Annotated in this window: 26 protein-coding genes and 1 pseudogene (1 of these 27 only partly in view); 4 read left to right on the forward strand and 23 right to left on the reverse strand. The window is 34.4% G+C overall.

The window, feature by feature from the left end; translation table 11 throughout:
* The 11 genes from Q1A73_RS19715 to Q1A73_RS19765 form a co-directional block, all read right to left on the reverse strand.
* Positions 1-429, reverse strand: partial view of a LegC family aminotransferase gene (locus Q1A73_RS19715; RefSeq protein ID WP_299609120.1) — the beginning only. Its footprint begins 711 nt before the window's first position; the window shows 429 of its 1,140 coding nt (coding positions 1-429); the start codon lies at positions 427-429; its stop codon lies beyond the left edge, outside the window.
* 4 nt (positions 430-433) lie between these two features.
* A complete protein-coding gene (locus tag Q1A73_RS19720) occupies positions 434-1,621 on the reverse strand; it encodes a UDP-N-acetylglucosamine 4,6-dehydratase (RefSeq protein WP_299609123.1) in 1,188 nt (395 codons plus the stop codon).
* A 295-nt stretch (positions 1,622-1,916) separates the two neighbouring features.
* Positions 1,917-2,762, reverse strand: coding sequence for a dTDP-4-dehydrorhamnose reductase (gene rfbD / locus Q1A73_RS19725; RefSeq protein WP_299609126.1), 846 nt, complete (start codon positions 2,760-2,762; stop codon positions 1,917-1,919).
* Positions 2,763-2,776: 14 nt separating this feature from the next.
* The gene (locus Q1A73_RS19730; protein WP_299609129.1) at positions 2,777-3,823 is read right to left on the reverse strand and encodes a hypothetical protein; all 1,047 of its coding nucleotides are present in this window, start codon (positions 3,821-3,823) and stop codon (positions 2,777-2,779) included.
* Positions 3,824-3,885: 62 nt separating this feature from the next.
* Positions 3,886-4,428 carry a dTDP-4-dehydrorhamnose 3,5-epimerase gene (gene rfbC, locus Q1A73_RS19735; RefSeq protein ID WP_299609131.1) on the reverse strand — a complete coding sequence of 181 codons (543 nt, stop codon included), beginning with the start codon at positions 4,426-4,428 and terminating at the stop codon, positions 3,886-3,888.
* 2 nt (positions 4,429-4,430) lie between these two features.
* Positions 4,431-5,288 (reverse strand): glucose-1-phosphate thymidylyltransferase RfbA, encoded by an 858-nt coding sequence (gene rfbA, locus Q1A73_RS19740; protein ID WP_299609133.1) that lies wholly within the window; start codon positions 5,286-5,288, stop codon positions 4,431-4,433.
* Positions 5,289-5,344: 56 nt separating this feature from the next.
* Entirely contained in the window at positions 5,345-6,358 is a 1,014-nt protein-coding gene (rfbB, locus tag Q1A73_RS19745) for a dTDP-glucose 4,6-dehydratase (protein ID WP_299609136.1), read from the reverse strand.
* A gap of 14 nt (positions 6,359-6,372) precedes the next feature.
* Positions 6,373-7,359, reverse strand: coding sequence for a hypothetical protein (locus tag Q1A73_RS19750; RefSeq protein WP_299609139.1), 987 nt, complete (start codon positions 7,357-7,359; stop codon positions 6,373-6,375).
* A complete protein-coding gene (locus Q1A73_RS19755; protein WP_299609142.1) occupies positions 7,360-9,051 on the reverse strand; it encodes a hypothetical protein in 1,692 nt (563 codons plus the stop codon).
* 26 nt (positions 9,052-9,077) lie between these two features.
* Positions 9,078-10,577: a GH3 auxin-responsive promoter family protein gene (locus Q1A73_RS19760; RefSeq protein ID WP_299609145.1), complete on the reverse strand. Its 1,500-nt coding sequence runs from the start codon at positions 10,575-10,577 to the stop codon at positions 9,078-9,080.
* Between the two features lie 9 nt (positions 10,578-10,586).
* On the reverse strand, positions 10,587-11,456 hold the full coding sequence (locus tag Q1A73_RS19765; RefSeq protein ID WP_299609148.1) for a M23 family metallopeptidase: 870 nt from the start codon (positions 11,454-11,456) through the stop codon (positions 10,587-10,589).
* A 211-nt stretch (positions 11,457-11,667) separates the two neighbouring features.
* Here Q1A73_RS19765 and Q1A73_RS19770 point away from each other — a divergent pair, with 211 nt between their 5' ends.
* Together Q1A73_RS19770 and Q1A73_RS19775 are read left to right on the forward strand one after the other, a co-directional pair.
* Positions 11,668-11,859 carry a twin-arginine translocase TatA/TatE family subunit gene (locus Q1A73_RS19770; RefSeq protein WP_299609150.1) on the forward strand — a complete coding sequence of 64 codons (192 nt, stop codon included), beginning with the start codon at positions 11,668-11,670 and terminating at the stop codon, positions 11,857-11,859.
* A gap of 497 nt (positions 11,860-12,356) precedes the next feature.
* A complete protein-coding gene (locus tag Q1A73_RS19775) occupies positions 12,357-12,698 on the forward strand; it encodes a hypothetical protein (RefSeq protein ID WP_299609153.1) in 342 nt (113 codons plus the stop codon).
* Between the two features lie 76 nt (positions 12,699-12,774).
* Here Q1A73_RS19775 and Q1A73_RS19780 read toward each other — a convergent pair whose 3' ends face one another.
* The 9 genes from Q1A73_RS19780 to Q1A73_RS19820 form a co-directional block, all read right to left on the reverse strand.
* Positions 12,775-14,901, reverse strand: coding sequence for a Tex family protein (locus Q1A73_RS19780; RefSeq protein ID WP_299609156.1), 2,127 nt, complete (start codon positions 14,899-14,901; stop codon positions 12,775-12,777).
* Positions 14,902-14,946: 45 nt separating this feature from the next.
* Positions 14,947-15,111, reverse strand: coding sequence for a DUF4837 family protein (locus Q1A73_RS19785; protein WP_366141479.1), 165 nt, complete (start codon positions 15,109-15,111; stop codon positions 14,947-14,949).
* A gap of 45 nt (positions 15,112-15,156) precedes the next feature.
* Positions 15,157-16,767, reverse strand: coding sequence for a M23 family metallopeptidase (locus Q1A73_RS19790; RefSeq protein ID WP_299609159.1), 1,611 nt, complete (start codon positions 16,765-16,767; stop codon positions 15,157-15,159).
* Between the two features lie 56 nt (positions 16,768-16,823).
* Positions 16,824-17,225, reverse strand: a complete 402-nt coding sequence (locus Q1A73_RS19795; protein WP_299609162.1) for a hypothetical protein — start codon at positions 17,223-17,225, stop codon at positions 16,824-16,826.
* Between the two features lie 65 nt (positions 17,226-17,290).
* A complete protein-coding gene (locus Q1A73_RS19800) occupies positions 17,291-18,097 on the reverse strand; it encodes a PoNe immunity protein domain-containing protein (RefSeq protein WP_299609165.1) in 807 nt (268 codons plus the stop codon).
* A 10-nt stretch (positions 18,098-18,107) separates the two neighbouring features.
* Positions 18,108-20,324, reverse strand: coding sequence for a hypothetical protein (locus tag Q1A73_RS19805; protein WP_299609168.1), 2,217 nt, complete (start codon positions 20,322-20,324; stop codon positions 18,108-18,110).
* A gap of 285 nt (positions 20,325-20,609) precedes the next feature.
* Entirely contained in the window at positions 20,610-21,593 is a 984-nt protein-coding gene (locus Q1A73_RS19810) for a DUF4837 family protein (RefSeq protein WP_299609170.1), read from the reverse strand.
* A 297-nt stretch (positions 21,594-21,890) separates the two neighbouring features.
* Positions 21,891-23,516 (reverse strand): LysM peptidoglycan-binding domain-containing protein, encoded by a 1,626-nt coding sequence (locus Q1A73_RS19815; protein WP_299609172.1) that lies wholly within the window; start codon positions 23,514-23,516, stop codon positions 21,891-21,893.
* Positions 23,517-23,735: 219 nt separating this feature from the next.
* Positions 23,736-24,923 (reverse strand): phosphoglycerate kinase, encoded by a 1,188-nt coding sequence (locus Q1A73_RS19820; RefSeq protein ID WP_299609174.1) that lies wholly within the window; start codon positions 24,921-24,923, stop codon positions 23,736-23,738.
* 339 nt (positions 24,924-25,262) lie between these two features.
* On the opposite strand from Q1A73_RS19820, the gene Q1A73_RS19825 reads away from it, so the two are divergent.
* The gene (locus Q1A73_RS19825) at positions 25,263-26,417 is read left to right on the forward strand and encodes a DNA polymerase III subunit delta' (protein ID WP_299609176.1); all 1,155 of its coding nucleotides are present in this window, start codon (positions 25,263-25,265) and stop codon (positions 26,415-26,417) included.
* A 79-nt stretch (positions 26,418-26,496) separates the two neighbouring features.
* The gene (locus Q1A73_RS19830; RefSeq protein ID WP_299609179.1) at positions 26,497-26,895 is read left to right on the forward strand and encodes a DoxX family protein; all 399 of its coding nucleotides are present in this window, start codon (positions 26,497-26,499) and stop codon (positions 26,893-26,895) included.
* 179 nt (positions 26,896-27,074) lie between these two features.
* Here Q1A73_RS19830 and Q1A73_RS19835 read toward each other — a convergent pair whose 3' ends face one another.
* The 3 genes and pseudogenes from Q1A73_RS19835 to Q1A73_RS19845 form a co-directional block, all read right to left on the reverse strand.
* Positions 27,075-28,052 (reverse strand): type IX secretion system membrane protein PorP/SprF, encoded by a 978-nt coding sequence (locus Q1A73_RS19835; protein ID WP_299609182.1) that lies wholly within the window; start codon positions 28,050-28,052, stop codon positions 27,075-27,077.
* A gap of 5 nt (positions 28,053-28,057) precedes the next feature.
* Entirely contained in the window at positions 28,058-43,027 is a 14,970-nt protein-coding gene (locus Q1A73_RS19840; protein ID WP_299609184.1) for a T9SS type B sorting domain-containing protein, read from the reverse strand.
* Between the two features lie 56 nt (positions 43,028-43,083).
* Positions 43,084-44,313 (reverse strand): annotated as a pseudogene (locus Q1A73_RS19845) (hypothetical protein); the annotation flags it as partial.

Here is a 44,313-nt window from a genome sequence, read left to right on the forward strand (position 1 = left end):
GACTCCATTCTGTAGCTCTGTATTTTGGATCAAAAAATACTCTAGTTTTTCTGCAGAAAGACTTAATGTATCTTTATCCACATCTACAAAAACGGGGTGAGCCTTAATATAGCTTATTGCATTTGCGGTAGCTATAAATGTTAAGGGCTGTGTAATAACTTCATCATTTTCGGAAACACCCGCCATTAATAATGCTATATGAAGTGCCGCTGTTCCATTCGATGTCGCAATGGCATACTTGGCTCCTGTAAATTTTGCTACTTCTTCTTCAAAACGATCGACAAATTTTCCAACACTCGAAACAAATGTAGAATCTATACATTCGTTAAGATATTTTTTTTCATTACCCATAAATACCGGGGCATGTAATGGAATAAAAGCTTCAGTATTAAAGGTGTTTCTGGTAAATGCTATAAATTCTTTATACATAAGACTACATTTTGCTATCCAAATATTTACCAGTTTCTTTGTGTCCGAAATCAGGAATCATTTTGAAGAAAAGATCTACAATATCTTCCTTTTCCCATTTTTTATTCTTCTTAAACGACTGAATCTTTTCTGTAAAATAATTCAATGCTACCTCATCAAAATTTAAGTCATTTTTTATGATACCCAAATTTTGAAACCTATTCATATCGAGCGTTTCTTTGTCGGTAAAAAATTCTTCAAAATCTTTTTCTCCTGTAGTATCACTAGATGAAAATAAGCACGGCCATTTTCCTTGCTCTGGAAGCGTATTCACTAATGCTCTGGCCTCTTCTTCATCTTTGCACAAATAGGGTTCATATCCTAATTCTTCTAAATACTTGATCGCTATATCGGCAAAGGAAATAAGATGAAGGTTTTCGCTTAATTTTGGAAAAAATATGTCTCTATTCTCACCAAAAATGCATGACATTAAACACAGTTCTCCTGATTCTTTAGGAATTACAAAATATCGTTTAATATCATTAGGAGCTACAATAGGTTGTCTTTTCTTTATTCTTTGATCAAAGCCATAAAGTAATGACCCATCTGAAAAAGCAACATTAGCAAAACGCGCAGTAGAAATTTTAATATCCTTGCTTCGTCTCATTAAATACATTTCCATAATTCGTTTGGAAGCTCCCATCATATTTACTGGATTAGCAGCTTTATCTGTTGAAACGCAAAAATATTTTTTGGTTCCTTTTTTAATAGATTGAAGTAAAGTTTTCTCTGTATTAAATACATTTACATCAACCATTCTCATTAATGTAAAAGGATCTTTTTCACTGCGTACATGTTTAAGAGCTGATAAATTCAATACATAATCATATTTTCCGTCAGCTTCAATAAATGCATCATACTCAACAGATCCTATATCTAATGCAAATGTTTTGAAATCACCATCAATATACCCAAAAGAACTTCTGATATCTCTTACTAGTTCTACCAAGTTATTTTCGCTTATGTCTACAACATGTAATTTTTGTGGGTTTCGTTTAAAAATTTCTTTGGTTACCGCCTGCCCAATAGAACCAGCTCCTCCTATCACTAAAAAAGAAGACGAAGAAACTATCTTTTTTAATTCTAACTCTTTCTGAGTAATATCTGAGGTAAATAATTCTTCCGTTCTGCCAATTAGCTTTAATATATTCATGTGTTATCAAAATTATGCTTAAGAAATATTGCTATGAAGCAATAAAATATCAAAAGTTATCTGAGAATTAATTCTTGTAACAAAAAGGTAAACCTTTTTAAAGAAAATTTTAGCTTTTTGTTATTCAACATTATTTATAATCCATATCTATTTAATTCAAATAGAAGTTTAATACATAAGTCAATATCAAACAAACTCTTATACATCATCAGTTAATCTACCCCTTTTCTAATATTACTTTCTTTCACGTTTCTTTATTAATTTTTTTAGGAAACTATAAAGAACACAACATAAACTATGTATTGATAAGCTTTTTTAGAGATTCCTTCCAGTTTAAAATATCGAAATCAAAATTTTCAATTATCTTACGTTTGCTTAAAACACTATAAACTGGACGTTTTGCAAAAGTAGGGTAATTATCCGTTTTTTTAAGCCTTATTTCTCCAAGTTTACCAGATAAAATTAAAATTTCCTTAGCAAAATCATACCATGTTGCGCTACCTAAATTACTAAAATGATAAACACCATAATTCGAACTTCTTTGCTCTATAATTTCCAGTAAAAACAATGCTAAATCATTTGCATTCGTAGGGGTTCCCTTTTCAGCTGTTGTAATTGTAAATTCATCTTGCACATTTGACTTCTCAGATATTGTTTTGAAGAAATTTTTACCGAACTGAGAGTACAACCAAGAGGTTCTAATTATAAAATGCTTATCTAATATTTCTTGAACATACATTTCGCCGAATAACTTAGATTTTCCATACTTATTAATAGGTTTCGGTTCGTCCTCCTCTGTATAATGGGTATTTTTTTTTCCATCAAACACATAGTCTGTGGAAATATGAAGTAATGTAACATCATGTTTTTTGCATATCTCAGCTATATTTTTGACGCCTTCGGCATTAACTAATAAAGCTTTTTTTGGTTCTTTTTCCGCTTCTTCCACGTTTGTATATGCCGCACAATTAATAACGTAGTCAATGTTATTTTTTAGAAAATAATATTCTATACTGTTTTTATCGGTAATATCTAACGTTAGTGAATTGGTAAAAAAAAAGTCAATATTCGATTTTTTTTTTGCTAACAAATGGATACATCTCCCCAACTGCCCATCTGAACCTGTTACTAAAATTTTCATAAATCGACCAAAATCTACGGATTATAATTTTTCAAATACCTATTCAATCCTAGTAAAATTAAAACTACAAACATTAAGCCAATGAGAATGATTGGCAATAATACTTTTTTTTGAGTCAAAAGATCATTTAATAAGGCTCCTCTTTCCGGAAAATTTGAAATAACATTAATAATTTCTTTCGTATTTGCCTTTCTTTTATTTATCTCTAAAATTTCTTTACTTAAGTTTTTTGCTTGTTTTAGTAAGGTTATCTCTGATTTATCCAGTTCCTTATTTTCCGAACTTAAATTAATGCTTGTATTGGAAGATGATGGTTCCCTTTGAATATCTAACATTTTTAATTTTTGGTAGAAAGATTTCAGAGAATCAACTTCTGCTAATTGTTTACGGATAATGGAATCATCTAATTTTAAATTTAGATCATTTGTATTCTTTTGTAATTTAAAATATTCATTATTTGATATAGACCTCACGATAGCATTTTGGGACTTTTTAGCGACTTTTGGATCAAGGGCTCTAATAGTGATTTTATGAAATTTAGCATTGATGTTATTAAAATTTCTTAAATAATCTTTATAACTCAAATTAGCTCTTGAAATACTGTCAAGCGTTGAAACAAAATCACTAAACTGTTTCAATTTTTGATTCTCATCTGTTGAAGCTTCGATAATTACTTTTTTAATGCTACTTGCTTCCTGATTTGAAATTTTTAAAGCAGCCGCCAAGTTATTAAAGTCTTTTTCTTCCGCAAGTTCATTGTAAAATTCAATATTATTGTAAAGTTGCTGAGTACTATTAAAAATTGGTTCAACTATCATTGAAGATTGATAAATTGGTTTTTCTGTAGTATCTAATATCCATCCAACAACTACCCCTATAACACCTGCAATTAAAATTTTTAAAAAGTGTTTTTGAATAAATAAAAGAGTCCTTATGGTTATGTGAAATATTTCAGTAGAAAGCCTTTTTATCAACAAAAATAATTTATTAAACACATTACCAATTAACTTAAATAATTTTCCTAAGTCTATTTCTTCTGAAGGGTTTTCTTTGGTACTCATCTAGTGTATAAAAATAAAATCCAAGCAAATGTAAGTGCTTTTATGTTATGTAAAAATTATATCTAAAAAAGATCTTTAAAAAATGGTAAAATTATATCTTTTTCCGATAAAAGAATATTTTCGGTATCTAAATTCCAATTAATATTTAAGTCTGGATCATCGTATCTAATTCCGGATTCAGAGTCCTTATTGTAGAAATTGTCGCATTTATAGTTAAAAACTGCTTCATTACTTAAAACAACAAATCCATGAGCAAATTCTCGAGGGATAAATAATTGATAATTGTTTTGATCATTCAATTCTATAGAAAAATAATTTCCAAAACTAGGAGAATCCTTTCTAAGATCCACTGCAACATCTAAAACCCTACCCTTTGTTACCCTAACTAACTTCGCTTGTGCATAATCTCCTTTTTGAAAATGCAACCCTCTTAGAACTCCTTTTGAAGAAATTGATTGATTATCCTGAACAAAATCTATCTCCAACCCAGTAACCCTTTTAAACGTTTTTAAATTAAAACTTTCGAAAAAAGAACCTCTATCATCATTAAAAACCTTTGGTTTTAAGACAAAACATCCTTCCAAAGGGGTCTTCTCAATCTCCATAACTAATCTAATTGTAATAAATGTTTTCCGTAACCACTCTTAATTAATGGCGTCGCTAACTTTTCTAACTGAGCTTTGGTTATGAATCCTTTATTGTATGCTATTTCTTCTATAGCACCTATTTTTAACCCTTGCCGCTCTTCTATTACTTGAACAAACTGAGAAGCCTGCATTAGTGAGTTAAAAGTTCCTGTGTCTAACCAAGCTGTACCTTTATCCAAAATACTTACTTTAAGCTTTCCTTTTTTCAAATAGGCATTATTGACATCCGTAATTTCCAATTCTCCTCGTTCACTTGGTTTTATCTTTTTTGCAATAGATACTACATCATTATCATAAAAATAAATCCCAGGAACGGCATAGTTAGATTTTGGAATCTCTGGTTTTTCTTCTATCGAAATTGCATTTCCTTCTTTATCAAAATCTACGACACCATATCTTTCAGGGTCTTGCACGTGATAAGCATAAATAATTCCTCCATCCGGATTATTATTACTTTCTAAAAGTTCTTCTAAACCAGATCCATAAAAAATATTATCTCCTAAAATTAAGGCTACCTTTTCATTACCGATAAACTTTTCACCTATAACGAACGCTTCTGCTAATCCGTTAGGCTTTTCCTGTACAGCGTACTCAAAAACACACCCATATTTTTTACCATCACCTAATAACTTCTTGAATAAAGGTAGATCTAACGGAGTAGAGATAATGAGGATTTCTCTTATTCCAGCAGACATCAAGGTAGCAAGCGGATAATAGATCATAGGTTTATCGTACACTGGCATTAACTGCTTGCTTATTGCTAATGTAAGAGGATGTAACCTTGTTCCAGAACCTCCTGCTAATATAATTCCTTTCATCTTTAATCTATTTGTTTTCAAAAACTTAGTAATAAAGAAGTTTTGAAGTGTTTTTTCTATTTATACTTTTCTAAATACCAATTTATAGTCTTTTCAATTCCAGATTCGAAATTTTCTTCTGCATTCCAACCTAGTTCATTTTCAATTTTTGATGCATCGATAGCATATCTAAAATCATGTCCTGGTCTATCTTTTACAAAAGCTATAAGATCCAAATATGACTTGTTGTTTTTTAGGGGTTTTATCTTATCAAGAGTTTTACATATTGTTTTTGCTATATAAATATTCTCTCGTTCATTTTTTCCTCCTATATTATAGGTTTCTCCTAACTCACCTTTTTCCAAGGCCAAATCAATTCCTTTACAATGATCTAGAACATATAACCAATCTCTAACATTCTTTCCGTCCCCATATATTGGAATATTCTCCTCGGCTAATGCTTTTCTTATAATTGTAGGTATTAGTTTTTCTTTATGTTGTCTAGGTCCGTAGTTATTGGAACAGTTTGTTGTAACAACTGGCAAACCATAGGTATGAAAATAGCTTCTTACTAACATGTCTGAAGATGCTTTTGAAGCACTATACGGACTATTAGGAGCATAAGGGGTTTTTTCGGTAAAAAAACCTGTTTCTCCTAGAGTTCCATATACTTCATCCGTAGAAACGTGTAAAAACCTACAGCTTTCTTTTCCTTTTTTAAAAACATTAGGTGCGCGCATCCAGTTCTTAAATGCTACCTGTAATAAATTGAAGGTGCCTATAATATTTGTTTGTATGAATTCATCTGGACTAGCAATCGAATTATCAACATGAGATTCTGCAGCAAAATGAACTACCTTATTAATATTATATTCTTCGAAAATTCTCTCCAACAAATTCAAATCACAAATATCACCTTTGATAAAGGTATAGTCACAATTATCATCAACATCGATATTATTCAAATCAGCTGCGTATGTTAGTTTATCTAAATTGATAACCTCAATATCATTTTCATTAGATTTATGATTTAAGTAATTGGAGCCTATAAATCCTGCTCCTCCAGTTATTAAAATGACTTCTTTTAGCAATTTTATTGAGAATTTTAGCTATTAATATATCGTATTATCCTACTAGGCATTTTTTTGATTGCGAAAAGAAAGGATACCATTAAGAATAACAATAAAGGCATTTTTATTATCATCTTTTTTGATATACCTGTTCTTAACAAAACAATCTCACCTCTATCCACCACATCGAACAACTTATTGTTTAATACTAAAATATTTTCTTGATTAGTTATAGTATTTAATAACGTTTGTTTTCTAGTCAATAAACTCGAAATTGTTGGTAGTTCAGATTCATCCCCGATCATAATAAGATCTTTATCTGTTTCTATTGGGGCTTTATTTAATTTTTCCAGATAGTCATCTAAATATTTTAATGTTTTTTTATTTTCTTTCAGGTTCTTCTCCGTCTGAGTAATATTCTGGTCAAGAATCTTCTGAAAATAACTATTAGAATCAATATGTTCTAGTATATTTTTTGAAAGTTTGAGATTATCAGTATGATTAGTCCTATAGACAAAAACCAATCTATCATATCTATAAAAATCTCTATATTTTTCCTTTTCCAATACCCTAGGATCGTAACTCTCGATAATTTCATGAAAATCCTCCTTACTGCCATATTTGCGATGCAGATTATCTAAAACATCCGTTGCTTTTATTATGGGGTTGACTTTTACATCATATAGATTTTTCACCAAATTACTGTCTAAATTTACCCTTTTCAGGAAAGAGGGTTCTTTAAGATTGTCTTTTAAAGAATTTACAAAATCATAAATATATTTTTTCGATTCGTATTTTGGTTCTATTATAATTTCTTGGGTATATTTTTTAGAAAACCCGTATTTGCTATCCAGAATATATCCACTAATAAAACCAATAATTAGTATCCCCAGAAATAATGCCCATTTCTTTTTATAAAACTGAAAAATAGAAACACAAATTCTTAGAAATGCTTTAAAGGCTTTCTCTAATTTCCTAAATATATATTTAAGATTAACTTCCTCTGTAGATTCTATATTCATTTATTGATTATTAAATATTTGCTCTAAAATTTTCTCGGTAATTAGATATGTAGGTTTTACTCCTGTTGTACCTAATCCACCAGATGCTAATGTACTTCCTGTTTCTAAAGGATTATCAGATGCATAATATGCATAATTCACTTTTACATCAGAACTGATACTTCCTCTTAATTTGGAAGCAGATTGTATGGCTTTTTGGTAATGAGCCCCTTCCATTTCTAAACCAATCACGTTCCAGGTAGATTCATGGAAGAATTTCAGAATATCTCTATTTTGCAGTGAAGTACCTAAAACGGTAATCATTGCTCCTTCGTAGATATCTATACCATGACCTTCTAAATCTTCTTTTCTTAGTCCATTGTCAAAAGGATAATTGTCTGCTGTTCCTTCAAATACATGAGCAGATGGAATCATAATATCTCCTTTACCTCCTTCTAGAATACCCGCTTTACCCATTAGGGAAACGGATTTAACATTTAAGTATTTTCTACTCTCGGATTTCTCATAAGGTTTTAAAAGCTCATCCATTGTTTCATATGCTTGTTCTCCAAATGCGTAATCCATAACAATGATAACCGGCATACTATTGATATCTTTTTCTGAAACGTTTGTTTCAAAAAGACCATTTGTATATTTCGAAGTATCGAAAATTTGCACATCGATATTGGTTCCACTTTCGTCTTCCAGAAAAGTCATTCCTTTCTGAAGCGCTAATTTCTCTACCTTAGCTCTAAGCTTATCATTCTTATCCTGGCTTAATAATTCGTAGATATCAAAAGTATCTTTGTTTTTTAATTCTGTTTTAAGTGCTAAAGGAGCGCACATAGTATTCATAACGCTATGCATATTAGCACTTATAATATGTATTGGACGATCTATCAAGTTTAATTCTTGTAATTTACTTTTTATAGTATTCGCCCATCGTTCTCCATGAATATGATGCCCTAAACGTTCTCTTAAAACAGGACTAAATGTTACCAATCTTTTGTTTTCATTTACTGATTCTTCAATAGCTAACTTCCCTAACCAGTAAATAATGTGTATAAATCTTTCTTTGTTTTCTGGACAAGAAAAGCTACCATATATCGAAGTAACTTCCTGAAAAGTTCTTCCCAATATATTGGCTGTATGGGTGAGCACTACCTCACGTTCAGATTTCGTAAGGTCTTTTTTAGAAGTAACTGCTTTTTCTAATTTATCCCAATCTCTGGTTACATTTCCTTCTTCATTAATCACTACACGATTCATGATTTTATGCGATTCTATGAATAGAAAAGTAAGATGCGTAAGAATATCATAAATTTCTGATCTTCCTCTAGTGATCTCAATATTCATTTGTTCCTCGTCAATCCTGTAGCAATTTCTTCTTCGTTTTGGTGGAACAATTGGTTTAAAATGAGAATTTTTATATCCTTCTTCACTTGTAAGGTTAATGTAGCGGCATTCTTCGATTCCTATAGGTAAGCGATCAATAACGTATAATAATCCATCTAATTCTACCTTTTCTTCGGCAACTGAACCGTAAATTTCTGGTCGAAGTGTTAGTAGTCCTTCTCTTAAAGTATCACCAGAAACTCCCATTGGTTTATAAAAACCTCTATTAAATAGATGTCGCATTGTGATATACATGCGTTCTATGGCACTTGAACTTTCTTGTGCTCTTGTTCTTCCTTTTAATTTGAGATTTGTCATAAAATTTTTCCTAACAAATATATAATTTATTTACCTATACCCGTCATCAAGGAATCCGCAATCTTTCTATCGTTAGAAAGTCTAGGTAACTTGTTCTGACCACCAAGTTTTCCAATAGATTTCATATACTCATTAAAACCACCTTTTGGTACGGATCGAACTTTTAATGTTCTCAGTACATTTCCAGTAATTAAATCATCATAATAGGTATTTTGTTTTCGTAAAGCATTGTCTATTTGGATTTCTAGCCCTGCTATGTCTTTTGGACTTTCCTGAAATTCTATAAACCATTCATGATAAGGTAATTCGGAATCCTTTGGATTAATCTGAGGCGCTACCGTAAACTCTTTAATTACAGCACCAGTAGCTTCAGTGGCTTCTTTCATCGCTTGCTCTACTTCTTTTCCGATCACGTGTTCTCCAAAAGCCGAAATAAAATGTTTAATTCTACCAGACACGATAACTCTGTACGGTGAGGTACTGGTAAACATTACTGTATCGCCGATATTATAAGCCCATAAACCTGCATTAGAAGAAATAAGCATCACATAATTTACATCTTTCTCTACATCTGCTATGGTAATTCTTTTTGGATTATCTTCAAAAAACTCATCTGCCTTTACAAACTCATAAAACATTCCTGAATCTAATTGAAGTAACATTCCCTTCTCGTCTTGAACATCCTGAAAAGCAAAAAAACCTTCTGAGGCAGGATATAACTCGATACTTGCCACTTTTCTTCCTATTAATTTTTCAAAAGTAGCTTTATAGGGCTCAAAATTAACTCCTCCATAAATAAACAATTCGAAGTTTTTAAACAGCTCTCCTATTGATTTCCCTGTTTTCTTTTGCAACTTTTCGAAATACATCTGCACCCAAGGTGGAATTCCGCTAATGATTGTCATATTCTCATTAGCTGTCTCTTCTACGATAGCATCAACTTTTGATTCCCAATCATCAATGCAATTTGTTTCCCAACTTGGAAGTCTATTTTTCTGAAGATATTTTGGCACATAATGAGCTACTATCCCTGATAGGCGTCCTAAATTAATTCCGTTTTTCTCTACCAATTCTGGACTTCCTTGAAGAAATATCATTTTTCCATCTACAAAAGAAGCTTTTCCACTTTCTGCGATATAACATAAAATGGCATTCCGTGCAGCCTTAATATGCGTTGGCATGGAATCAGAAGTCAATGGAATATATTTTACTCCACTAGTAGTACCCGAAGTTTTTGCAAAATAAATAGGTTTTCCTGGCCATAAGATATCATCTTCACCGGCTACAACTCTATCCACATACGGACGTAACTGTTCATAATCTCTGATTGGAACTTCTTTTACGAAGTCATCATGTGTATGAATTTTAGTAAAGTTATGATCTATACCAAAAGCTGTATTACTTGCTGATTTTAATAACTCTTCGAACACTCTTTTTTGAGTTTCTACTGGATTATTAGCCCATTTATCTATCTTTTTACGAATACGTTTTGCAAAAATCTTTGCCCCAAATGATTTAATAGACATTGTATGTTTTTATTCAAAATCAATAAATTTCGACGGATCTGTAGGATATCCATCTCTCCATAATTCGAAATGCAGGTGAGGACCTGTAGTAAGTTCTCCTGTTGACCCCGCTGTTGCGATTACCTCTCCAGCTTTTACTAATTCACCTTGTTGTTTCGTTAATGACGCATTATGTTTATAAACGGTAAGTAAACCATTTCCATGTTCTAAAATAATAACGTGTCCCGTTTCAGAAGTCCATTCGGCAAAAATAACAGTTCCGGCAGCAGCAGCTTTGATCGGGGTATCTTTTGGCACAGCTACATCAATTGCATAATGTCTTTCGTTTACATTATAACCAGATGTCACACTACCTTTTACTGGAGGAAATAGTGAAAAATCAGTACTAGATTTTTCACTTTCAAAAAGACTATATTTATCTTCTCTAGAAACTTCTTCTCGTAATTGCATATCCTGTTCAGAAGGATCTAAATCTACCTCATCAGGATTTAGTTTTTGTGATTGTACTGCAGAATCAATATCAAATTCAACTGTTTTTACATCTCCTGTTAGTACCTTTTTAATCGAATTATAGTATTCTTGATTTACCGCTAGTACAGTTTCTAAGGAATCTGCTGTAGATACTAATCTGGTGGCTTTTTGATTAAGAGAAGTGGAAGAATATCCTGGTATATATTCTCTTAACGGTGTAAATGCAATCAAAATAGTCGTGCATGAAATTAAAATAATCGATGTTATACTCGTCAATACAAAAACATTTAACCTGGTAAGTTTAAAAGATATTCGTTCTTCAAAAGTATCCTCATTAAGAATTACTAATCTATATTTGTTTAGTAACTTCTTAGTAATTCTCTTTTGTTCTTTTTTCTTTTTAGCCATAGATTAGTCTGCTATCTCCGCAGTTCCATTAGTTACGCAAATATACATATTCTCTTAACGGATAAAAATGCTAAAGTTTATATTAAAACGTTATCTAGAAGCGAATAGTACTGATATAAGCTGTGAATATTATCTTAAAACTATCTTTTCGTGCTTTAAAAAGGTCATTTTTAGGTAAATCTTGTTAACTTTGTAATCTAAATTAAAGAACATGGTGTCATTAAGTATATTTTTAGGAATGTTAGGTCCTTGGCAAATTGCGCTAATTGTTGCTGCAGTTTTACTTTTATTTGGAGGAAAGAAGATTCCAGAATTGATGAGAGGTCTGGGAAGCGGTATTAAAGAATTTAAAGATGCTTCTAAAGAAGATGAAGATCCTAACAAGATTGAAGAAAAGAAATAAATAGTTCTACAACTATCTATTATATAAATGCCCAGCTTTTTAGCTGGGCATTTTTTTGTAGTATATATATTGTGGGCTATTCTAATCGAGCTGCCCAAATCGGTTCTTATTCATTTATCACATCTACCATTTGATCTGAGTTTTGTAATCCTTTACCTCTTAGTTTAGGATCAATCTACAATTTAGAAATTAACGTAGCAACAAATATTTTAAGTAATCCAAAAATTACAGTTCTTAATTTTTTGTACAAAAACGGTATGTCTATGATAATCTACTTTTTAGCGAAATAAAAGTACCGATTTATTGGATAATTGTTCTTTAATAATCAGAAAATTAGGGCAAAAAGCATTTTGTTTTTACGGTAAAACCATAAAATTTGTGTATTTCATCGAGTTTAAAAACCACTTTATCTAAAAGTTTCTCATATGTTTTGTGACACTGTTTTTTCGTCTTAACTTTGAGTATATCAAACAAGTAACTTCATAAAGCCCCAAACTATGAAAACTATATTTTTTACAATCGCAATTTTATTTTCTTTCGCTACTGTTTCTGCACAAGAGACTGCTCAAATAGAAACTACTAATACTGCTTTAACAGTAAAATCTTCTAAAACAGATTTTTACAAAGCATTAATTAAAGCGAATAACTTTGACATTACTATAAAAGAAGATAAAAAAGAAGTTACTAATACTACTAAGACAGAATTTTATAACCTTTTATTAGAAAAAAACGGTTTTAATACTGATACTAAAAAGACAACAAGATTAACTAACGTAATCAACAAAGAACAAAACACAAGAAGCACTGTTACTAACGCAACTGTGGGCTTGTTACCATAATAAAGATATATAAAAAATATAGTTGATACTCCTTTTTAACGAAAGGAGTTTTTTTTTGCCTTACTTCTAGCTCCATTTAATCTACCAGTGACAATTGAATTCTCTTTCTATTTAAATCCACATCCAATACAGTGACCATTAATTGCTGATTTAACTGTACTACGGCATTTACATCACTTATATATTCATTGGCCAATTTAGAAATATGAATTAAGCCACTTTCCTTGATTCCAATATCTACAAAACATCCAAAATTAGTAATGTTATTAACTATTCCAGGTACTTTCATTCCAGTTTTGAGATCATTAATTGTTTTTACATTAGGATCAAACTCAAAAATTGTTGCCTTTTTTCGAGGATCTACTCCAGGTTTCTCTAATTCCTTAATAATATCGGTTAATGTTGGAAGACCCACATCTTCTGATGTATAATTGTTTAATTGAATTTTGGCAATTGCTGTTTTATTACCAATCAATTCTTTTAGCGGTATTCCAACATCTTTGGCCATTTTGGAAACCAACTTGTATCGCTCTGGATGCACAGCGGAATTATCTAATGGGTGACTCGGTTCTGTTATTCTTAAAAAAGCTGCCGCTTGTTCATATGCCTTTCCTCCTAGTCTAGGAACTTTTTTTAATTCTTCCCTAGATTGTAATGCTCCATTTTCTGATCGGTAGCTCACGATATTCTCAGCAAGTTTCTCTCCTATTCCAGATACGTAACTTAATAAGGGTGCGCTAGCAGTATTTACATTGATCCCGACACTGTTTACACAACTCATAACTACAGTATCCAATTCATTTTTGAGTTTTGTTTGATCTACATCGTGCTGATATTGCCCAACTCCTATCGCCTTCGGATCAATCTTTACCAATTCTGCTAGCGGATCAGCTAACCGTCTTCCAATAGATACAGCTCCTCTAACAGTAACATCGTAATTAGGAAACTCTGCTCTAGCAATTTTAGATGCTGAATATACTGAAGCTCCACTCTCATTTACCATAAATACCTGAATTTGGCTTTCGAAAGGTATTTTCTTAATAAACGCCTCTGTTTCTCTTGCTGCAGTACCATTTCCGATAGCAATTGCTTCAACCTTATAAGCGTTTACCAATGATTTTATCTTCTTTATTGCATTGGTAGTTTCTCGTTGCGGAGGATGTGGATATATGTTCTCATTGTGTAATAAATCGCCCTGCTGATCCAAGCAAACCACCTTACATCCTGATTTAAATCCAGGATCTAACGCTAATATTCTTTTCTGTCCTAATGGAGAAGCTAATAATAATTGCTTTAGGTTTTGAGCAAACACTTTAATCGCATTATCGTCTGCTTTTTCCTTAGACTGATTCAATACTTCTGTAGAAATCGCAGGAGCTAATAATCGTTTGTAAGCATCCGCAATTGCCAAAAACATTTGGTCTGTGCATGCTTCTACATTAGATTTTATCATAACATCATCGATAATATCCAAGGCATCATTCTCGGGAACAGTAATTTTAACTCTTACTATTTTTTCATTTTCGGCTCTTAATATTGCCAGTAATCTATGCGAAGGACATTTATGAAGCGGTTCTTCCCAATCAAAATACTGTTGATACTTTTGAGCTTCTTCATCTTCTTTTTTTGATTTAATTACTGTAGATGCAATAGCGGCTTTGCGTTGAAATAGTCTTCTTAATCTATTTCTTACTTTTTCATCCTCATTAACCCACTCTGCTATAATATCTCTAGCGCCTTGTAAGGCTAATTCTTCATTTACAATTCTATCATTAAGATATTGTGAAGCAACATAGAGAATTTCTTCTTCTCGTTGTTGCATGATCACTTTTGCTAAAGGTTCTAGCCCTTGTTCTTTAGCAACGGAAGCTTTTGTCTTTCTCTTTTTCTTATAAGGAAGGTATAAATCTTCTACCTCAGAAAGCGTTTGGGCAACTTCTATCCGTTTTTGTAATTCTACAGTAAGTGCATCTTGTTCTTTTATAGATGCTAAAACACTTTCTTTTCTTTTTTGAAGCGCTTCAAATGCTGTTTTATACTTAACAATTTCTCCAATCGCTACCTCATCGAGATTTCCTGTCGCCTCTTTACGATATCTGGAAATAAAAGGAATTGTAGCTCCATCATTTAATAATTCGATGGTTTTAGAAATTTGCTTTTCAGAAACAGGTATCTGCTTAGAGATATAAGAAACAATATTCATGGATTACATTTTGAACCGCTAAATATATTATAAAATTACCTATTTCTACTCAAATTTTATGCTCTTAATAATAGCTTCTAGCTCGAACATATAGTCTCTTTTTCTTACCGATGGTGCTAATACAAACCCTTCGATCACCAATTGTCTATTATTAGCGATATCATCTATTACATAATTTACAAATGGACCTGCCATATATCGATCTTTTATTTTCTAACAAAGCCATTATCTAAGGAATTTAGATTTCCAAAAAGATTAATATGAATCGCTATTTAAACTTTGAAGATAATCCCCTAATGCGCTAAAATCAAAAACTCCATTAGATCTAATTTCTGGAAGTATAATTTGAGAAATTATTCCTTTCTCATCTATAAAAATAACTACAGGTGCGGTTCGTAAGCCGAGTATATCCTCATAATAAGAATCAGAAACATTTATATTAGTAAAATCTTTTAAATATTTTTTAATAATCTTTTTGTAATTCTTTCTTTCTCCTTTATACAACGTATAAAGATCAAGCTTACCCTTATACTTTTTTCCTATTTCTACGATTTCATCTTTATAGTTCTCTAAGGTTTTATTACCCCACCATATATAAATAAGGCTTTGTTTTTTGTTCGTATTTAATGGATATTTTGATTTATGTTTTTTGGAGGTATACCTATCGAAATTAGGAAGTGTCTTATTTACATAATCAAAAATATGTTGCTTTTTAAGAGACTGTACGATTTTAATTTCTGGAACATCAAAATCCAAAATATCACTGTATTTATCATCCCAATAAATGTCTACGAAATTAATAAGAGAATCATTTTGTACTATTTTTTTATTTGTTATAAAATCGACATAATTTATAGGTTTATTTTCAGTACTATTCTTGATTTTTTGCCAATTCATTTCTTGTAGTAAACTACGAAAAGTATACGTACTGTCTTTATATACAAAATACTCTTTAAGATATTTCTTTACTTTTTCTAATTGTTTCTTTGATTTCTTTTGGTTTTGAGTTCTCCTGTATTGATCGTTTAATGTTTTTCCAAGTGATTTTTCACCTACTATATTCTGTGTTAAAAATGCCGTTTTTATGGTTTCGTCTGGTTCTCCCAATCTATTAAATGCTACTTCAAAATGTAGGTGTGGTCCTGAAGAGTATCCCGTATTACCACTATAACCAATATGCTGACCCGCTTTTACAATATCTCCCTTTTTTACAATACTCCCATCTTTTTTAATATGCAAATACTTACCAAAGGTGCCATCATTATGATAAATAAAAATATAATTATTGTATTTGACACATTCTACCATATAACAATTTTTTGAAAATCGCTCTTCTACCGCTGCCACAATACCTCCTCTTGCAGCCAATATTCCAGAATTTACTGGCATAGCAAAATCGATAGCGTTACTATTTTCATGAGTCGTTTTTCCATGATATCCCTGCGTGTATCTGACCTCACCTTTATTTTCAAAAGGAAGATGATATAAGACATTAAAGTCGTGTTGCTTCGCATAATGATTACCTAACTGATAACTGTATCTATACTTTATGGATGATTTTCTACTATTGTCAATAGTCATAAGAGTAGTTATTAAATATCTCGGACTATTTGCTGGAATCACGTATACAACATCCAAACCTCTGGTGCTTTCTACATTAATAAATTGTGTGTATTGAATCTTTACAGATACAGGAATCACCTCTTTATTGGCAGCATATAAATGGATGCCATTTGCATGATTCTCTGATGTAATAGAAAAGTTTATTTTATCAAAAGAAAATGTAACAAATGGTATTAAAAGAAATAGCGCTACATTAATAAATAGTATTTTTTTATTAATGCTAATTATGAAACTATTTTTCATGGTTTACTTTGTGAGTTAGCATTCTTATGTTTAAACACATAGAGATAAAGGAGTCATTAACTTTCTTTACTATTTTGATATCTAAAAAAAGCTTTAAAACTTTTTGCAAAACCAAAATAATAAATAGCCATTGCGTACACCAAAGCTATTATACCAAATACTATTTTATCTATTAGAGGGATTAATATCATTTGTGAACTGCTAAGAGCAACAAGTATACCTAAAATCGTTAAAGAAAATAGAATAATTGCAGTTATTTTTGCCCAATTTTTTCCTTTATAGATCATAGCTAAAAGAAAAGCAGTTGCTACAAATCGAATCAATTGTTTTATAAATCTAGTAGACTCGAAACCTAACATCCCAAACGAATAAAGGTATACCGAAATTACAGAAACAATTAGTATTAGTAATGAGATCAATATAGTTCTATTTTTACCAATGTTGATTAGTGTATTCATTGTATGTTTTTTGAACCAACCTCAATGCAGAGGTTGGTTTTATATTTATAATTTGTTTAGAGAATTTAAAAGCCTAGCTTACCTAATATACTCTTTTTCTTAGGCGGTTCTGGAGATTGATGAACTAAATCTTTGGGATAATATTGGTTATCGATAAAACTACTATCATCTAAGCCCATAATCTTTACCACTGCTGCTGCCTCAAAACTCCAATAGCCGCAATAAATATTAGCTTTACTTTTATGACTATTGTAAAGATTCATATGCTTATGATAGAAATCTTTTTCTAGAAATTGTTGCACCAGTTTTGAAGCCTCTGCTTTATCACTTTGCTCTGTAGCTTTGCGCAACTTATCATACACTTTTAAAATCACAGAATGTTCCTTATCATATTCTTCGGGTCCATTTTGCTTTCTATCAGGAAACCGAGCTTTAATGATAAACTCATACAAATTATCACTAATGTTATCTCTATCGATAATATCCACTAATATTTGAAAATCAGAATCAGACACTTCTAAAAGATATGCTAATGATAATAGATGTAAAAATCGCTCATATGGACTTACCATATATTGATCCCAAAGTTTCCCTTTATCATCATTGATTTTTGTACACATTGGTGACCATGAATTAAGGATTTGGTTAAGTGGATATTTGAAATCATTTTTTAATTCTTCTAAAGAACTATCTGAAGAATACTTAATAATTATTGATTCTACTAAAAATCCTAAGTTTCTATATTTTGTCCAATCTATCTTACTTTCATGTACCTTCCCTAATGATAAACCTTCACTATTTAGTTGAATTAACTGTTTTTTGGTAGTTAAAAGTTCTTTAAAATATTCTTTACTTTTTAACTTATCTCTCATTTTTTACATATTATGGTGTCCATACACTACCTATATTACCTGCCGAATCTACTAATTTGTAGAGTTTATTTCCATTAGGTCCGTGTGTAGCTAAAACTCTTGTATAATTTGATGATAATATTTGTTGAGCTAATACAGGATTATTACCAAGAGCTTCTGATAATCTATCCCCTCCTTGAATCCACGCATCACTCATTTGTTTTGGAAGACCTGTTGCTGGATTAGCTCCGTTCAACGACGGCGTTGTAGTAGACGAAAACTTACTTTCAATGATAAAATACTTACCGTCTTTTTCCATAACTGCATCAATACCGTTATGTCCTGCAGCATCAATATTATCGATTCTGGTATGCAAAGGAATGTATCCTTCTTCTGCCAGATCTAGATCCGTTTTCATTTCACCAAAATTACCTTTACGCTTATTGCTTTGGCTACCAATGTTGTCCTTCCATTGATTGATTACATTTTTTTGTCGATCGTTTACAGCATCCGCTACATTTCCAAGAACTCTGGCTACATTTTCCTTACCTCTGGCAATAACATTTCCCAATTTATCTTTGAGTAATGTAACACCTCTTTGGGTTACGAGATCAAATTTATCCCGTAGTTTATTAGCAATAGACGCAATATGATCAGTATTCTTAGCGATAACTCGTATGGCTTTTGCACCACCTGCTAGCACCACTACCTTACCCACAAACTTAGTTCCTGTTGCTGCCCAACCTGCAAACGGAACTGCTCCTGCAAAACTTAATGCTGCATTGATCTGATCGCCTTCGAGCAGATAGATGCCACCATTGACCAAATCAGCTACTTCGCCAACAACGGGAATTAACCCTCCAACATCTAATACCAAATGTACGGGATCACGTAATAATTGCCAAAGTGCAGTGGCATAAATTTTAGCATCTGACCATTCATCATTTCTATGTTGCCATTTGACAACAGCGATCTGAGCAGTTAATCTAGCTGCAAAAGCAGGATTATGAGTGTCTACGGCAAAATATGGATTTAGTGTATTATAATACGATTGATCATAAGGACCATCGAGTCTACCGTTTAATAGCATTTTCGTAGTGATAAGCGATGCACGAAGTGTATGCTCACTTATCTCATTGGATAAAGTGATATCAGCAATATCTAAGGCTAACTCTTTTTGAGCACTTGCAATTTGTGGATTATCAGTTCCTAGTTCAACAATCTTCTTAGATAAGGTTATGCTTTCATTAGAATTTTGATAATTGTGTAGAATATTAACAATTTTAGAAGTAACACTAAAATTATGAATATTCTGTATCCACTTACCTTCTGTAGTGTAATGCGGATATCCGAGCATATTTTGTAGTCTGTTTAAAGTTCCTTCGAAAATAAAACTCGAATAATCACCTAAGCAATCAATACAAGGTTCATCGGCATTGGTATTATCTCCAGTATTGCTTCCACCTCCTGATTGTCCATCATTACCGTTATCATTATTATTTCCATTATCATTATCAAAAGGGTTTCCACCCCAATCGTCATCATTATTACTATCATCAGAACCCCAATCATCTTCATTGTTGCTGTCATCATTGTTGCCTCCACCTGCTGTATCCTCACATTTAACATTAATTTCTACGGGCCAACCCGTTGCTTGGCTTATTATGATTTCTTTACACCAAGGACCATCTTCGTTTTTTGCTTGTAACTGATTTAATAACAGTTTGCCATCTAAAGGAATTTCTCGGACAGATAGTTTATTTTCAATACCATAAAAAACCTCTCCCACTATTACCTTTTCTAACTCTTCTTGATTAAAATCATAGCATATTAAAAAAGCTTTATAACTCCAATCGCGTTGTAAGCTAATTAACAAGTTTTCTGTTTTTGCTTCAGCATATTTTCGAAATACGGGAAAGGTATAGGAATGGTACTCTCCTCTACTCATATACGTTCCTTTGGTAAGGTCAACGCCGAAATCCTGGTCAGCATCATAATATACACCTGCATCTGTACCTGATTTTTGATTACTTTCTTGTATATCGAATAAAGTCTGTAGTTTTTTATTAGTTTTTATCCGATCAAAAGCTATCTTTTCTTTATGAAATCCATTTGCAGTATCAGGTTTTTGGATTGTACTTTGATCTTTTATGATTTCATCGATCGTTGGTTTTTCGCAGGAAGTAAAAAAGGTGGTAAGAATAAGCCCTAGCAATAAAATTGCTCGAATTCTAAAAAATTGTTTCATGTTTTCTGGTTTTAATCGTGTTTTTTAAGTTTTAATTATAAAGGAAACTTCATCGATCACTATTTCTATTGCGCAACAGTTTTTGACAATATGATCAAATAGATCTCCTTACTTGATTTGTGATTGGTGGCAAAAATAAAGTGTAGTAAAATCGTCACCTTACGGAAAAACGTAGTTTTCCCTCAATGTTTTGTTAATTTTTAAAAACAGGAAATAGGGATATAAAAAAAGCCTCCATTGATCATGAAGGCTTCATTTTATAATAAATAGTAGATTTAATAATTTCTACTCAAACTTTATGCTCTTAATAATTGCTTCTAGCTCGAACATATAGTCTCTTTTTCTTACCGATGGTGCTAACACAAATCCTTCTATTACCAACTGTCTGCTATTAGCGTTATCATCTATAACATAATTCACGAACGGACCAGCCATATATCGATCTTTTATTTCCCAAGTACCTTTGGTTTCAAATGTAAATTTATCATCTAACTTGGTTTCATATAAATACGGAGCATATGCTTTTTCTGTAATGAACTTACCTGAATTTGTGGGTATCTTTAACATACCTACAGAGTCTCTTACTTTAATAATTTTGGCAATAGTGTTAGAATCTTTTGGTATACTTCCCATTGGTAATTCATAGATCATTAAATTCATATCCCCATTGGTTACATCTTTTCGTAACCAAAAGAACTTATCCTCTTCTTTAGCAATTCTATAGGCAGAAGGCATCTTTAGAGTAATTCCCATTTTTTCTTTTAACTGAGGAATATATTCTAAGGATTTTTTAATTCGATATTGCTTCTCTTTAGTCTCTACTTCTTTATAATTAGCAATGATATCTGCTGATCGTTCCTGAATTAGTTTAACAATCTCTTCATCACTTGTTCCCGTAATCACATATCCTAATTGAGGTGTGGCATATTTGTTATTAGCACGATATACTTTAGATTCATCTCCTTGCTGAACTTTTAAGAACAATCTATATCTTCTGGATAATCCTGTAAAAGCATCCGATGGAATTTGCTTCATAGAAAATAGCGGTTCCTCTTGAGGTAGACCAGGCACTTCTGCTCCGAAATACTTGCGTATGGAATCGCCTAAGCTACCCGTCCATACATCATTGTCAACGACTACAGCTAGCTCATTAATTTTACCAATGGATTGCGCCAGTGAACCGTTAATCTCTTCTGAAGAATCCTTTTTAGTTTCTTTACAGCCAAACAGACATACAGCTGAAAATATGATAAGTGCAAGTTTTTTCATCTACTTAAAATTTTTTATTTTAAAATGAATGCAATAAAAAATTTCCGCTTAGATCAACCGCTATGCTTTTCTCGCGAGAATTTTTAATCGAACTTATTGTGCTCGTGAATCTTCGATTTCGCTAAAAAATTTAATTATTCGGTAGTAAGCAAAAAATTAATTTTGTTTATGCTCATTTCATAATACAAATATACTTGGGATAAGGTAATATTAAAAAAATACTATCTAGATAACCAAAATAGTTCTGGTTATAACATCATAAACCATTCCAATGTATTGTGAAAGGTCAAATAAAATTTAAGATTTAGAAAGCTTCAGCTTCATTCCTGGTTTTATACCAGTTCCACTGATGTTATTCCAGCTTCTGAGGTTTTCTACAGAAATTCCTTTGAATTTCTGAGAAATGCTCCATAAGGTATCTCCTGATTTTACGGTATATGTTTCTGAGCTACCAGTATTAACTGTAGCAACAGCTTTTTTAGAAGTGCTTTTTTTAGGTCTATCTATTACTGGTCTTCTTGGATAAATCGTGAGTCGTTGTCCAATTCTAAGATTGTTGCTTCTTAATCCATTCCAACGTTTGATCTGACTTACTCGTACACCGTATCTACGAGCAATTCTTCCTAGATAATCACCACTACGTACTCTGTATCGGATACGATCATTAGCCTCAAAAAATTTAGGCAGAGGCTTTTCTCTTTTATTAAATTCTTCTTGTGCTAACGCATAGATTTGGTTTTCATTAGCAACAAATTTACCCACTTGGTCCAGTGGTAACCTTAACACATAATTCTCATCTTTTATGTGTGGGATGATATCTAATTTATAAGAAGGGTTTAGAAACTGTAACTCTTCGATATTAATATCCATGACTTCAGATACCTGGTCTAAGGTAATCATTTGCTTTACCTTTATGGTATCTGTTTCAAAATATGCAAACTCTGGTCTTTTAGGTTTAAATCCATGTTCTTCGGCATATTCAAAAATGTACATAGTAGCTAAAAACGCTGGTAGATATCCTGCAGTTTCTCTTGGTAAATTATGACGAATATTCCAGTAATTGGTGTATCCTCCACTTCTTCTAATCGCTTTGGTTACGTTCCCTGGTCCTGAGTTGTAAGAAGCCAACGCAAGATCCCAATCTCCAAAGACACGATATAAACTCGCTAAATATTTACAAGCGGCTTGTGTAGCCATAATAGGATCCATACGCTCATCTACATATGAGCTTACTTCCAGTCCAAACATTTTTCCCGTTCCGAACATAAACTGCCATAATCCTGTAGCACCTACTCTAGATTTTGCTCTAGGTTTTAATGCAGACTCAACAATGGCTAAATATTTTATTTCTAAAGGAATATTCTGATTGTCTAATTCTTGTTCGAATAAAGGGAAATAAAACTCACTTAATGCCATAAGCCTTTCCAAATGCTCATGTCTATTCTTTAGATATCTTTTTATCACGCTCTCTAATGAAGGATTATATTCTACATTAAAGGGAGTTCGTGCATTTAATTCGGCTAACCTAGCTTTTAGTGTATCTGTTGGAAGATCAACATACTCCACTGGTTCATATGTTAACTCAGTTACCGATTTATAAATGCTATCAAATAAACTAGAATTGTATAATTCCTGTTTCCAAATGGAATCTAATTTGGCTAATTGAGGATGATCTTCGATTGTATATTGTACACTATCTTTTACGTTTGTTTTAGTAAAAGTGGTAGTTTTCAACTCACCAACGGAGGTGGTCGTTTGTATTGTATCGAATACCTGAACTGTGTTTTTTTTAACTGTTAGTTCTTTGTTAAGTTTTAATGTTCTGGAAGCTTTTGAATTGGAAGTTGAAGCAGGAATAGTATCCTGACCAAAAGAAACCAAACAAGAAAGAAAACTAAGGTATAACCAACAATTTTTTGTCATTTCGAATATTGTTTACGAGTACTCCAACTAACGTATATTTTGGAGCGATTTATATAATGTTTGTACAAGTTATTAACAACACTGCTGCGAAAATCGTGTTTTTTTTCTAAAATCCAAAAAATCAACAAGTTAAAAACACAAAAAAATCAGTCGAAGTGACTGATTTTTAATAAGTTTTGTATTAATTAAGATTTTTCTTACAAGGTTTTGACCCCTTTGTTAATTTCCAATGGCGGCGATACCAGGAAGTGTTTTTCCTTCTAAGCTTTCTAACATAGCTCCACCGCCCGTTGAGACATAACTAACTTTGTCTCCAAAACCAAATTGCTTAACCGCAGCTACAGAATCTCCACCTCCTACTAGAGAGAAAGCTCCATTTTGAGTTGCCTCCGCAATAGAATGCCCCAGAGCAATGGTTCCATTCGCGAAGTTTTCCATTTCAAAAACACCTAACGGACCATTCCAAAGTATCGTTTTAGAATCTAATATTACCTGATGAAAATTCTTCAATGTTTCTGGTCCTGCATCTAATCCTTGCCATCCATCTGGAATAGCATCAACGTTCATAGCTTTAGTGTTAGCACCATTATCAAATGCATCTGCACCAATAACATCTACAGGTAGGTGTATTTGAACTCCTTTTTCTTCTGCTTGCTTAAGAATATTTAAAGCCAATTCTTGTTTATCGTCTTCACAAATAGAATCTCCAATTTGTCCTCCTTGAGCTTTGATAAAGGTATAGGTCATACCACCACCAATAATTAGGTTGTCCACCTTGTCTAAGATGTTTTCTATGATCGTAATCTTTGACGAAACTTTAGATCCACCAAGAACAGCTGTTATCGGTTTTTCTCCACTTTTCAGTACTTTATCAATACTATCTATCTCTTTAGCTAATAAGTTTCCAAAACATTTATTTGCTGGGAAAAACTGAGCAACAATTGTTGTAGACGCATGTGCTCTATGAGCAGTTCCAAAAGCATCATTTACGTATATATCTCCCAATTTTGAAAGTTCTTCTGCAAAACCAGCATCACCAGTAGTTTCTTCTTTGTGGAATCGAAGATTTTCTAATAGCAAAACTTCACCTGGATTTAATTGTGCAACAGCCTCTTCTGCTTCTTGTCCAACGCAATTAGCCGCAAATTTTACTTGTACACCTATAACGTCTGCCACCTCATCCACAATATGACGTAACGAAAACTCTTCTTGTACGCCTTTTGGACGACCTAAATGAGACATTAATACAGCACTACCACCATCTTCCAAAACCTTAATAATAGTTGGTTTGGCAGCTTGTATTCTAGTATTATCAGTTACTTTATAATTTTCATCTAGGGGAACATTAAAATCTACTCGAATTAATGCTTTTTTATTTTCGAAATTGAAATCATTTATTGTTTTCACACGTTTAAATTTTAGTAATTGTTTTAATTTAATTATAAAATTGAGAACGTGTGTAACCACTTCGTTCTCTCATTAAAAAATTTAACTATTTTCTTTTAAAAATCAATTTTGAAATTTCTTAACCTTCGTTTCACCGAATTGGATTGATTTTTCGCAAACGAAAATAATTTTATTTCCTCAAAAACATTAAAAACTATGGTAAAAAATGACACTATTTTTCCTCAAACTTCCACTTTTATCGATTTTTAGCAAAAAGAAGGTTTTCAATGAAAAAATCACATTTCATTTATATCCTTCATCATCCATACAAATTGAACATTATTAATTTATATTTGCCTCATGCTTTTTTCAGAAATATTAGGGCTTACACATATCAAAAGTTATCTTACTACCAGTGTAGAAAGAGGTCGTATTCCTCATGCACAACTTTTTGTAGGATCTAGTGGAAGTGGAACTTTACCCATGGCGATTGCCTATGCCCAATATATCTTGTGTCAAAATATAGAAGGTGAAAATACTGGAGGCAATCAAGCCTGCAATGTAAAATTTAATCACTTAGCACATCCAGACTTACATTTTGCCTATCCTGTAGCTACTAATGATAAAGTTAAAAAGCATCCTACAGCAAATCATTTTGCAGAAGAGTGGAGAACCTTTGTTAAAGAAACACCCTACGGAAGTATTTTTGATTGGTACCTTTTACTTGGAATCGAAAAAAAGCAGGGTCAAATAGGTGTGGATGAAGCACTGGAAGTAGTTAAAAAACTTTCTTTAAAGAGTTATGAAGGTGGTTATAAGGTTATGCTCATATGGATGGCGGATAAAATGAATATTGCTGCTTCTAACAAACTACTGAAATTAATAGAAGAACCCCCCGAAAAAACTGTTTTTATTCTTATTACAGAAAAAGAAGAACAAATTATACAGACTATTAGATCCAGATGTCAGGTATTACATTTCCCTCCATTGGGAGAACAAGTCATACAAGATGCGCTAAAAACCTCGGAAAATATTTCCGATACTGAAGCATTAAAAATAGCGCATCAGGCAAATGGTGACTACAACAAAGCATTGCACCTTTTGCATCAAGATGGTGGTGATGAACAGTTTGAAGACTGGTTTATACAATGGGTACGAACAGCTTTTAGAGCCAAAGGAAATAAATCTGCTGTCAATGATTTAATAAGATGGAGTGAGTCTATTGCTGGTGCTGGGCGAGAAACACAAAAGAAGTTTTTAAACTACTGCCTTGATTTTTTTAGACAGGCGTTGTTACTAAATTATGGTGCTGAGGATCTTGTGTTTTTAGAACCTAAAACCAATGGTTTTAAACTTCAAAATTTTGCTCCCTTTATTCATGGTGCTAATATTATGGATATCAGTAAAGAACTTCAGAATGCTATTTATCACATAGAAAGAAATGGAAATGCTAAAATCATTTTAACAGACCTGTCCATTAAACTTACAAGGTTACTACATAAAAAGCCTGCATAAGGTTCTTACTAATATTTTTTATTGTAATCGTTTATTACGATTTTAGATTTCTTTTACTCATCAAAAACAAATTCGGCTTATGGATAATTTTATGACTCACATTGTCTCCATCACTATTTTATTATTCCTTTTAATCACCTTTTTGCAATCTGGTATTGATAAATTAGTTGACTGGAAAGGAAACCTTAGTTGGTTAAAAGAGCATTTCTCGGCTACTTTCTTAGCGAATCTTGTGCCGTTACTTTTAGGAACTGTTCTGCTTATCGAAGTGGTTACCGCTGTATTTTGTGTTTTAGGTATCTATCAATTGATTTCTAATAATCAAACAGGGTTTACTATCACTGCAATGTTTTTAGCTTGTATAACACTATTAATGCTTCTTTTTGGTCAAAGAGTGGCAAAAGATTACCAAGGTGCACTAACCATCACTTGTTATTTTATAGTAGCTGTATTTGGACTGTACGTTGTGCATTCTTAATAAAAGGACGCTTTACTTAAAACCCCTTTTATTTCTAAATAAAACCTATTCAAAATAAAACGAAAACATATAATGCAAAAAAGGTTAAGAGTAACTCTATTGAGCTGTTCTTAACCTTATAAAATTTTATGTCTAAATAATACTAGTTTACAACATAGCATTATATAACAATTCGTTCACTAGTATGTACAACCACACTTACTTTGTCTACATCCAAAATCAATACCTAAAGTTATCATATGTGATCCTGCCGCATTACTTGCGTCAAAAACTTCATTAACATTTACCTGATAACCATAAGCTACATAAAAATTAGATTTTTTGATACCAATCATTGGTGATACTGATAATGGTTTGAAATCTTGATCTACTAATGATCGTAAGCTAACTCCTGCCCAATAGTAATCACCTCTATGTAATTTTCTAACCTTTAAGTTCAAATCCGCAGTACTTCTACCGTCACCTGCAAAACTCTGATATAGTATTGTAGGTTCTACTTCAATATCACTAAATCGATCGTAAAAAGTATATCCAGAATACACATAATAATTTTGAATACTTGAGGGTTCTGTGGGGTTAAAATCATCTATTTGCTTCTGCAATAAGTTTACTGCATTTGCACTTAGAAAAAATCTACCTAATCTATACAAAACACCTATATCGAAATTAGAGTTGTTTACCGTTATATTTGGTAATACCTCACTTGGTGGCATGTTTGGGTCACCATCATTAAACTGAGATGTATCAATTCCAAATTGCGTAAACTTATAACTAATACCAAAAGATAAATACTGATTGGTATACTCGTTTAACGTTAAATGGTGTGCAAATGATAACTGAACACCCTTCTGAGAGGTAGCACCATTCTTATCATTAAATAAAATAGCACCTACCCCAGATCGATCCGATATACGTCCATCTATTGATAAAGATTGTGTTCCCGGAGCATCTGCAATATCCACCCATTGTTCAAATCCGGATGCTCTTACCTGCCAACAATCACCAATACCAGCGTAAGCACTCGATATTAAATAAGGGTTATCAGCTATATATTGATTCTGAACAGGTGCAAAAAACTCCTGACCGTAGTTCTTATTTGCAATTATAACTACCATCAGAACGATAGCTATCTTTATATGTCTTGTGTACGTTCTCATGTTTATTATCTATATAAAGTAAAGTGACCTGTAAATTCTCTGTTATCAATATCATTTAGAATAATTGTAAACCAATAATCTCCTGATGGCAATTCTTTTCCTTGATAAACTCCTTCCCATCCGTTATTTGGTCCTTGGTCTCCAATAAATTCAGCTAATAATCTACCATATCTATCAAAGACTCTAACTTCCATATCATCAAAGAAGAATGGGTCTCTAAATGGATCTTGTCTAGGATACCAAGTATCATTAGTTCCATCTCCATCTGGGGTAAAGTAATTAGGAATAACGATATTAATAAACTCTAATCTCTGAACTCCTATTGCCTCACAAGCTAGATTATCAATAACACGTATAGCATAATCTGCCGTTTCATCAATGGAGAACATATTACCATCTAATTCTCTGTAATCAGCATCCGTAAGATCGTTTACAGTAAGACCTTCTGGAATAATCGCTAAGAAGAATGTATAATCTCCACTTCCACCCGTTACAGTAATTTCATATTCGTTTGGATCCTGAGGATTATTAGTCATCTGAGCGATTGGTGTAGACAACGGAACATATTCTTCTATTGTTATTGTACCTAGATCAAATACACAGTTTGTAGGTGTATATGTCATTGTACCTTGATATTGCCCTGGCTGCACAATAAATGTTGGATCTAGGCTGTCACCTGGACTAACTCCTCCGTCTAACGATACTAGATTGTAAATAATATCCGTATTCACCGAGTTATCTCCTAAAACAACATCTATATAATATATTGGTGGTTGACTTATACTACCGTCAGTATTTATGATAGGACAGTCAATTCTTGGGCTCATTACACCATTAAGAATTGCTCCTTCCGGAATGTCTACTGGCAATGTTACAGGACAATTATTAGCGTCTCGCACATATATAGTCGTTATACCTCCTGGTAAATCCATAAACGTAAACACACCTTCTACAAAATCATTATTATTCGTAAGACTAGTAGAATAAGGAGGTGTTCCTCCTGTTACTTCAATAGTAACCGCTCCATCGTTAGCATCTGCACAGGTCTCTGGAGTAATTGCTCCAACGATATTAGCCATTAACTGTGTAGGCTCTCCAATAGTTACATCATATACTTGCGGACATCCATTAGAATCCTGAGCAAATACCTGGTACATTCCTGGAGCTAGGTCCGTAAATGTATGTTGGTTTGGTACGTTATCAGATTCATCATTAAAGAACTGACCCGGATCTGTGCTTATCGCAAATGAATATGGAGGCGTTCCACCCGCTGCGAAAACAATTATAGATCCGTTATCTTCTCCGAAACAAACAACATCCGTAATTTGCGGTGGTACATTTTCAAACTCTGCAGGGTTAATGATATCAAAATTCGCTTGAGAAACACAGTTTCTATCACTTCTTACCACATATGTATAATTACCTGGTGGTAAATCTGTGAATTCACTATCATTTTGTGGACCCCATGTTTGACCAGTTGTATTATTCGTTAATTCGAAAATATAGTCTCCTATTCCACCAGTAACCGTTGCGTCAATAACACCTGTAGCTTCATTGAAACAGTTAATGTTCGCAGCAGTCGTATCCAATGTAATAGCTATTTGATTAATTGGAATTACAGGTACTGGTGAAGATAATTGTGATCTACATCCATTTACATCTTCTACAAAGAATTGATATTCTCCTTCTACAAGACCTATAAATACTCCCGATCCACCATTAGAAACCTCATTACCATCTTGATCCACATAGTAGTACTCAGAAATTGCAACATCACTTGTTCCACTTATGGTAACATCGATAGTATTAACATCACACGTAACCTCTGTAACGCTGTCTATACTAACAGTAACTTCATTAGGCTCATTTATTATCGCAGTAGTAGAAGCAGTACAATTTAAGTTATCTGAAACTGTAACTGTATATGTTCCTGCTCCAAGATTATTAAATACATTAACAGACTGTGGTCCACTTGTAGTAACACCATCAGGGAATGTTAGCGTATATAAATATGTTCCTGGCCCTTGTCCTCCACTAGCAACAACAGTAATGCTTCCGTCTGTGTCCTCAAAACAAGTTACACTACTATCTGCTATTGGATCTACAATAATAGCATTTGGTGATTGAATTGTAAACTGTTCATCATCTGTACATCCTTGGCTATCTTCAGCTGTTACGGTGTAAAGACCTGCTGTTAAATTCTCAAACAATCCAGTCGTATTAGATATACCTCCTGGTGTCAATGTATAAGTTACCGCACCTTGCGCTCCAGTAACTGAAGCTTGGAAAGATCCATCAGCACCAGGCACACAAGATTCTACTATATTTATTGGTGATATTGCAGTAACAATTGGTGTTGCAGGACCTGTAACAGCAATAGCATTAGATCTTTCGGTACATAATGGGTCTGCTGTTTCAGTAATCTCTACAATATAAACACCTTGTGGTAATGTAACAGGCAATATGTAAGGATCTGGATCGGTAGTTGTGTCTCCAGTTCCACTAAATGCTGTCGGGTTTCCATTCTCGTCAAGAATTGTAAAGTTATATGGTCCAGAATATCCTGTAATTGAGATATTAATGGTACCGTCTGCATCTCCAAAACATGACTCTGGAGTTTCTTGCGCAGCAATTACTTCCACAAAATCAAATTCATCTAACTCATGCGTAACTGTAATCGTACACAAAGTTACTTGATCCGTAATTCTGAATGTATAAATACCTAATGTTCTTGGCAACGTAAAGTTCGCAGTAAATATTCCTGCTGGAGTATCTACAGGTGCTGGTGGATTAATTACCGCTCCTGTATTGTCAACTAACTCAAACAAGAAATCACCAGATCCTCCAACAACAGATACTGCAACCTCTTCATCAACTGCACACGTAATATCCGTAACAATTGCTACAGAAGGATTCGTCATGATTGGGAATGGATTTACTGTTTCAGTAATCGTAGCATTTGGTGCTGTGTTACAACCATTAAAGTCTGTAACTGTTATTAAATAGTCCCCTTCTTCATCCGCAGTAATCTCAAACTGTACTCCATCCGCTGGATTTGCATTAGCATCCGCCACATCAACTGCAGTTATTGTATTACCAGATGGTGTAACATAAGTTACAGAATAAGGTGGTGTTCCGTTTTCAATAGTTACTGTAATCACAGGGAATATCTCACTATTATCCGCAGCACAACCATACGCGCTTTGCGTGATCACTGCAGTCACCTGGCTTGCATTTGGAATATTCACCGTTGCTTGACCAGCACAAGATCTATCAGAAGTAACCACTGCTACATAATCTCCTACAGGCACATCAGTGAATATAGGATCGTCTATTTGATCCGTACTAATTTGTTGTGTTAAATCAGGGTTTCCTGTTCCATCATCTACAAATAATTGATATGTATAAGGAGCATCTGCTGCAATCGGGTTCGTTAACGTTATTGTAACTATACCATCCGTTGCTCCAACACAAGACACAGCCTCACCTGCAGCAGTGATAATAGGATCTACTGGCACTGGTAATTCTGGCACATCTATCGTGATAGAACATGGAACCGTTGGAGAAACTCCAGGTATATTCACATCTGTAATAGTTACAGTATATGTTCCTGCGGAAATATTTGTAAATACATTTTCAGTACCTGTAGCTCCATTTTGAGAAATGCTAACAGGGTTACCTGCGCTATCCGTTCCATTTAATACAAATGTGAAGTTACTCGGATTTGCAGTAAAGTCTGAACCTCCAGTAACAGTTACTGTTACAGTTCCATCGAAATCCCTACAAGTAGGATCAGCAGTAAAGTCCGCTGAAGCAATCAATTCTGGCAAAATAGTAATCGATTCTGTATTTGTAGGACAGTTATTTTCGTCGTAAGCAGTCACTTGATATGTTCCTGGTGTAGAAACTGTAAATAAATGAGAATTTAATCCATTGTTTGCGTCTACTATAGTACCTCCATCTAATTGGAACCTTAAAGCACCTGTTCCTGGTGGTGAAGGCACATTACTTGTTCCTGTTGCTGTGATCACATAGCTACCATCATGAGTACATACATCGTCCACCGTTAGTGGATTCAATGTTGGATCATCTGTTCTTTCTACCAACACGTCAATTGATGCAGGATTAGATGTACAACTATTATCATCAACTACAGAAATTCTATACGTTGTTCCAGTAGTTGGTAATGCAGGCAATAAGAATTCTCCTGTGCTATTTGTAGCTGTAAATGCTCCACCAAAAGGCACATCGGTTGCTGTAAACGTGTAAGGAGAAGTTCCTCCACTTGCTTCTACAACGACTCTTCCATCACTATTACAATTTGCGTTCGTGTTTGAAACTAAGTTTAATAACACTTCTGTTGGCTGGTTAATTGTAACCACATTTGAGTCATCATTACAGGTAGATGCAGGATCCACAATAGATACCTGAATATTACCTGCTTCAAGACCGCTAATGGTAATTGGGTTCTGTACAGTAGTATCCGCTCCTATCGGTCCGGTAACCGTACCTGTTGTAGTATTCGTTACTGTATAATTATAAGGCCCAGTATGTCCAGTAACCGTAAGTTCTATATTACCAGTTGCGTCCCCAAAACATAGAATATCTGGAGTAACTACTGCAATATTAGCTTCAATAGTATCATAAGGCAATATTTCATAAGGAGCTGTATCTATTGAACAACCAGTTCCTGTATCCGTTACCCTAAAGATATAATTACCAACTCCAGGAAGGAAGAATGATGCACTAGTAGTAGTCGCACCTCCTGACGCAACTCCTAATTGAGAAGGAACTGCTCCATTAATTTCAACAAAATCATATGGTCCTGTTCCTCCAGTTACTGTTACTGTAACTTCTTCAGTATTTGTAGCACAATCAATTGGTGTTACCTGATTAACTACCGCATCAGTCATTATCGGGAATGGAGGTATATTAAACGGTGCTAATACATTCGGACAATCATTAGTATCAAAGATTGTGAAGGTGTAATTACCAGCTTCATTTGCTATAATCTGAATACCTGCTATTCCTGAATCTGTATCCAATGTTGCAGGATCTACAGGACCTACCACATTTCCAGATGGATCTGTATATGAAATAGTATATGGTGAATTACCTCCACTAAAGTTATCTACTGTAATTACAGGTAAATTAATATCAGCCCCAGTACACCCATATGGCGACTCTAAAGTAACACTAGCTGTAGCAAGTGTTGGCTGATCGATTATATAATCTTCTGTATCTGTACATATAACATTTAGTGCTCCATTTGGTTTGGTAACGGTTACTTGCACTGTATATGTACCAATACCTAAACCTGAGAATACAGGACTTGTTTGTAATGGTCTTGTCACTGGCCCAGCTATAATTTCGTATTGATACGTCACTGTTGGGTCCGAATCTGTAGAAGCTCCAGTTAATGCTGCTGTAATTACACCATCAGTATCACCAATACAAGTAACAAATGTTGTTTCTGGTACTAATACTGGTGGTGTTGGTGCATCAATACTTACAGGAGCTGAGAATGAACAGAAAGGTGCCGTTCCTCTTCCATCATCTGTAGCAACAACAATATAATCTCCAGGTGCTACACCTGTATATACTCCAGAAACATCTCCGGTAGTATTTCCTGTTGGAGTTCCTGTTCCGTCTTGTAACACATAAGTTAACGTACCTTGTACAACTCCAGAAACTAACGAGGTAGTAATCTCACCCGTAGCATTCTCACAATCTGGTGCAGCAGTAAATGCTGCACTAATCACTAATTCGTCGTATACCGTAACATTTGTACTTGCAGAACATCCAGAATCATCAGTAATAGTAATTGTATATGTTCCAGGAGTAGATACTATAAACTGATGATTATTGTTATCTATACTACCTGTAACAGCGGTTCCTCCATCTATTTGATATAATAAAGTTCCCAAACCTGTTCCATCTACATCAATGATATTACTATTATCGTATGTACAATCATCAATAAAACTAGCAACTACCGTTGGTAATGGGTTTACAACCACATTAACATCCACTGGTCCAAAACTACATCCGTTAAGATCAGCTACCCAAATATCAAAATCACCGGCAACATTACCAAGATCAATCACATTGCTGTTTAAAGGATATGTTCCTGGGTCTCCTGCTCCATCTGCTACTAAAGCATAAGTATATCCATCTGCCGTTGGAGGAATACCAAAAGGAGTTCCCCCATCTGTATCCATAATTACTTGTGCGTTCGTACCACAACTATTGGCAGCAGTAAGATTGGTAGCAACCGAAGTTAATGGGTCTGGAATGTCTATTTCAAAGTCTTGTCTATTTGGACATAACGTACCGTTATCTTCTCTAATCACAAGATAATATCTTCCTGGAGGAAAGTTAGAAATTGTTACTGGAAGAGCTGCAGGACTTACAACCGCAGAAGAACCTGCAAAACCAGCTCCTAAAGAAACATTAGTAAATTGATCAAACACCTCCCAAGAGACTTGTGTAACCGTAGGGTCATATCCAGAAATTTCAAAACTTATTTCTCCGTCATCTAATGCCGGTACCTCATTACAAGTTACATCAGTAGCAACAAAATTATCAATATTAGGAGAAGAAGGCGGTGCTTCTGGTGGGACTAATTCTTGGTACAAACAATTAGTGGCATTATCTCTTACTTCTAAAATATAGGTTCTATTAAAATCTAATCCTGTATATCTATGATTTCTGATTGGCGTATTCGCATCCACTGCTGTTGGTCCAGTTACCAGATCATTTAAAGGAACAAAATCTCCTAAACCTGGTGATGGCTCTCCTACAATACGAATATCAAACCCTGGCGGTGGATTTGCTGGAGGATTTATACCAGAACCTCCTTGTACATCAATATCGAATGTTACTCCTCCTGGACACGTAGCCGATACAGTAATATTTTGCACTAAATCATTTGGTGGAGAAAAGATATCAAAAGGTCCTATTGGATCTGGATTAGACACACAACCGTTAGTATCCTCCACAAAAATAAAATATTGACCAAAATTTAATCCTTCAAAACGAACTGTCGTTGAAGCTATAGTTGTTGGATTAGGAGTCGAAGCTGCTGTAGTCGAAGGGATAAGTGGTCTAACAGATACATTGCTTGCATCCACTAAAGTATATGTATATGGTCCAGTACCTCCAGATATTTCCAGATCGATTGCTCCTAGCTCTGTAATGATTACCGATCCACCGCAGGTAACCGGTGTCTCCACTCTACTTACTTCTACTATCTCATCTGGAGCGTCAATTACTACAGTTCCTGGATATAAACATCCTCTACTACTTCTTACAGTAAAGTTATAAGTGTTCTCCGCCAAATTAGGGAAAGTTATTTGCGTACCCGTAATTGCTACAAACGTTCCTGTATTTTCAAAGTCAATTTCATAAGGGGTTTCTGTTCCTGTAACTGTTATTACAGCGGTTCCTGTATCTCCAAAACAATCTACATTTACCGTTGGTGCAGTAATTGTCGGAGCTACTGGGTCTGTTACTGTAAAAGGAGACGTTGTAAACGAACATCCTCTATCATCCGTAACTCGGAAAACGTATGTTCCAGCTCCTGATGTAGCCACATAATTAGCAAATGGTGATGTTCCATTTGTAATATGATCTGCAAATGCTCCTCCGTTGAATGATACAGCAATATCATACGGTGTATATCCTCCATTTACCACGAATGAGAAAGAAGCATCCACTGGATTACCTGACGCATCACAAGTTATATCAGCAACTTGGGTGACATCTAAGCTTACAGCTTCTTCAATACTCTCTGTAAGTGTCACAGGACATCCATTGCTATCAGTAATTGTAATGGTATATGTTCCTGATTGCGTTAATGCAGGTGTTGTAGTAAACGTAGTTAATGCTCCTACATTGGTATCAGGTATTACAATCGTTCCTCCAAGTGAAACGTTATAAATGTAATCTGGTGTTCCAGAATTTGTTCCATCTATATTTATAGTAAAACTCACCGCGCCGTCATCTAAACAGAAATCTGAACCAGTATCGATCGTGGCGGCAATTTGTGGTAATTGATTAATATCTAAATTCTGAGGTGCAGATACACAAGAATTACTATCTGTAACTATAATTTCATATCCTGTTCCATTAGGAACGTTTAAGTAAGGGTCTGTAACTGGTCTGCTTGGACCTACTGGAGTTCCTCCAGAATCATTCAATACCCAAGTATATCCAACTCCACTTCCACCCATTACATTGCTAATGGTTACTGTATTTGTGTTTGTAACACAATCCTGATCGATAGGATCAATTGTAAAGGTGATCACATCAGGTTCTCCAATGATCACCTGCGCAGTATCTGTACAGTTAGTTCTTTCATCCGTAACTAAAATGTCATAAGTTCCTGCTGCTAAAATATCACCTGTAAGGATGGTTGCAGTATTCTGACCAGTAGCTTGTGCTACGATTGTTCCTCCAAGAGAAACTTCATATTCATAAGTTTCTGTAGTTAAATCAATTCCTGAAACAGTAAAAGATAATTCTCCATTACTTTGTCCATTACACAATGGCTCATTTACAATAGTAGCATTAACCGCTATAAAGTCAACTGTAGGTACCGTAAATGTTTCCGTATATACACAACCATCAACGTCCGTTCTTGCTAAGAATGTATAGGTAGTTCCTGAAGTAAGTCCAGTAAACACATTCGAAGCTTGTGGCCCTACGGTTATAGGAGCGGTAATTTCATATTCTACAGTACTAGTTCCATTTAAAGTTGGAGTAATGGTAACATCTCCTGTAAGTGCTGGACATTGCACTTGAGTAACTGCAAAAGATAAATCAGTAACCTGTACTAATGGATCTATTGTAACTGGAGCTAACGTAACTGGACAAGATACTGTTGCAGCATCTCGAACCTGTATTGTATAAATACCATCCGTTAAACCAGTAAATACATTTGATGCCTGCCAGTTTACACCATCAATACTATATTCATAAGGTGGTGTTCCTGTTGTTGGTACTACCACAGTAATTTCTCCTAACTGAGGAGTCGTACTTGACCCTGCCACATCACAACGATACTCTTGCGTCTCACTAGCAGTAGTTGAAATTGGTGTAGGTGCTGTAATTTGAATATTTGTAAGATCTAAGGTACAAGCAGGAGTTGCTCCTGAACCATCAGTTACTACTACGGTGTGTGTACCCACTGCAACATTGTTAAACGTAACAGAAGTATCACTAGTAGGTCCAATTGTTGTAGTACCATCTAACACATAAGTAAAAGGCCCTTCACCCGCGGTTGTTGTAATTGTAATATCTCCTCCATCGGCAGGACAATCTGGATTTGTCACTGATGGTGTAGCCGCTAATGCTTCATATGCGGTAACCGTAACAGGATTAGAAAATGCTGTACATCCTAAATCATCAGTAACTTGTACCAAATAAACACCAGGTGTTCCTATCGTATGAACCGATGTAATATTAGCCTGTGATAGAACAGGTGGTGTTCCCTGAACATATAAGTCATATTGAGTATACGTTCCACTTCCGTCCGCTGCTGTAAATGATATTTCAGCATCACCATTACAGTCGATATCTTTATCTAGAACCGCTGTAATTGTAAGTTCAGGATTTATCGTGAAACTTTCTGTGTTTGTAATACATTGCGTATTTGTATTTCTTACAAACACCGTATAATTTCCAGGAGTTAATCCTGTTATTTCGAATGTATAAGGTGGCGTTGTTAATGTAATCGCTACTGGAGTTTCTGGTCCTGTACCTCTATCCAAAATATATTCAAATGGACCAAGAGGAGGATCAATTCCAGGAGTAATTGTAATTATTTGACTTGCCTGATTTGTTCCGTCATAACAAACATCTCCACCTGCAGTTAAAGCAATAGTTGGTGAAGCGAATGTTCCTATAGTTTCTGTATTGCTAATCTCACAAGCCGTAGCTGGATTACTACCATCTCTAACAAAAACAGTGTAGGTGTCAGCTGCTAAGCCAGTAAAAGTGTTGTTAGTATTAGGATAATCAACAATCACTGTTCCTCCGCTATCCACTAATCTATATTGATAATTTCCTCTACCTCCGTTAGCTGTTACGGTAATAGTACCTGTATTAGCACCACAATTTGTGTCTGTAGCAACGGTTGTGAATGTTAGTGGTGTTGCAGGTTCTGTTACATCTACAGTTGCTGTATCAGAACAATTTAATGGTGAACCTGATCCACCTGGATTGGTATCTGTAACCGTTATTGTATAATTTCCTGCTGCTAATCCTGTTACATTTACAGGACTTGTAGTAATTCCATTTCCAGAATCTACAACAGCTCCACTAGATGTTAATGTAACAACATAATCGAAAGAAGTACTATTCGTAACCGTAAAAGATAAAGCTCCATTACTATCTCCAACACAGACAACAGGTGTTGTTTCCACTGCATTAGTAATCTCTATTGGATCTATTACATCTACTCTATAATCATCACTAAATGTACATTGATCATCACTTCTTCTGGCGGTAACTGTATACGTAATTCCCTGTGTTATTGTATAGGTATTAGTTGTTAAGAAACCTGTGTTTCCGGTTGCAGCTGCTCCGGTTGCAGGATCTGGAGAAACATCATACTCATATACTACACCTGCCGAAATATCTGCTGCAGATAATGCAGGTTGCGCTTCAAAGGTAACTTCTGAACTTTGACTATTACAATCTCCATCACCTGGAGTGAATGTAATTGCAGTAATTGGAACCAATGCAGGAACATTTACTGGGAATGGAACTGCACAATCTCCTGAACCTTGATTTCTTATATACACTGTATAAGATCCATCGGTACTTACAGGAATTGTAAAAGGAGTTGTAGTGATATTGGTAAAAGTAACATTATCTAAACTCCATTCATATGTTCCAGAACCTCCCGCAATATTATCAACCAATATTAATGCATCCTCACTTCCTACAATACAACTTAGTGGTCTGTCTAAAGTAACATCAGCTGTAATTCCTACAGGAGAGCTGATAGAAAATCCGTATTCTGTTACTGGACATATGGTAGCCTCAGGTGCTGGGAATGTACAGTTCGGATTATTAATTACTGGTGTAGTATTCGCGTGAACGACTTGAACCACATATGAATTGCCATCTGGAACTCCTGTAAATGTAACTGTTTGGCTTCCCGTAGGACCGATATCATTAACTAAAGTCCATAAACTAGGGTCTTCATCATTCAACGGATCAGCAGGGTCACTAATCCCATTTCCACAATTTGGATCCGCGGCACAATCCCATAATTGATAGGTATATAATCTACCAGCGACTGTTGGAGAAACATCCACTTGAATTTGACCAGTATCTCCAGGACATGCAGGCTGGGTAACCGTAACATTATCAATAACAATAGGTTCGTACGGTGTAATATTATCAATACTTGCTGATATAATACAAGCAGCTGTTCCACCTGGAATATTTTGATCACTTACTCTAAATGTATATGTTGCTGTAGGGTCTGCAGGAGAAGGTATTTCGAAAATATTACAAGCTACAAAATTTCCATCTCCATTATCAAATAAGTAATTCCCCGAACCATTTAAAACGTTTACTTGTACCAATGCTCCACTATCACAAGTTTCTGGAGCTAATAACACCACCTCAGCATCAAAAGCTGGAGCTGGATTAATAGTAACTGTCGCATCAAAAACACACTCTGGTGTTGGTCTGTTTGAAATCACTTCAACAGTATACGTTCCAGGAGGTAAATTATTCTGTGTATAATTACCATTATTAGCGCTGCTATTAGGGACTATTATTGGATCAGCAGCTCCTAATGCAGGACTAGAAATAGTATACTGATATTCAGGTATACCACCAGTTACGCTAATATTAATTCTGCCGACACCTGTACCATTATCGTTATTTACACAACTTGGATCAACTCCAGTTACACTAAAAGTTGGATCTATAGAAGGTACATTTATGGTTTCTGAGTACTCACATCCAGGAAATGTAGTATCAATTGCATATACGGTTACATCACCAGCTGTAGATATTGGAAAAACCCCTGTCGTATTTGTGTATGGACCTCCAGAAGTTAAACTAAACGCAAAGTTAGTAGGTACATTAACCACACTAACACTACCATCACTACCACACTCTATCGGATTCATGGTTAAATCTGGCTGGTAATCATTTTTAAATACACTAAAATAGAAAGGAATAATACATCCTCCATCAAACTCTGCTAAGATTCTATAATCTCCTGCTTCGGAAACGGTATAGTTAGGTGTATCACCTCCTGTTACTTCTACCCAATTTGCATCTGTACAGTTACCATCTAACAAGGAACATGGGTCATTTGGATCTAGTACACAAGATCCTGATGGAGTTAGTCTCTGCCATGAAATGTCGTCTAACGTAGATGGATCAAAATTTGTTTCTAATAGTTGTGTTTGATCACCACATAATAGAATTTGTGGAATCGGTATACCACTACAATCTTCTGTTACTATAGTAGTTCCATTTACATAATCTAAGACTGGGTTAGTAATATCCCTAAAAGCAGTTACTGTAAATTCTTCCGTAAGAGCCATACAACTTGGTTCCACACCATCTGTATCTTCTTTAAGCACTGTATATACTCCTGTTTGTGGATTAGGAACCTGGTAAAAATTAACATTTGTTACCACAGGCGTTGTAATCCCAGGTCCAGACCAAGTGTACTGATTATAACCTGTACCTGCAACTAATAATAAATCATCGTCACAAAAAGTAACATCTAACTGACATGCTGGTATATTAACAAGTATGTTCGAAGCTTCGTTTTGTTGATCACCACAGACTCCCACCTGAGAACTACTTGTGGTACTTCCCATTGTTCCAGATTGTAATCCAGTGTAGGTTGCTGTTGCAGAGTTTGTAATTACGTCAGAACATGCATCTCTAAGCTCCTCACAACTGCTAACCAACTGTGCTCTAAATCTTATAAAAATTGGAGCATCTCCATCTCCAACAGGAGCATCGTTTGGTGTTTCTACCAGATCTGCTGGAATATTAAATTGTAAAACTCCTGGTGATATCTCAGTATACGTAACTCCTGGTGGCAAAGTAGCATCCACAACTCCTAATAAGTTGGTATTTGCAGGGAGAACATCGGTAATTGTAACCGTTCCATCTACAAAATCTTCATTCCCTATATTTTCAATTTCTAAGTCATAGAATATCTCATCACCCAACTCTACATTTCCACCAGTTATCTCGGTTGATCCATCTAACTCAAAAACTCTTTTAATGATCCGTAATTCTGGTTCGATAATAGTTACAGAAAATGCATTGAAAAACACACTATATCGATCCCGATTTGTAAATAACTCAAATGTGGCCGATGTTTGACCATTATCTACTAAATCTTTGGAATCATTCGGTAACTCGAATAAATCCATATCAAAACCTTGTGTATTTTCAGAGTTTGGTGTTCGGTCAGTTATGTAATTTCCGTCAACGGATATGGATCCATTAAAAAAGTTGTTTGTTGGATTTGCTGTACCAGCTCCTTGTCCTAATGCAGTGGTAGTTCCTGCAGTATTCACAATTCTTAATTCATCCCCCCCTAAACTTGTATCTCCTTCTAGTGAAGCTGTACCAAATCGTACACTTACTGGTTCGTTAACTCCTGTAGGTGTTGTAAAGCCACTATACGTAAAACGTAAAGGGTCCTGACCGCTAAAAATCTGAACAAAACCATCACTTACACTGATAAATTTAGCTGTTTCCTGTTGATCTTCATAAAATGCTACTAAGAACCATCCTCCACAGGCTCCATCACCTCCACTGGTAAAACCTTGTGTAGCATTCATGTTTGCAACCGTATAAGTACCAAATGGATTATCTGGGTCTAATAAGGCTGTTACATCTGCGTAACATACATACGGTAACTCGTCATTAGCAACATCTCCCAATGGATTCGTTGGTGTATTACGATACCCATCAAAAACTACGCTACTTGCTGTTACATCCACATAGGAACCACCAGGTACTTTAAACTTTATATTTCTAAAATCTGCAGGACCTTGCTTTCTTGGATCCGTAAGAGGAAGGTTAGAAAGCCAATCATTACCGCTACTTGTTGATAAAGTAGCTAAAACAACGTTTGTTTCTGCTTGTAATAAAGGTATTAAATCACCTCCCGTAAAATTCGCATTATTGATATCATCATTTCCGATAGAAACAGATGGAATATTAATCGCTGGTCCATTCCCTGTCATTCTTGGCAACAACCCACCATCATTTACTATTACTACTCCAACAGCTCCAGCACTTTCAGCATTTACTACTTTTTCTCTTAAAGAACAACTACCGCCATCTCTTATAACAGCAATATTACCTGCTAACTCAGTGGCATTAGTAATACCACAACCATTCACTGGTTGTGCCACTACCAAGTACGAGGTTACTGGACTAAATTCTATATCCGAATTATCATTGCTAAACTCTGAGTTTCTAGCCGTATACATTTGTGCTAGAGGACCATTGTTAATAATAAAAGCCGTACCAGTACCAGAGTTAGAGGATATTTCATTATCTGTAAAATTAACAGGACTATCCTGTCTTGCCATATAGTAATTTGCTGACCAATATAAACCAGCATACACTAATCGGCTACAATCTTCTCTGGGCACCGTTAAACCCGCTTCACTAGAACTAAATGTAGTTGGATCATTATCAACATCTATAAAAGCAGTAACATAGTTTCCATTGTTATCATTACCGTTGTAATTTCTATTAGGATTAGTGAAAGTAGTTCCATCATCATCTTCAATAACACCAACAATATCATTACCTGTCATAACCATGTTACCCCTAAGGTTATTAAACTGGGCTCCTGCTCTTGGGGTTAAAGGAACTGATTCCTGCGCGTTCATCTTGCTTATGGCACCAATAATAATCACCGCTATTATTAGTACAGCTTTTTTGGGTAATAGTGTTTTCATAAGCTGCTTTGTTTGAGTTGTGTTGTTCATTCTAGTATATTTTGGGGTACTACTCACTATTGTATCTTTAAAATGTATAGATCTCCGTCGTATGTGTTATTTACATTAGAGAATAAACTCTGTTTTGCTTGATCAATACTATCAAACCTATCTAAATACACATATATGTAATTGTCTTTTGGATTCCTGAAGAACTTAGGCTCTAGCCCTTGAGATCTAAGTTTATTCATTCCTCGTTCAAAATAATTTTCTCTTTTAAAGATATTGGTAATTAAATAATATCCGTTTTCAATATTATGGCCTCCGATATATGACAGATTCTCTGTTAATACGGTATCGTCTTTAACTGTATCTTTTATAATGCGTGATTCTTGCACTAATCTTTTCAATGATTCTACTCTACTTTTAGCAATATTTAAGATCCACATATCACCAAAGTATTTGTTTCCAATATTATTCAGATAATTCTCAGCTGCTTCTTCTTTATTTGCATAATACGTAATAGCAACATATTGATACTGATTTTCTGGATTTAGAATCACTTGAGCATCATTAAATCCAAGATCTTTTAACTTATTCGTAAAACTTTCTGCATATACTCCACCTCTGAACACATTACCTATCAAGTAGTATCCTTCTGGATATCCAGGAATATATTTAGTTGCATATTTAGCTTCAGGTCTAGTAGCTTCTGCGAACTTGATAAATCTATTTCTAGAAGTTAATCTTTTCGAGCTACTTGGATCAGGATTGTTTTTCACCTGTTCAGCTTCATCACTCATATTAACAAGAGATTCTAATAGTTTATTAAATTCTCTTTTATCTAAATTCTTAGAAGAAGTTAATAAGGAATCTCTAGATGCAATCAACCTATCAGTAATTCTACTACTATTATCGATTTCTCTCTGAATCTGTTCAAGATCTTCACTACTATCTTCTTGAGCTTCTGCCTCTTGACGTTGTCTTTCTTCTTCAGCTAGTCTTGCAGCCTCAGCTTCCTGACGTTGTCTTTCTTCCTCAGCTAATCTAGCAGCCTCAGCTTCTTGACGTTGTCTTTCTTCTTCAGCTAGTCTTGCAGCCTCTGCCTCTTGACGTAATCTCTCTTCCTCAGCCAATCTAGCAGCTTCTGCTTCTTGACGTTGTCTTTCTTCCTCAGCCAGTCTTGCAGCCTCAGCTTCTTGACGTTGTCTTTCTTCCTCAGCTAATCTGGCAGCCTCAGCTTCTTGACGTTGTCTTTCTTCTTCAGCTAGTCTTGCAGCCTCTGCCTCTTGACGTAATCTCTCTTC

The organism is uncultured Aquimarina sp. (assembly GCF_947492115.1).
GTDB lineage: Bacteria > Bacteroidota > Bacteroidia > Flavobacteriales > Flavobacteriaceae > Aquimarina.

Bases quoted from the DNA above. Each gene is read 5' to 3' on its own strand.
- Q1A73_RS19835 (WP_299609182.1), bottom strand. From the start codon at position 28,052: ATGAGAACGTACACAAGACATATAAAGATAGCTATCGTTCTGATGGTA.
- Q1A73_RS19730 (WP_299609129.1), bottom strand. From the start codon at position 3,823: ATGAGTACCAAAGAAAACCCTTCAGAAGAAATAGACTTAGGAAAATTA.
- Q1A73_RS19810 (WP_299609170.1), bottom strand. From the start codon at position 21,593: ATGAAAAAACTTGCACTTATCATATTTTCAGCTGTATGTCTGTTTGGC.
- rfbC (WP_299609131.1), bottom strand. From the start codon at position 4,428: ATGGAGATTGAGAAGACCCCTTTGGAAGGATGTTTTGTCTTAAAACCA.
- Q1A73_RS19805 (WP_299609168.1), bottom strand. From the start codon at position 20,324: ATGAAACAATTTTTTAGAATTCGAGCAATTTTATTGCTAGGGCTTATT.
- Q1A73_RS19825 (WP_299609176.1), top strand. From the start codon at position 25,263: ATGCTTTTTTCAGAAATATTAGGGCTTACACATATCAAAAGTTATCTT.
- Q1A73_RS19760 (WP_299609145.1), bottom strand. From the start codon at position 10,577: ATGTCTATTAAATCATTTGGGGCAAAGATTTTTGCAAAACGTATTCGT.
- Q1A73_RS19770 (WP_299609150.1), top strand. From the start codon at position 11,668: ATGGTGTCATTAAGTATATTTTTAGGAATGTTAGGTCCTTGGCAAATT.
- Q1A73_RS19790 (WP_299609159.1), bottom strand. From the start codon at position 16,767: ATGAAAAATAGTTTCATAATTAGCATTAATAAAAAAATACTATTTATT.
- Q1A73_RS19815 (WP_299609172.1), bottom strand. From the start codon at position 23,516: ATGACAAAAAATTGTTGGTTATACCTTAGTTTTCTTTCTTGTTTGGTT.
- rfbD (WP_299609126.1), bottom strand. From the start codon at position 2,762: ATGAAAATTTTAGTAACAGGTTCAGATGGGCAGTTGGGGAGATGTATC.
- Q1A73_RS19840 (WP_299609184.1), bottom strand. From the start codon at position 43,027: ATGAAAACACTATTACCCAAAAAAGCTGTACTAATAATAGCGGTGATT.
- Q1A73_RS19780 (WP_299609156.1), bottom strand. From the start codon at position 14,901: ATGAATATTGTTTCTTATATCTCTAAGCAGATACCTGTTTCTGAAAAG.
- Q1A73_RS19720 (WP_299609123.1), bottom strand. From the start codon at position 1,621: ATGAATATATTAAAGCTAATTGGCAGAACGGAAGAATTATTTACCTCA.
- Q1A73_RS19775 (WP_299609153.1), top strand. From the start codon at position 12,357: ATGAAAACTATATTTTTTACAATCGCAATTTTATTTTCTTTCGCTACT.
- rfbA (WP_299609133.1), bottom strand. From the start codon at position 5,288: ATGAAAGGAATTATATTAGCAGGAGGTTCTGGAACAAGGTTACATCCT.
- Q1A73_RS19750 (WP_299609139.1), bottom strand. From the start codon at position 7,359: ATGAATATAGAATCTACAGAGGAAGTTAATCTTAAATATATATTTAGG.
- Q1A73_RS19765 (WP_299609148.1), bottom strand. From the start codon at position 11,456: ATGGCTAAAAAGAAAAAAGAACAAAAGAGAATTACTAAGAAGTTACTA.
- Q1A73_RS19755 (WP_299609142.1), bottom strand. From the start codon at position 9,051: ATGACAAATCTCAAATTAAAAGGAAGAACAAGAGCACAAGAAAGTTCA.
- Q1A73_RS19795 (WP_299609162.1), bottom strand. From the start codon at position 17,225: ATGAATACACTAATCAACATTGGTAAAAATAGAACTATATTGATCTCA.
- Q1A73_RS19800 (WP_299609165.1), bottom strand. From the start codon at position 18,097: ATGAGAGATAAGTTAAAAAGTAAAGAATATTTTAAAGAACTTTTAACT.
- Q1A73_RS19830 (WP_299609179.1), top strand. From the start codon at position 26,497: ATGGATAATTTTATGACTCACATTGTCTCCATCACTATTTTATTATTC.